Raw genomic sequence first — 57,671 nt, 5'->3', positions numbered from 1 at the left:
TGACCCGGCGGTACCGGACCTGGTGCGCCCCGACCGCGAAGAGCGCCAGGTAGAACCCGATGCCGGCGATGGTGTCCGGGTATCCGAACGACTGGTGCAGCGCGAAGGCGATACCGATGACCGCCAGACAGCCGGCAGGCCAGCGCCGTCTGACCGCCAGCGGCGCGGCCTGCGCGATGACCAGCACAAGCGCGAGCGCGTCAACCGGGCGTTTCGGCAGGTCGCCGAGCTGAGGGCCGATGGTCGACACGGTCGGCACGAACGCCAGGGCCACGAGAGTCAGTGCGAACGCACTATCCCTAGTGGACGGGGATAGTCTCTGCCACCACAGGAGCACCGCGCGAGCGTACTGGTCAGGCCGCGGCTTCGACACGGCGCTGGATCTGGCCGGTGCGGGCAGCGCGGCGCAACAGGGCAACGGTGGGCACAACGCAGACCAGCAGCGCGATCAGGCTCGCCTCGGGTCCGAAGATGCCACCGGTCAGCACGGCCGGACCGGACAGCGTGGTCTGCAGCAGCCCGTGCGACGCCTCGGCCGAGCCGGAGATCGCGACGCCGAAGATGCCGGCCTGGGTGAAGTTCCAGGCGAAGTGCACGCCGATCGACAGCCACAGCGAACGGGTCGCGACATAGGCGGCGGTCGTCAGCACCCCGCCCGTCAGGGCGATCGACAGCACGCCCCAGAGCGTCGCGTTGGCGTTGATCGAGTGCGTCAGACCGAAGATCAGCGACGACAGGATCAGCGCGGCCATCGTCCCGGTGCGCTCCTCCATGATCCGGAACAGCACACCGCGGAACAGCACCTCTTCGGTGACCGCGACGCTCGCCACCAGCCCGGCAGTGCTCAGGCAGCCCCAGATCGAACCCCACGACATGTCCTGCCAGCCGCCGAACACCCCGATCAGCAGGATCAGCAGGACAAACAGCCCGGACCCGAGCAACGCCCCACTGCGCAGCTGGGACCACATCCGCACCTTGGCGAGTTCGGGGATATCCGCCCGCTGCTCCACGACCTGCGACAGCTTGCGATAACCGGCCGCAACAGCGATCGCGGAGCCGATCCCCAACGGCAGGGCGAGCAGCGCAACGGGCGACACCAGCTGCATGATGACCGCGTTCGCCAGCATCACGATGGTGAACGTGACCAGCAGCACGGGGAACCGATACCTGCGCAGCTGCCCCACTTCCCTCGACTGAACCATTTCCCTCGTCCTCTCTGCGGTGATCTCCTTGTGCGACGCAGAGATTAAGAGGGCGGGCCAGCCATGGAATCCCGCTGGGGACAACAACTCGTGTAGCTCTCAAGGGGGACAACGGGTATTACCCCCTGGATGCCACGGCAACCAGCCCGACAGCCGTCCGGACGCCAACGTCCGCTCATGCCGCCGACCGATCGCACCCTCCAGGCGGAGAAGTGATCAAGTGGCGCGGCCACCGACCGCTTCCGAGCCGACCAAGTCGTACGGAAACACCGGGCCACGTGTTCACACTTGCTCATCTCTGCGCGGAAGGTACTCGCCTCGGCGAACCTGCCGACGATCCTCCACACGTTGTTCTGGCGGAGGTTCAACGCGACCGGGCCGCTGTTCTTCATCTACGGCGGGCTCGTGCCTGCTGCCGATCGTGTCCTTGCCAGTGTTCCCAGCGGCCCGGACCCGATCATCGATGGCATCGGTTTCCACCTGTTCCCGCTGAGCGATCCGGGTCTCGTGTCGATCCCGCTGTCGTTCCTGCCGGGCTACCCCGGCGACGCGGTGCTCGGCCGCGATCGCGCCGTCACCGACCGCGCCGTCACCGAGAGATCCGACGAGCCGGAGGGCCGCTCGATGACGGGCATCGGCGTGGGCGTTAGCTGGCGCTCGTGCGCCGGGGCAGGCGCACCAGCCCGCCGACGGCGACCAGGAACACCAGCGGTGCGCCGAAGAAGATCAGCGCGGAGACCGTGTCGTTGATCGGTCCCTGGTGCACGGCGTCCACCAGCCGCGCGAGCAACGCGGTCGCGACCGGCGCCGAGAGCACCAGCGCGGCCCGCCGCCCGGCGGCGGACCTGATGCCGGCGGCCAGCGCCGCACCGGCGAACAGGACGACCAGCGCCGCGTACTCGGCGATCACCTCCCGGTGGCCGAACACCCCCAGCCCCACGGTGACCAGAACCGTCACGGCCATGGTGACGATCGCGGACCTGCCCCTGACCCCGCGCCCGTCCGACACCGACAGCGCGAAGGCCGTGACCGCGCTGAGCAGCACCCAGCCCGCTTTGTCGGTGAACCACTGCCAGCCCGCGAACGGCAGCTGCATGACCACGATCAGCCCGGCGGTGGCCACCCAGGCGCCGACCGCGGCCGCGCTGCGTTTGCCCGCCACGGCAAGGATCGCGACCGCGAGCCAGACCAACCACACCGGCGCGTCGGGCAGCTGCTGGAACGGCGGCACCGAGCCCGCCCGGATCCACCAGGCCAGCTCGTGCAGGCTCGTGGTCGCACCCGCCAGGACCGCGATCGGCCCCAGCAGGCCGACGATCGCCAGCACGTCGGCCGCGAGCAGACGCCGTACGTGTAACCGGAACGCGCCCCACAGCAGGTCGGCGGTGTCCCGCCAGCCAGGGGTCGTCCGCTCGCCCGCGTCGGCGATCAGCACGCCGAGCATCTCCTCGCCGTGCTGTTCGCGGTGCTCGCGCGGGTAGAAGCCCAGCAACCACCGGTACCGCTTCTCCAGTTCGCTCACGCCGTTCCTCCGATGAGCCGTGCGCGCAGACGTGTTTCCGCGACACGGGTGGTGGCCCGCACCCGCTCGATCTCCTCCGCCAGCCTGGCCGCCCCCCGGTCGGTCAGGCGGTAGTACCGCCGCAGCCTGCCCTCGACCACCTCTTCCCGGTCGATGGCCACCCACTTGTCCGAGGTCAGCCGGTCGAGCGCGGTGTAGAGGGTGCCCGCCCGCAGCCGCACCCGCCCCCCGGAGATCCGCTCGACATCGCGCAGGATCCCGTAGCCATGCCGGGGCTCCTCGGCAAGCGCGGTGAGTATCAGGAACGTGGGTTCCCGCAAAGCAGCAGTCACACTAACGGTATATACCGGTCATCGGCCTATGCGCAAGCCGTCCCTCCGCGAGTCGCGCCGCGCCACCGCCGCCAAGCCAGGCACCAACGCCAGCGGTCAACTACACCAGGAAAAGCGTCATCAGCAGTGGTCAACCATCATGAAAGCTGCAGGAATGAGCCAGCAGAACGATCACCCCAAAGCGGAAAGGACAATATTGACGCGATCGCAGGCAGTTTCAGACGAGTCGCCCATGCTCAAAGGGACTGCAAATCGCTCCTCCGGGGACTGCAGAACGAGCGGCTCTGTCCCGTAGTCGGCTGTGGCGTCGAGCAACCGGTCATGATCGCGATCTTGCGATGGATGTCGACTCCCTTGTGAGAACGGTGTTCTCCGGATTGTCGGCGCTGGTCCGCCCGGTTCGGAACTGCGCGCGGCAGACCTTCCGGGAACAGACCCCCGGACTGCCACCAGCGCCACACGGTGCGGCTCGTCCAACGGATATCCCACGTGGCACGGGAGTTATGCGGTCGGGCGGCCGCGCGCCTGGCCGGCTCGTTGGCCGTGCTGGTGTCCCGCAGCACCACGTTGCGCCGTCTACGGCGCCTGCCACTGCCTGAGCAGTCGGTTCCGCGGGTGATCGGCGTGGACGACTTCGCCCTGCGCCGCCGCCACCGCTACGCCACGGTTGTCATCGAGCCGAGACCGGTTGACGCGCCCTGCCCGACGCGGTGCAGGTCAGTGATCGATGGCACCTGTGGCGCAACCTCCGCGACAAGGTCCTGCTCGAAGTCCGCGCGCACACCGAATGCTGCGCCACGGTCAACCCACCCCACCCAGGCGGAGTTCACGAATAGACCATCCGCGAACGCTGGAACAAGATCCACGATCTGCTCGGCCAGGGCGTCGGTTCACTGGACTGCTCGCGTCGCCTGAGCGTGGTCCTGAACACCGGCATGCACTACGCCCGCATGCCCGAACCCCACACCTCGCGCATCGCCCCCACCTACCGCCCGACGCTGGTCGACCCCTACCGCGACCATCAGCCGTGCCCGTCGCGCCGCCGACCCCGCGGTCCCCGTCACCCTGCCGCTCGCCGAGATCCGGGAGCCGGGTTACACCGGCAGGGCCACCCTGCTGGTCCGCTATCCCGAACCAGGGCAGCGCCGAAGGCCAGCGCCCCGTCACCACCTCACATCACGCCAGCCGACTCCTGCTCACCAAACCCGACAACCCGCGCACGAAGGACACGGCCCTGCCGGAGAAGATCGTCGCGGCCTGCCCGGAGATGACCGCACTCGCCAGTCTGGTGCACGGCTTCGCCGCCCTGCTCACACCGACCGCGGGCCAGAGCCGCTCGTTTGACACACCCGCCCGTAGCAGGCCCCGCTCGTCACGGCGCACAAACGGCACTCGGCACTCGGCACTGGCCGGACGGGTCGTCTCCGCACCGGCCGGCCACCACCCGCAACACGCTCGCATCGCTCACGTCACCCCTGGCTGCACCGGTTTCAGCCGCTGATCGGCGGCGTGCGAGGTGGAGTCCGATGATCCGCGCGCAAGTCGGATCAACGAACTCCACCTCACCGGACCGCTCTCACCAGGCCGGCTGTCCGAACAGGACTACCCGATCGGCAGCAGGTCCCGGTACCAGTCGGCCGCCCGAGCGAACCTGCTGGAGAAGCCCGGACCGGGACACTGCCTGACCTTCCTCCAGATCCGGCTGCTGTCGTACCAGTGGTCCGACGCGAGCAGCTCGTGCTGGTGGTCGGTCAGCTCCGGCATCATCCCGCGAGAGATCTCCCGATGTTCGGCGACAGGCAACGACCGCGATGGGAGGTCGAGGCGCAGCGTGGAGCACACCGTCCGCACGATCGACCGGAAGCTGGTCGATCGCGGATGGCTGACGTGGTAGGTCTCTCCTCCGCGCCACGGAATCCTCGTCAGTCCCGACAGCACTTCTCCGAGCATGTCGACGCAGACCACGGACACCCTGGCCGCACCGTCCTGGATCCAGGACGGCACCCTGTTCAGCAGCCTCAGCAACGTGGGGATGAACCACACATCACCGACTCCGTACACCAGGTGTGGCCGCAGCACGATCCCACCGAACCCGCGCACCGCCTGCTCCGCGAACAGCCGGCTGCGGGAGGCCGGTGAGACGGGCAGCGGATTCACGCCTGTCTCGGTCAGTCCTCTGTGGACGCCGTGTCCGTAGACGGCCGTGGTGCTCATGTAGGCCACCCGCGAGACGCCGTGCCTGCGTGCATCGGCGAGCAGAGCCGTCGTGCCGTGCCGGTTCACCACATCGCACAGTTCAGGATCCCGGCCGACGTGAGAGGCGAGGTGCAACACCGTCGAAACACCCTCGCACACCCCTCGCAGCGAGGACGGATCGGTCAGGTCCCCGTGCACGTGCAGAACTTCGCCAGTCCGCAGGGATTCCGGTAGCGGTTGCCGGGACAGCACCCGGATGTTGGTGCCGGGCTCCGAATCGGCCAGTGCGCGCAGGGCCGCGCCGCCGATGAAACCGGTGCCCCCGGTCACCAGGATCGTTTTCCCGATCGTCTTCCTACCATGATCTTCCCCCCAGAAGTCATTCACCCCAGTGCGAAAACCCCAGTTGCCCCCAGGCGCCGACATCAGTCGACGATCCTCATGTCCATGAGGCCGTGCGCGACGGTCTGACCGTCCTGTTCGATCTTCACTCCCACGCCGAGAGCACCGCTCGTCGTCGGCGCGCACCGGACCGGCGTCACGACGACCGGGCAGGTGAACTCGACGTACTTGTCGAACGTGAAGCGGCAGGCGACCGGGACGAGCCCCGGCCAGTTGATCAGCAGTGCGGCCGCCTGCCGGGCGGCCTCGTGCAGGACCATCCCCGGCACGTGGTCGACCGGGTGGTCGAAGAGGACCGGGTGGTGCCGGTCGACCCGCAGCAACCAGCTGCCTGCCCTGTCGAGCGGCGACAGCACGACATCGCGTGAGCGGTCCCGGCCGACTTGCACCTTGGCGACCGGAGGCGGTGGCTCCTCCGGCACCGCGCCCTGCTCGATCTTGCCCGCCCTCAACCGCTGGTAGGCGGCGGAGGTGACGCAGCTCCAGTTGACGGAGCCCGAGCCGATCTGGCGCCCGTCCCGGTGACACGTGATGTCCATGCCCATGCCTGCCACCCGGTTGCCGCGCCGCTTGATGTCGCGGCAGGTGACGGAGAGCAGGATGTCCGCGGGACGCGCGCCGAGCGCGAGCCCTGCGGTGGTGATCTGGTAGCTCGTCTCGTGGGACATGAACTTCCAGTCGAGCGGAACGCCGAACACCTGGTGCGCGATCACCAGTGCGGCTTGCCGGATCGTCTCGGCGAGCAGCATCGGGTCGTGCCGGTGCGGTGTGGGTAACCGGTAGAAGCTGTGGTCGCGGGGCCACTGGGCCCCGACGCTGAAGGTCGTGTCGTCGATGACTCTCAGATCGGTGAGGAACACCTCGGACACAGCGGCCCGGTGAACCAGGTGGCGGGGAACGGTCTGGTCGTAGAGGACTTGTCCGCGACTCGGCGGGTCAACAGGCAGCTCTTCCGCAACAGTGAGGGTGGTACGGCCGGTCAGCACAATCTTCTACCTCCAAGTGGAACTTGCCCGGCGGGTGGTGGCATCCTGACGACAAGAACATACTAACCGCCCGGTTTTTTTTCGAGGGTTTTTCCTGAAGTTATGCTTCAGGTTCGAAACCGTCCGTCCGATCGGAGGAACCACCGTTGGCCAAGCAGGAACGTGCGGAGCGCACTCGGGCCGCCATCCTCGACGCCGCAGCCAAGGTGTTCGACGATCACGGCTTCAACGGCGCCACGCTCTCTGACATCCTCCTGCACGCCAACGTGACGAAAGGTGCGCTGTACTTCCACTTCCAGTCGAAGGAACAGATCGCGCACGCTCTGATCGACGAGCAGTTCGCCGTCTGGCAACCTCTGAGCGACCTCCCGGACATCGGTCTGCAAACCGTGATCGACCTGACCCACGCGATGGCGCGCAGGCTCCAGGAGGACGTCCGGGTGCGGGCCAGCATCCGGCTGGTGATCGAGCAGGGCACGTTCGCCGACCCCGCTCCGAAGACCTACCTGCAGTGGATCAACGTCGTGGAGTCGTGCCTGGTGAAGGCACAGGCGAAGGGCGACCTGATCGACGGTCTCGACGCCAACGAGGTCGCCACCTACGTCATCGGCTCGTTCACCGGCGTGCAGGTGAGCTCCGAGGTGCTGGCCCAGCGCAAGGACGTCACGCAGCGCGTCACGACGATGTGGCGCATCATCCTGCCCGGCCTGGTGCCGCCGCGGCGGCGGGCCAGGTTCAGTCCTGAGGGATTGGCCTGAACGAGCCCTCCGGCACGAATTCGGCCACCCGCGTCTCACCGACCAGCCCCGGCAGGAACAGCCGCCAGACGTCGGCGAGCAACGTCGTGCTGTCCATGCCGGGCAAACCTGACGAGCACAGCGATTCCGCGCCCACCGACAGCGCCAGGACGGTGACCACGACGAGCGGGACCGAGATGTCCTCGGCCAGCTGACCGTCGCGGGCGGCCTTGGTGAGCAGGCTGGTCGCCGCGGCCGACCAGGACACGGAGAAGTCCAGGAACGGCGCGCCCCGGTCGGCGCACTCGCGGGCGACGCGGAAGCTCGCGCGCACCATGGGATCCGTGGCGAGCCAGCCTTCGAGCGTGTGGGTCAGGTCGATCAGTGCCTGCACCGCGGACTCGCCCTCCAGTGCGGCGACCGCGGTGCCGAGCTTCGCGCAGCTCTGCTCCTGGATGGCTTCCACCAGCTCTTCCTTGGCCTGGAAGTGGAAGTACAGAGCTCCCTTGGTCACCCCGGCCACCCTGGTGATGTCACTGATGTTCGTGCCCGCGAACCCGTGCTGGTCGAACAACTCCGCCGCCGAGCGCACGAGCCGGGCGCGGGTGTGTTCGGATCTCACTTGCTTGGTCATCTGCTATCCCGCATTCAGGAGCCAGTCGGCGTCGTCGGCCGCCGCCAGGTTCTGGTCGGCAGCGAGCACCAGGCGTTGGAGCCGGTGCAGCGCCGGTGATGGTTCGAGCCCCAGCTCGTTCACCAGGCAGGCACGCGTCCTGCGGTAGACGTCCGCGGCTTCGCCACGACGTCCTGAGCGGTAGAGCGCGACCATCAGGTGCCCGCACAGCCCCTCGTGAGTGCGGTTGCGAGCGACCAGCGCGGTGAGTTCGCCGACCATCTCGTGGTGGCGGCCGAGCCTCAGATCCGCGTCGATGCGGCGGTCCAGCACGCTGAGCCGCGCTTCGCTCAACCGTTGCGCCTCCACCTCGAGGACGTCGCCCTGCTGCACGTCGACGAGCGCCGGGCCGTTCCAGCACCCCAGCGCCTCGCGGAACCTGTCGGCCGCACCGTGGAAGTCACCCGCCTCCCTGGCGCGGTGACCGGCGGCGGCCAGCCGTTCGAACTCGAGCGCGTCCACCTCACCGCCATCGGTGCGCAGCAGGTAGCCGCCCGGTTGCGTCTGCAGCACGTCCTTCGGGTCACCGCACCCGAGCCCGATCAGGTTGCGCAGGTGGAACACGTAGGTCTGCAGAGTGGTGGTCGCGCTGCGCGGGATGTCCTCGCCCCAGAGTTCTTCGAGGAACATCGCCACGGGCACGATCTCGTTGGCGTAGACGGCGAGCGTGGCGAGCACCTTGCGGGGCTTCGGGGCGGTCGGTGTGATCGACATGCCGTTCATGCTCGCTGTCAGCGGCCCTAAGACGTTGATGTCCATCTCGACTCCCCCTGCGTCCGTGGCGGGTGCCCGCCAGCTCTCATACAAAACCGGGCGGTCGGTTTTGTCAAGAACTGAAAACCGACCGCCCGGTATTTTTGCGGCACGCGCAGGAGTTGCTCGACCAAGGGCCGGACATCGGTGGCACGCAGGCCGTTGCGCGCTTCGGCCCAGCCGGGGGCGGCCGGGTCGGAGCACAGGAGCACGGGCCCGTCGAGCGGGCTCTCCGGGATCCCGCAGTGGGACTCACGCACGCGCGAGGGGGCCAGCGGTACGACGCCCATCGTGCAGCGGAGGCCGTCCCTCCTGCGCGCTGGCGCCATCGCTGCCTTCAGGCACCCCTTCGCCGGGTCGTCGTGGATCAGCTCCGCCGGGTCGTAGCCCGGCTTGCGGTGGATCTCGACGGTCCGGGCGAAGTCCGGTGGCCGGTCGCCGTCAAGCCAGTAGTAGTGCGTGAACCAGGAGTCGGGGTCCGCAGTGATCACCAACTTCCCCGAACGGTCGTGGTCGAGACCGTGACGTGCCTGGTCGGCCCCTCCCGAGGACCTAGCGGTGTCGACTCGGGGGGGGTCGCGCACGCGCGGAAGGCCGGTCTCGTCCCGGACGTGGACGTGCGCGACCTGGTGATCGACGACGGCGAACGCCCAGGAGGTCCACGGGTCCGGGTATTCCATGCCGCCCTGGGTGCAGAACTCCAGCAGCCCCGCCGCGCGCAGCACGCGGTTGAGGTCGCCAGGGCGGCTAACCGGGGTGATGCCGTACTCGCTCAGCACCACGACGGTCGCCCCGGCCGACTCGGCTTCGGCGAGCAGCGGCGCGACGTCGGCGTCGACCTGTCCGGCCGCCCTCACGGCCTCCGCGGAGTGCGAGCTGTGCCGCTGCAGGTCGTAGTCGAGGTGCGGCAGGTGGACGCGTGAGGTCGGGGCGTTCGGCGCGCAGGACGTGCCATGGCGTACCACCAGCAGTGGTTCGCGACCTTCAGGCCGTCCCAAAGCTTGTCGCCCCGCACGAGCGCGTCGTGCCGGCGCTACAGGTGGATCTCTCCGAGGTCGCTGAGGTTCGACTGCCGGCCCTTGCGCGCCAGGGCGGTCAGGTTTGGCATGTGGCCGAGCAAGCGGGGCGTGAGACCGACGTCGACGAGGACGAGTGGTTTCATGCGAGACGGCTCCGTACCCGGCCGAGCTCCGGCGATCCCGGTCAGCAGGTCGTACACCCAGATGGCTGCGGCCAGCGGCACCGCGGTCCTCGGCGCGGCACGTCCGCCACCGAGCACCGGCAGGCCAAGGCCCGCCGCGGTCAGGCCGGTCGCGGCACCCAGCGCTTGGCCTGGCCGGATGCGTCCGGACGGCAGGGGCCGCTCGGGGCGTTCGTCCGCGCCGAGCTCGCGGTCCGCCCAGTCGTTAAGCGCCATGCCGGCTCAGTGGAACGCCACCGGGGCGAGCGGCAGCACGAGCCGCCCGCCCCGCCAGCGGAAGGCCTGCGGTGGCCGAACCGGCGACCGTGTCACCGAGCGCCGTCAACGCCGCTGGTCCGAGCGCCGGTTCTGCCACCGCCCTCAGCACCTGTCTCCCCCTCCTTCCAGCGATTCCGCCCACTCCGCCAGTTCACGGGCTTGCGCGAAGAGGTTGTGCCCGGTGCCGCCGAGCGGGTCCTTGAAGAAGAAACCCAGCCGGCTCAGCGGACCCGCCTCGCCCGCCGCGTGCGCACCCGCCACGAGCCGGGCGAGGTCGAGCACGAGCGGGGCGGCCAGCCCGGAGTCGTAGCCCTCCCAGGTGAACTGCAGGCTCATCCGCGCGCCGAGGAACCCCTCGAAAGCCACGTGGTCCCAAGCGATCTTGCGTTCGCCCAGCGATGGCACGTTGTCGATGTGCAGTGGTGCCTCGATGTCCGGCGCCAGCACACCCGACTTGGAGGCGAGCTTCGCCGCGGCCCTGTCCGGTGCGGCGAGCGACGCGCCATCGCCGCCGCCGAGCAGGTTCGTGCCCGCCCAGGATCGCACCCGCAACGCACGGGCCTCGAACATCGGGGCCAGCACGCTGCGCACGAGCGTCTGCCCGGTCTTGCCGTCCGATCCGGCGTACGGCAGTCCCTCGCGCAGAGCCAGATCGGTGAGCGCCGGGATCCGGATGCCGGTCGACGGCGTGAAGTCGACATAGGCGCACCCTGCGTGCAAGGCCGCGTACGCCGCGATCGAACTCGGTGGCAGTACCCGCTCGCCGGGGTCGGCGAGCAGGTGGTCCAGCGCGGCCAGGTCAGCGTGCTCCGGGCGTGGCACGACCGGGGCCTCCGTGGACGACACGTTGACGACCACCACGCGGTCCAGGTCGTGCTCCACCCGGAACCCCTCGATGTCCGCCGCCAGTCGTGCGACGGCGTCCGCCTGCGAACCCGGCCAGGTCAGCGGGTCGTAGCCCGGTCGCAGCGCGCGTTCCACCTCGGCCAGCTCCGCACGCACCGCGGCGAACACGTGCTGCGGCACCACGCCGCCGTCGACGAGCTGCTCGGCTCGCTTCTCCAGTGGTGTGGTCACCACGTCGTGCCCGCCCAGAACCAGGTCGTCCCAGTTCGGGAACACCTCACCGAGGTCGAGCGCCGACGTCGTACAGCCGGTGGGTGCGACGAGCCCGCGCCGCAGTCCCAGGAGTCCACACGCGACGGTGGTCGCGAGCGAACCGCGAGCGCCGATCAGCCAGACCCCGGTCGTCACGACGCACTCACCAGCACGGCCTTCAGCACCGCGCCGTTCGCGACCGCCGACATGGCCACGGCGTACGACGCCAGCGGGTACGGCGTGGTCAGCGACCTCAGGTCGAACCGGCGCACCAGTGCGGGCAGCAGTCGCACGTACTCGACGAGGTGTGCCCCGGTGAACGCCCAGGAGCCGACGATGTCCAGCTGCCGGTACACGATCTGGTGCGGGTTGATCGGCGTGTCACCGGCATCGGTGTACTGGCCGACGATCAGGTAGGAGCCGCCGCGCCTGGGCAACCGCACGCCCTGCGCGACCGCCGCGGGCACGCCGGTGCACTCGATCACGAGGTCGGCACCGATCGCCTGCGCGCGGTCGAGGAAGCCGTCCTCGGCGATGTCGACGTGCTCGTCCCCGATGCCCGCCGCCTTCGCCGCCGCGAGTCGGTCGGCGGGGCCGCCGACGACGACCACCCTGGCGGCGCCGGAGAGCTGCGCCAGTGCGGCGGCGGCCAGCCCGACCGGGCCTGCACCCTGCACGACAACGGTTTCACCGAGGCGCACCGGGCGTCGTTCGAACAGCGCGTGGATCATCGTCGGACCGGCGCAGGCGAGCGACATCGCGGCCAGCGGGTCGATGCCTGCAGGCACCTTCACCACGACGGTTCCCGGCCGCAGCACGATGTAGTCGGCCCAGGAGCCCGACAGCGGCGGACCGGCCGAGACCGGGCGGTTCACGCCGTAGGTCTGCCGGTTCTCGCACAACGTCGGTTCGCGGTGGGCACGGCACGGCACGCACTGTCCGCATGCGATGGACGAGGCCCACATGACGGTGTCGCCTGCTTCCAGCGGCGTGCCCTGGGAGTCGGTCCCGACGCCGAGCGAGTGGACCACACCGAGACCCTCGTGGCCCAGCACGAGCGGGGTCGGGATGTCCAGATGACCCTGGTGCAGGTGGAGATCCGTACCGCAGATGCCGCCGTAGCGCGAGGCGACGACCATCTCGCCCGGTCCCGCCTCCGGCACCGGGAACGACCGCAGCTCGAGCGGGGCGCCGAACCGTTCGAGCACGACGGCACGGCCGGTGGTCATGCCGGCACCTGTTCGAGTGCGGGGCCGAGCGGGCGCAGCGGTGTGGTGTCCCGGCCCACGACGTACTCCGGTCGCGGGTCACCGACCGGGCGCGGCTCGTTGGTCACGTCGTTGTAGGTGGCGATCAGCAGCCGGCGCGGGAACGGGGACATGTTCGGCGCCGAGCCGTGCACGATCTCGGGGTGGAAGAACACGACGGAGCCGGCCTTCGCCTTGGGCGAGACCATGCCGTGCTCGTGTACCAGCGCGGTCATCTGCGCGGGCTTGAGCGCGATGTCGTCCGGGTCGAGGTGCTGCTCGGACGCCGCCTGGTCGGCGCGGTCCTCGCGGAACTGCCCGTAGCGGTGCGATCCGGGCACGAAGATGAGCGGGCCGTTGAACTCGGTGACGTCGTCGATGAAGAGGCCGACGTTCACGAGCGCGGGGTGGGGCAGGTTGTCCGCGATCTTCCAGGCGATGTAGTCCTGGTGCCACGCCCACCTGCCGCCACCGAACGCCGGCTTGGCGTTGATCTTGAACTGGTAGACGTAGACGTCGTCGGTGAGCAGCTGCCGCACCGGGTCGAGCAGGCGCGGCGACCGGACCAGGCCCGCGAACTCCGCCGAGCGCTGGTGCGAGGCGTAGATCGCACGCAACCGCCCGTCGTCCTCCAGCACGCGGTGCGGGCCGGGATCGGCAGCGTCGCGGTGCAGCGCGTCGACCAGGTCGTCTACCTCGGACTGGCTGAAGAGTGACTCCACGACCAGGTAACCGTCTCCGCGGTACTGGTCGATCTGTTGCTCGGTGAGCCGCACGGCTGATACCTCCAGTGGTCGGTCACGACCAGTAGACGAGTTCCCCGCGGCCGGTGACGCCGAGGAAGAAGGACAGGCTGACTCGGCGGCCGTCACCCGTGTTGGGCCGCACGACGTGGTAGTTGCGGGGGTCGAAGATGATCACATCGCCGGTTTCCGGCCGCGCCGTCGCGAACGGCACCCCGTCGACCATGCTCTCGGCCCACCCGTAACCGTCCCGGTGCGCCTCGTCGGAGGGCGTCCAGCGGCGCCGGTAGACGAACGTGTCGCCACCGCCGTCGGGCATCGAGACGTACCAGTTGAACGCGAGCTGGCAGACCGGCCGCAGGTCGAGCGCGCCGGGCAGCTCCCGCTCGATCTCGTCGAAGTGCATCTTCATGCCGGTCGTGGTCTCGCGGATCATGCCGGCGAACAGCGGTCGCCCGCCCGAGGTCGCGGCCGTCATCGGTCCGCGCCACGCCTTGCCCAGCTCGCTGATCGCGTGATCGAGCGGGTCCGCGCCGCCGAGCAGGGTCGAACGGATCCTCGCGGCCTCGGCGGCCTGCTGCCAGTAGTCCGCGTTGAGCTCATGCGCGCCGTAGAAGTCGTACGCCGCCGGACCGAGCTTCGCGACCGGCGGATAGACGACCGCCTCGTCATAGCCACCCATCGGGTGGTCGTCCAGCGCCGACATGATCCGGGCGCACTGCTCGGCCGTGCCGAAGCCGCGCACCCTCACCGCGCCGAGCACGCCCGACGCGAGTCGCAGGAGGTGGTCGGCCGTGATCTCGTCGACGACCTCGCTCTCGAACAGCGTGAAGATCGGCGAGGCGTTGGTGCTCATGTCCAGCAGTGGTGGCGTCAGCACATCGGCCATCTGGGTCCTCATCTCGTGCCTCGGAAGCAACCCGACCAGTTCAGGCTAGGAACGTCCGCTGCTGAGGTCATCCTCATTCAGTTGTGGCGCAAACACTACGAGGTGCACATAGGACCTTTTTAGCCGAGCTTGCAGGTACTCCTCCCCCTCACGCGCCCGTGCCACACTCCGCTGCATGGAACCCTCGAGCCTGCTCGATCTCTTCCAGCCGGAGTGGTCCAACGACCCCTATGCGCTCTACCGGGTGCTGCGTGACCGCGGTCCCGTGCTGTGGGACGACTACATGCGCACCTGGGTGGTGCTGAGCCACGAGCACGTGGCCGCGCTGTCCAAGCACGAACAGCTGTCCGGCGCCCGCATCGACGAGTTCCACCGGCAGCTGCCGGCGGAGTCCCAGGGCCGCATGGCGCCTCTCGCGAAGGCGTTGGCGGACATGATGTTGTTCAACGAGCCGCCACGGCACACCAGGCTGCGCAAGCTGATCCGTCCCGGTCTCACCCCCAGGCTGATCCGGTCGATGCGCGAGGAGATCCTCGCGGTCACCACCGATCTGCTCGACCGCGCCGGTCCCGCCCTGGACGTGATCGGCGACCTGTCGGAACCCCTGTCCCGAACTGTGATCGCCCGCATCGCCGGTGTCGGTCCCGACGCCGCGCACCTGCTGGAGGACTGGCAGGGCCTGCTGCACGAGTTCTTCACGCAGTCCAGCGCACAGACCCGGCGCATCCAGGAGTTGCGCGAGGCGTTCGACGAGAACTCGCGGCGGCGCCGCGCGGGCACCAGCGACGACCTGTTCAGCGAGATCATCAGTGACCAGCTGCAACGCGACTCATTTACCGACGACGAGGTGTTCGCGAACTTCCTGCTGCTGATCGACGCAGGCCAGGCGACCACCACGCACATGATCGGCAACGCCGTGCTCGCCCTGCTGCGCGACCCCGCGCAGCTCGCGTTGCTGCGCGCCGATCCCTCGCTGACGCGCAACGCGGTGGACGAGCTGATCCGGTACGACAGCTCAGTGCAGTTCACGACGAGGATGGCGCTCGACGACTTCACCGTGGCCGGGCAGCGGATCAGCCGAGGCGACTCGGTGACGCTCGTGCTCGGCGCGGGCAACCGAGACCCGTTGCGCTACCCCGATCCCGACCGGCTCGACGTGACCAGGAAGGCGAGCGACCACCTGAGCTTCGGGCACGGCATCCACTACTGCCTGGGCGCCTCGCTGGCTGTTGCCGAGATGGAGATCGCGCTGTCCGAGCTGATCACCCGCTACCCGCGACTGGAGCTCGTCAACGACGATCCGGACTGGATGGACAGCATCAACTTCCGCTTCCTCAAGACCCTGCCCGTGACGTGCGGCTGACGACTGCCGGCGTGGCGCCGGACGCCACGCCGGCCACGGGTCACCGGGTGCGGGGGTCGCGCAGGTAGGCCAGCACCGCGAGCACGCGCCGGTGGGTGTCCTTGCCCTGCGGCAGATCCAGCTTCGTCAGGATCGACGCGATGTGCTTGGCCACCGCTGCCTCGCTGACGAACATCGCCGCGGCGATCGCGCCGTTGGCCCGGCCCTCCGCCATGAGCCCGAGCACCTCGAGCTCCCTCGGCGTCAGCCGGTCCAGCGGTTGTTTCGTCTGCGACACCAGCTGCCGCACCACTTCCGGGTCGATCACCGTGCCGCCCTCCGCGACCCGGCTCACGGCGTCGGCGAACTGCGCCACGTCACCGACCCGGTCCTTGAGCAGATAACCGATGCCCGCGCCGCGGTCGGAGTCGAGCAGTTCGGCGGCGTAGGTCTGCTCGACGTACTGCGACAGCACGAGAACCGGCAGGCCAGGCTGCGCGCGGCGCAGCTTCAGCGCCGCCTGCATGCCCTCGTCGGTGAAGGTCGGCGGCATGCGCACGTCGGTGACCACGATGTCCGCAGAACCCGGAGGCACGGCCTCCAGCAGGGCGTCCGGATCACCCACCGAGGCGACTACGGTGTGGCCGAACCGTTGCAGCAGGCCCACAAGCCCTTCTCTCAGTAGCACCGCGTCATCGGCGATGGCTACTCGGAGGTGACGGTCTGCAGGCACGGGATCTCCACTCGAAGCAGGGTCGGCCCACCGGCCGGACTCGATATCGACAGTGTGCCGTCCACGACGGCGAGGCGGTCGGCCAGCCCCTGCAGGCCGCTGCCGCCGTTGATGTCCGCGCCGCCGACCCCGTCGTCGACGATCTCGATCACCAGCAGTTCGCCGGACTTCGAGCCGCGCACCATGGCCTTAGCCGCACCGCTGTGCTTGGCGACGTTGGTGAGCGCCTCGGACACGACGTAGTATGCCGCGACCTCGATGGTGGCGGGAAATCGTTCGTCCAGGACGAAATCAACGTCGACGGGGACGGTCGAGCGGCCCGCCACGTCGCGGATGGCGGCGCCCAGGCCGCGGTCGGTCAGCACCTGCGGGTAGATGCCGCGAATCAGTTCGCGCAGCTCCGTCAACGCGAGCTTCGCCAGCTCGTGCGCCTCCTCCAGATCCCTGCGCAACGGTCCGTCCGGCGCGTCCATCGAGGCCAAACCGAGCTTCATGCTGAGCGCCACCAGCCGTTGCTGCGCGCCGTCGTGCAGATCCCGTTCGATGCGCCGCCGTTCCGCCTCGAACGCGTCGACGAGCCGCGCACGGGACTGCACGACTTCACCGAGCGTCACCTTGGGCGGCGCCAGGATCGCCCTGGCCACCACGGCCCGTGCACCCGCCCACGCCGTGATCGGGTAGGCGGCGACGGGAATGAGCATGAGGCCGCCCGCCGCGAAGGTGTAGGCGATCGCGGGCACGACGGTCGGCTGCAGCGGCGCGGTCAGCAACGCGGCAGGCACGCCCAGGGCGACGGCCACGACGCCCAGGTCCATCCACCACAGCGCCAGCAACGAACCGAGCGCATATCCGAGTTCGCGAACGGTCACGCGGCCGTGGCGCATTCTGCGCGCATCACCGGCCAGGTCTAAATCCACCAGCCGCGTTCTGAACAATTCGAAATGCGGAGCGACGAGCCAGCAGAACAACAGTGCGAACACCACCGCGGCACCGACCGCGACACCGGTGGGCAATGCGGTCTCGACCACCGCGGCGGCCACCACGGTGAGCGCGACGGAGCCCAGCACGGCACTCGACAACAGGTAGGCGATGGACCTCCAAGGCCACCCTGACGTGAGGAAACTCAGTGGTCTCTTGGCTAGCGCGGTGAGCGCGGTGCGATCGGACACGCATCGACAGTAGCGGCCCGGCGCCGTACGACGGTAGTGCTGGGTATACCCCGGAATGTCGTTTCAGCACGATTGCTGGTGGCCCCGCCAGCCGGTTGAATTTGTGCCATGCCAACGACAGACAGCGTCCAAATGTGGTCAGTCTCCAAGGTTTACGGTTCCGGAGCGCAGTCGGTGACTGCCCTGAACAACATGACGACCTCCTTCCGGGCAGGCACCTTCACCGCGGTGATGGGGCCGTCTGGTTCGGGCAAGTCGACCCTGCTGCACTGCGCCGCCGGCCTCGACCGACCCACCAGCGGAAAGATCCTCGTCGGTGATGTCGACCTGAGCACCCTCGACGAGACGCAGCTGACCCTGCTGCGCCGCGATCGCATCGGGTTCGTCTTCCAGTCCTTCAACCTCGTCTCGGCGCTGACCGCGGAGCAGAACGTGGCGCTGCCGGGCCGCCTGGCAGGCAAGGCGCCCAGCCGCGAGCAGGTCAACGCCGCGCTCGCCGAGGTCGGTCTCGCCCGGCGCGGCGGCCACCGGCCCAGCGAGCTCTCCGGCGGTGAGCAGCAACGCGTCGCCGTCGCCAGGGCCCTGATCAGCAGGCCCGCCGCCGTGTTCGCGGACGAGCCGACCGGTGCGCTCGACACCAAGACCTCCCGCGACGTCCTCGCGCTTCTGCGCAACATCGTCGACCGCCACCAGCAGACCGTGATCATGGTGACCCACGACCCCTCCGCCGCCGCGTACGCCGACCGCGTCCTGCTGATGGCCGACGGGCGGGTCACCGACGAGCTCTACGGCCCGTTCACGGCCGAGTCCATCGCCACCGCCATGGCGAACCGTCAGGAGCAGCCGTGCTGAGCATCGCCACCCTCAAGTCCCGCTGGACCAGCTTCGCAGGCACCTTCGTCGCCGTTTTCCTGGGCGTGGCAATTCTTTCCATGACCGGCCTGGTGCTGATGTCGGCCCAGCCGGAGATCCCCGAGCGGTACGCAGGCACCCAGGTCTACGCCCAGAGCGCCGCCGTCGGCCAGGAAGACGGCACGTTCACCGACACCAAGCCGTGGTCCCCGGAGCGGACCGCCGAACTGGTCAAGGCCTTCGAAGCCATCCCCGGCGTGCAGAAGGCCGTGCCGGACCGCAACTTCTACGCCCAGGCGGTCATCGACGGGAAGCCCGTCGGTGACCAGGACTCCGGTAACCCGCAGGGCCACTCGTGGTCCAGCGCGGCACTCGCGCCGTACTCGATCAGCGAGGGCAACCCACCGAGCAAGCAGGACGACGTGGTCGTCGAGAAGTCCCTGGGGGTCTCCCCCGGCTCGAAGATCTCGTTGCTCACCGGCGACGGTCCGAAGGACTTCACCGTCACCGGAACGGTTGACGCGCCTGGTTTCTACGTCACCGACGCGACCGCGGCCAAGCTGGCCAGCGGTGTGCGGATCATCGGTCTCGTGACGGCACCGGACGCCGACCTCGCTGCCGTGGAATCCGCGGCCAAGGCCGCTCAGGGCACGGACGGCCGAGTCCTCGCCGGTGCCGCACGCACCGGACTCGAACTGAAGGGTGACGAGCGGGTCCGCTGGATCGGGCAGCAGATCCTGGTCGCGATGGGCAGCCTCGGCGGCTTCGTCTCGATCTTCGTCGTCGCCTCGACGTTCGCGTTCAGCGTCGTGCAGCGCCGCCGGGAACTGGGGTTGCTCCGCACGATCGGCGCCACGCCGAAGCAGGTCAAGCGAATGATGTTCGGTGAGGCCATCGCCATCGGCGTGGTGGCGGGCATCGCGGGTATGATCCTGGGCACCGCCATGGCACCTTTGCTGGGCAACCTCCTGGTCTCGGCGGGTCTGCAGCCGGCGAACTTCGCGGTGAAGACGCAGGCCGCTCCTCTGCTGGGATCGTTCGTCGCCGGTCTGGCCGTCGCTGTCGCCGGTGTCTGGGCGGCGGGTCGACGCGCCTCGCAGATCCGTCCGCTGGAAGCGTTGCGTGAGGCCGCGGTCGACAAGAAGCCGATGACCCGTGCTCGCTGGATCGCCGGTGGTGCGGTCTCGGGCATCGGTGCCCTGCTGCTGCTGGTCACCATGCTGTCCTCGTCCGAGGACATGATCACCAACGCGCTCTACTCGGCGATGGCGCTGATCGTGGGCATGACCCTGCTCGCACCGGTGATCATCCCGCCGGTCGTCCGGACGTTCACCCTGCCGCTCGCCAGGCGCGACGGCGCGGTCGGCATGCTGGTCCGCGAGGGTTCTCTGGCCGCGGTGCGGCGCACCGCCTCCACTGCGGCTCCGGTGCTGGTCACGGTCGGCCTCGCGGTGCTCATCGCCGGCATGTTCGAGACCAGGGCGAGTGGGTACGCACTGGACGAGGCGGTGTCGACGCGAGCCGACTCCGTGGTGGTCCCGCAGGGCACGCCCGGCCTGAGCGCGGCGGCGGTGCAGGCGATCCCCGGCACCTCGTTGCTGCCGACCGAGCTCTACGGTCCGGAGGCTTCGCACTTCGGCGCGATCGGTGTCACGCCGGAGGAGTTCACCAAGGCACGCAGCAGGCTCACCGTTCTCTCCGGTTCCCTCGACGACCTCAAGGGCAGCGAGAGCGTGGTGCTCAACGAGTCCACGGCGAAGCGGCTGAACGTCCAGACCGGACAATCCACCCCGCTCACGTTCGAGGACGGCAAGACGGTCGACTTGAAGGTGGTCGCGGTGATCACGGACAATTCGGCGGCCACACAGGCACTGCTGCCCCGCCAGACCGTCCGCGAGCACGACCCGTCCGCGCTCACCTCGGCGGTGTACATCGTCGGATCGGCTCCCTCGCAGATCGGTGCCGAGCTCGGCGCCGAGGTGATGGACATGGCCACGTACGCCGCGGCGGTCGACGCCGAGGAGGACCGGCTGGTCCGGATCTTCATCATCATGCTCATCGGCATGTCGCTCGGCTACACCGCACTGGCGATCGCCAACACGCTGATGATGGCCACGGCGGACCGCAAGCGCGACTTCGCGGTGCTGCGCCTGACCGGTGCCACCAACAGGCAGGTGCTGAAGACCGTCGCGGCGGAGTCCGTGCTGGTCGTCGGGATCGGTACCCTGCTGGGCTTGACGGTCGCGGTGATCGCACTGTTCGGCATCAAGACCGGACTGTCCCAGCAGCTCGGCACGACGGTCTCCATGACGATGCCGTGGGGTGTGATCTTCTCAGTGGTCACGATCTGCCTCCTGCTGGCACTGATCGCCAGCGTGCTGCCCGCCAGGCTCGCGTTGCAGGCCGCCAGAGAGGCCAGGTGACCCTCACCCCCCATGAGGTGCTCACCGACCGGGACCCGGCGCCGCGGAGGACTCCCCTCCTCGCGGCGCCGGGTCCTTCGTGTTTAAGCACGAACTGAATCGTGCGTCTACTTCGGACTGTTGAACGGCTTCTTTAACACCTGGATCAACTCCGTCAGCCGGTGCCAAACTCGCGATCGACCACGTCAGGTTCCGCCTGGGGGAGCACTCGTGTCCTATCTGGGTTTTCCGCGGCTCAACTTCGCCGGCACGTTCCAGTCCGACATCTGCACGGTGAACAACATCCCGCCGTACTACGACAACAACATGTTCGAGCCGCGGTTCCAGTGGCGGATGAGCATGCCCGACTACAACGGCTTGTGGCACCCCAAGGGCAGCAACGCGATCAGACTGACCGACCTGCGGATCACCAGCGGCAGTCTGCCGGACGGGACGCTGCTGACCACCAGGGCGCAGGACCCCCTCGTCGGCTGCCGAGTCACCGACGACGACCTGCGCGCGCACGGCAAGTTCGTCGACCTCGACCCGCAGAACCAGATGGTGTCCGAGCTGTACGGCCTGCGGATGCGCATCCTCGACAGCGAGGGCAACGAGGTGCTGCGCGGCGACTTCGCCCCCTCCCCCGTGGATGACGTGTGGTTGCGAGCCCGGCTTCCGTCCGGCCGCGGCGACCCCTCGGGCAGCTACCAGTCCGTCCTCACCGGCCTGGTGTGGGGCGAGGTCCGATCACCCGCCCTGCAGGCGATCCGCGCAACGACCACCGACGACGTGCTGTCCGTCAAACTCGTCATGGACAGCGTCGAGGACGGCGTCGAGCACTGGCCGGACAACGTGACCTACGGCAGGCTCGTCGGTTCGATCGGCCCGCACCTGGCCGGTGAGCCCTGCCAGTTCGTCGCCGGACGGCGCCTGCGCAAGACCGCCGGCAGCCCGCTCAACCCCGCCCCGTGCCGGGTGGACGAGGCCGCGTCGGCGGTGTTCGTCGATCTGGGCAACAGCACCCCGACGACTGCGCGCGGCGGACCGCTCGTCGACCTGGGCCCGCTCAATCTCGTGGCACTGGGTGGAGACCCGGTGGTGCTGGCGCCGCTGACCGGCACCGAACCGGCCGCGTACGAGCGCACCGCGGGCATCGCGGTCGCCAAGCTCACTCGAGAACAGCTCGAGATCGCGAAGAAGACCCCTCTCGCGATCCGCAAGGCGGGCACCGGCGAGACCCTGCTCGCCGAGAACGCCGACGCGACCTACCTGCGCTGCGAGCAGGTCGTCTTCCGCTTGCACCCCGGCAAGTCGCAGGCGACCGCCACCACCGTCGTGCACGCGACGAAATTCGGCGGACCCGCCGCCGGGGTCGAGGTATTCCTGGGCACAGGCAAGGAGCCCGCAGCGTTCGGCTACCCGGAGAAGGTGACGACCGGGGCCGACGGCAGAGCGCTGATCTCGTTGAGCGGCGAGGACCCCGGCAACCCGCGCAAATGGGTCGACGGCGTGGCCGTCGAGTGCCCCTACGGCTTCACGGCCAACGGACAGGAGCCGGAGGGTCAGCTCGCGGTGCGCATCTTCGACCCGTGCCCGCGCCCGGCGAAGCCGACCTGGGTTCGCGACGTTCAACCGATCCTCCAGCAGTACTCGAACCTCTACCCCTCCATGAACGCCATCCTGGATCTCGGCAACTACAACCACGTCATCCGGCACCAGACCTACATCCGGCGGACCATGCTGGCACCACCGGAATCGCCGAACCACATGCCGGTCACGCGTGATCTCTCACCAGGAAGGCGTGACATGATCGTCGAGTGGCTGGACACCAAGCCGGCTCCACCGATCCTCGAGATCGAGACCGTCGAGGACCTCCGCGGCGCGCTGCAGCAGGCGCTGCTGGTGGAGCTGGCGACGATCCCACCGTACCTCGCGACGCTGTTTTCGATCAAACCCGGCCATAACGTGAAGATCGCCGAGCTGATCCGCGGTGTCGTGATCGAGGAGATGCAGCACCTGGCCCAGGTGTGCAACATCCTCAACGCGGTCGGCGGCAAGCCGCAGATCGGCAGACCGGCGCTCGTGCCGACCTACCCCGGCAAGCTGCCTGGACCGGTCATGCCGGACGTCGTCGTGCGGTTGCGCCGCCTGTCGATCGAGCACGTCCGCAACTGCTTCATGGCGATCGAGCAGCCCGACCACCCGACCGTCGACGGCAAGGAGTTCAAGGGCGCGGTCATCAAGCCGGAGAACGTCCAGCTGGACAACGCGGGAAACGTGAAATCGGTGCCCGCGAGTGACATCCGCGCGCTTGAGGACTGGTTCAACAAGGCCGAGTACACGCCGATGACGATCGGCTGGTTCTACGACCGGATCGCACGCGGCATCTCGAAGCTGGACCGCGAGGGCCAGCTCTTCACCGGTGACCCGAACCTGCAGGTGAGCTGGCCGGACGCGCCGGGCGTGCTCTACCGCGTCACGGACAAGAGGTCCGCGCTGCTCGCGATCTACCAGATCGTCGAGCAGGGCGAGGGCAGCCCGCACGACCTCGACGGCGACGACCTCGCCGATCCGGACGAACTGGGCCACTACTACCGGTTCGCCGAGATCGTCGAGGGCCGTCAGCTCGTGCGCACCCCCAGCGGGGAGTGGAAGTACGAGGGGCCGGAGATCCCGTTCGATCCCGAGGGCGTCTACCAGGTGGTGGACGACGCCGACACGTTCCGGCTCCCGGCGGGCGGCCAGCCGCGCCGGTCGTCCGAGGCCTGCGACGAGTCGTACACGAACCTGCTCACCGCGCTCAACCGGTTGTTCAACGGCCACCCGGAGGAGTTCGACAACACGGTCGGCCTGATGTACCAGATCCAGTTGCAGGCCAAGGCCCTGTACGACACTCCGGCCCCGACCGAGGCGGACGCCGTGCTCGGTCCCGCCTTCCAATCCCCCGGCCTGCGCTTCTAGTGCCGTGACCGGCAGCGTTGCCCCGTGCTGGGCGGCGTCGGCCGTCGTTCACCGCACCGGCACCAGCCGGTCGCTCGTCGAAGGTCTTCCCGGTCTCGTGAGGGGCCGTCGGCATCCCTTTCGCTCACCGGATTCGTCTTCTGGGTCGCATCGTGCCCACTCCATGGGGGAGCAAGTGACACGCATTCATTTTTCGGTAGAGGACCTGGCGCGAACAAAGTTCTGCACCGTGGACACGCCCACCGCGGAAACCCTGCTCGCGATGAGGCTGCTCGGCAACGGTGGAGGAGGTCAGTCGTTCCGCAGGTGGCAGACGGCGGTGCGCAGCCGGCTCGGAGCGCCACCTTCCGCACAGCAGCGGTTGTTCCGCTCAGCCCAACTCTCCTCGGACTTCTTCACCTCCAGCGCAGCCGGTGGCCACTTCGGGCTGTCCCTGGTCAAGGCGGGTTACCAGCGCGAGGACATCGCCTACATCACCAACCACTTCTACCCGCTCGCGATCGTGCCGTACTGGAACGGGATTCGCGGCTACCTCGAGGCCGAGCGCTCCTACCGGGGCCGCGTCATCCTCAACGACGGTGTCGAGGGCATGCTGCGCAGCCTGCAGCCCATGATCACCTGGAACGCACCGGTCCTGGAGACCGCGAGCCCCACCGGACCGGAGATCCACCTGAACAACCGGGGTTTGTTGATCGTGCCCTCGCTGTTCCTGTTCGACCAGGTCACCGTCATCAAGCCGCCGGCGTCGCGGCCCGACGCCCCCCCGGTGCTCGTCTACCCGGTGCCGGTCAACGGCACGACGGCGAACTCGTTGTGGCAGCTGGCTCCCTCAACCGACAAGGCGCTGGGAGCGCTGGTCGGCCGGACGCGGGCGAAGGTGTTGCGCACTCTGGTCGACAGTCACAACACCGGTGAGCTCGGCCTGCGGGTCGGCGTTTCGGCAGCGGCCGCGAGCCAGCACACCGCCGTGCTGCGCGAAGCCGGTCTGATCATCACGCGGCGCAAGCAGAACACCGTGCTGCACTCGCTGACTCCGCTGGGGCTCGCGCTGCTGAACAGCAGGGGCATCGAGCCGAACGCGACCGGGGAGACGCCTGATGCGCGCCGCTCGGTCTCCTGAGCAGCTCGACGTCGTGGTGACCAGCACGGCGTCGGACTCCCACACGTGGAACCTGGTGTACCTGCAGCTCACGATCGAAGAGGCCGGGCACCGGGTCCACAACCTCGGTGCTTGCGTGCCCGACGACGAGGTCGTCGACGAGTGCCTGAGGCGGCGGCCCGACCTGCTGGTCGTCAGCAGTGTCAACGGGCACGGGTTCACCGACGGCCTGCGGTTGATCACCGCGCTGCGCTCGTGCGACGACCTGCGCGGACTGCCGGTGGTCATCGGCGGCAAGCTCGGCATCTGCGGCACCGCCGGGGTGCACGGCGAGCTGCTCGAAGCGGGGTACGACGCCCTGTTCGAGGACGATCCGGAGCTGGCCAGGTTCCGCGGGTTCCTCGACTCACTGGTCCTGGTGCGCCGATGATCTCGTTCGGCGGCTTCGTCCGCGCGGCCAGAGCCCGAGGCCGGCTCGTCGTGCAACCGCGGATGGGGATGAGCGACCCGGCGACGATGCGCGCCGGACTGCTCGCGACCCGCGACGCGGCGGCGACCACGGTGGGCACGATCACCGTCGACAGCTACACCCGCGTCGGTGACAACACCGGCGCGGCGCTGGCCCTGGCCCGCGGCTCGGCGATGAACGGCTACCCGATCACAGCGCACAGCAGGCGAACAACCCGCCGGGTGCTGCACGGTCTGGGGTTCCCGGTCCAGGTGCGGCACGGCTCCGCGATGCCAGGCGACATCGTGTCCGCGCTGGTCGCAGCGGGGATGCACGCGACGGAGGGCGGGCCGGTGTCGTACTGCCTGCCGTACAGCCGGCTCCCGTTGCGCGACTCGGTGGAGAACTGGACTCGCGCGTCCGAACGGCTGGCCGCGGTGCCGGACCACCACATGGAGACGTTCGGCGGCTGCATGATGGGTCAGCTGTGCCCGCCGAGCGTGCTGGTCGCGATCACCGTGCTGGAGGCGTTGTTCTTCCGTCAGCGCGGGCTGCGCAGCATCTCGCTGAGCTACGCGCAGCAGACCAGCCCGGCGCAGGACGTCGAGGCCGTGGCCGCGCTGACGAGCCTGGCGGGCGAACTACTACCCGATGTGGACTGGCATGTGGTGATCTACGCGTACATGGGCGTCTTCCCCCGCACCCCGGCGGGCGCCCGGCGGCTGATGGCCGAAGCCGCACGGCTCGCGGTCACGACCGGCGCGGCGCGGCTGATCGTCAAGACCGAGGCCGAGGTGCACCGCATCCCGTCCGTGGCGGAGAACGTGGCGGCGCTGGAGCACGCGGGCGACGTCGCCGCGTTGTGCACGCCCGCTCCCGCCGACGGCCGTGACACCGAGACCTACGCGGAGGCGCGGGCGATGATCGACGCCGTCCTGGACCTCGACGCGGACGTCGGCATCGCGCTCGACAAGGGCTTCTCCGCGGGCTACCTGGATGTGCCGTTCTGCCTGCACCCGGACAACGCGGGCCGGGCCCGCAGCTACCTCGACCAGGACGGCCAGCTGCGCTGGTCCGCCACCGGTTCGTTACCCATCGGCGGACCCTCGACGCACCGCCGGGACATGACCTCATCCGACCTGCTGGCCGCATTGTCCTACATGGAGCGACGGTGCGACACGAATTGAGGAGGATCGCGTTGGACAGCACACCGTCCAGTCCCAGGGAACATCTGAGCTCACCAGTCACCAGGGCGGTGCTGCGGGTGCAGAACGCGGTACTCGCCGCGACCAGGGAGTTCCTGTCGGCGCAGGGTTTCACCGAACTGCTGCCGCCCGTCATCGGCCCGGTCACCGATCCGGGTGCGCGCGGTGCCAAACAGGTCGACGTGGACTACTACGGCCACCGCTACAAGCTGATGACGAGCGCGATCCTGTACAAGCAGGCATCGCTGACCGCGTTCGACCGGATCTTCTGCATCGCGCCGAACGTGCGACTCGAGCCACCGGAGACCTCGACCACCGCCCGACACCTCGCCGAGTTCCACCAGATCGACGTGGAGATCGCCGGTGCGGGCGTGGGCGAGGCCATGGACCTGGCTGAGAACCTCCTGTCGCACGTGGTGAAGTCCGTGGTCACGATGCCGGAGCTGGTCCTCCTCCGCCGGGACGTCGACACGCTGAACGCGGTGCCGAACGGCGCGTTCGGGCGCCGGACGCACGCGTCGGTCGTCACCGAACTGCACTCGCTGGGGCACGAGCAGAATCCGGACGGCGAGATCGACTGGCAGGCCGAGGTGCTGCTGTCCTCGCGCGCCACGCAGCCGTTCTTCATCACCTCCTACCCCAAGGGTTCGCGCGGCTTCTACGACCGCGAGTCCGCCGAGAATCCCGGTGTGCTGCGCAACTTCGACCTGATCGCGCCGGAGGGCTTCGGTGAGCTGTGCAGCGGCAGCGAGCGCGAACACCGGTACGCCGAGATCGTCACGCGGATGCGGGAGACCGGGGAGAACCCGGTCAAGTACGGCTGGTACCTCGACATGGTCCGCGAAGGCATCCCGAGCAGCGCCGGGTTCGGGATCGGGCTGGAGCGGCTCACCCGCTACCTGTGCGGCTTGGAGAACGTCTGGCAGGCATCGGCCTACCCCAAACTGCCGGGGGTGGCGTCGCCGTGACGCTGCGAGCGCCGGGTTTCCCCGAGCAGGACGTGCGCGTGCGGGCCACCCACGGCCCGGCCGCGATCTTCCCCGAGTTGACGGAGTACGGGACCACGTTGTTCGGCGCGGTCGCGGAGTCCGGTGACCGGCTGGACTCCGCACGACTGGTGCCGCCGTCCTTCATGCCGCGGCGGCTGGAGAAGCTCATCGAACTGGGCCGCGAACCGATGTACGACGCGGTGGACCTCACCACGTCCGTCGGCGGCTTCCAGTCCGCACTGCCGCTCTACGTCTCGGCGTTCGGCTCCACCAGGGTGGCGTCGGACGATCTCGGTGTGGCCGCGGCGAGGCAGGCGGGACGACTCGGGATCCCGCTGGTGATCGGTGAGAACGTCGTGCCCGTCAACGGCTACGGCCGGATCGATGGCGCCACCGAGAAGTCATTGCTGGCCCGGATTCGCGCCTATGGTGAGGAACTGGGCGAGCACAGCGGTGGCGTCGTCGTGCAGCAGTCCACGGAGGACGCCGACGCGGAGGTGTGGAACCTCGTCTACAGCGACCCGGCCACCCAGCCGCTGCTCGACACCGGGCGGCTGGGCCTGGAGCTGAAGACCGGCCAGGGTGCGAAGCCCGGCCTGGGCGGGATGTCGGTGCTGGACAGCACCTCGGCGGTGGCCGACCGGTTCCACGTCGACACGGTCTTCGGCACGGACGAGGTGCTGCGCTGCGCCAGCCCCGGCACGTTCACGCAGGAGATCCTGAGGCAGCAGATCCGCCTGATGCGCAACAACTACCCCCGCGCCAAGGTGTGGGTGAAGCTGCCACCTGCGAGGGACGTGGCCGACGCCGCTCGGACCGCGTGGGAGGCCGGTGCGGATGCGGTGGCGGTCGACGGCGCCGAGGGCGGGACGGGCTGGGCACCGACCGGGTTCCTCGCCCACGTCGGCCTGCCGCTCGCCGAATGCCTGCGCCGCCTCGGCGAATCCGCGGGCGACCTGCTCGTCTCCGGGCGGATGTGGGAGGGCACCCGAGTGGTGAAGTGCCTGGCGCTGGGCGCGCGGGCGGCCGGTCTCGGCCGGGCGGCACTGCTCGCGGCGGACACGGATCCCGTGCACGGGCTCGAGAACCTCGTGCGGTGCCTGGAACTGGAGCTGCGCCTGCTCGTCAGCGCGCTCGGGAAGTACTCGGCCGGCGCGGTGTCGGCGGAGGACCTGTGGTGGGGGGATCGTGCCAACTGACCTGATGATCCACGCCGAGGACGTCGTGAAGTCCTTCGGCACGCACACCGCGCTGGACGGGGTGACGCTGCGGGTGCCGCGAGGCACCGTTCTCGGCCTGCTGGGCCACAACGGCGCAGGCAAGACCACGCTGATCAACGTGCTCACGACCGTGCTGCCGCCCGATGGCGGCACGGCCTCGGTGGCGGGCTTCGACGTGGTCGCCGAGGGCGCCCAGGTTCGTTCGAGCATCGGTCTGACCGGCCAGTACACGTTGGTCGACGAGGACCTGACCGGCAGGCAGAACCTGGTGATGATCGCCCGGCTGCTCGGCCTCTCGTCCCGCGACGCCCGCAGGCACGCCGCCGAGCTGCTCGAGTCGTTCGGCCTCGTGGACGCGGCCGACCGCAAAGCAGGCAAGTTCTCCGGTGGCATGAAACGACGGCTGGACCTCGCGGTGAGCCTGGTCGGTCGGCCGCACGTGGTGTTCCTGGACGAGCCGACCACCGGTCTCGACCCGACGAGCCGGATCGCACTGTGGGAGACCGTCGAACGGCTCACCCGCGAGGAGGGCACGACGGTGCTGCTGACCACGCAGTACATGGAGGAGGCCGACCGGCTGGCCGATGCGATCACGGTGCTCTCGCATGGCCGCGTCGTCGCGTCCGGCACGGCAGGTGAGCTGAAGGCCGGACTCGGCCGGCGCACGGTCACCATCACGCCGTCCGACCCGGCACTCGCCTCCGAGGTGTTGTCCCGCAACGGGTTCGAGGTGTGCCGCGAGCTGGACGCCGTGCACGTGCCGGTGTCCGCGACCCGCGAGGTGGCCGTCGTCGTGCGGCTGCTCACGGACGCGGACGTCGACCTGGCCGCGCTGACCGTCACCGAGCCGAGCCTGGACGACGTCTACCTCGCCCTCGCCGCGCAACCACGAGGAGTGCTCCAGTGACGACGATGCCGGCGAGCCCGTTCGTCCAGGTCGGCGTGCTGACCGGTCGTTCCCTGCTGGGGCTGCGCGATCCGCGGATGATCGTGATGAACCTGCTCCAGCCGATGATCATGCTGACGCTGTTCAGCCAGGTCTTCAGGACCATGGCCAACGCGCCCGGATTCCCGCCCGGCGTCGAGTACCTCGACTACCTGATGCCCGCGATCCTGGTGACCACCGGCGCGCAGGCCGCTGTGTGGGCGGGCGGCGGCTTGGCCAACGACCTCAAGAACGGTGTGCTGGCCCGGTTCCGGACGCTGCCGGTGACCATGGTCGCGGTCGTGGCCGCGCGCAGCCTCTTCGACCTGACGCGCAGCGCGTTGCAACTGCTGACGCTGCTGGTGGCCGCGATGCTGCTGTTCGGCTTCCACCCGCCGGGCGGGGTGCTGGGCAGCCTCGGCGCGCTGGTGCTCGCGCTGGTCGTCGGCACCGGGCTCGGCGCGGTGTTCATGGCGCTCGCGGCGTGGGTGAAGAACGGCGAACTGCTGCAGACCATCGGCATGGCCACGATGTTCCCGCTCATGTTCGCCTCCAGCGCGTTCGTGCCGGTGGGCAACCTGCCTGGCTGGTTGCGCGCGGTCGCCGTGGTGAACCCGCTGACCTACGCGGTCGACGCGGCCCGCGGGTTCGCGCTCGGCGCAGCCGCGTGGCCCGCACTCGCCGCGGCGCTCGGGGTCAGCTCGGTGTTGCTGGTGGCCGGGTTAGGCCTTGCTGCTCGTGGCGTCCGCCGTCCGTGACCTCGAGACGACACGAGGAAGGAGGTCGGGCACATGACCACGGCGGCTCAGCACCACCGCACCCGACGGTGGCAGCGTCACTCGAATCCCGGCCTCCTCGGCCACAGCAGGCAATGGTGTGCCGTTCGGGTCGGTGACCCGGACGTCCTCGATGTCGTGCCCGACGAGCAGCGACTGGCCCTTTGCCCCCCGGATCCTGACCCAGTCCGTGCGGCCGCGGCTGCGCGAGGCGTCGATCAGGCACGCGCCGGGCACCCGCAGCGACTCCACCGAGACCTCGTCCCAGCCGTCCGGGATGGACGGGAAGACGTCGACGGCACCGGATCGGCCGTGCACCACGAGGTCCAGCACGGCCTGGCTGACGCCGAACGGCACCGACCAGGCGTTGAGGTCGAGCACGTGGCGCAGGTGCCCGGCGGCGGCGTTCGGCTCCCGCACACGGGCGGCGAGCGACGCGGCGGCGACGTGGGAGTCCACCGTCCAGTCCTCGCGCATGCTCGCCCAGTGTCGATAGCTGCGCTGGGCCACGTCGCGCGAGATGCCGCTGTCGTGCAGCGGGAACAAGCCGACGAGATGAGCGGCCGTGCGGTGCGAGCGCGTGAGCGGTCGACCGGCGCCGAGCATCAGCCCTGACGGCCCGATGTGGTACGGCACCAGGTCGCGCACGAGGTCGTGCTCGCCGAGGAGGCCGGCCGCCCAGCGCAGTAGCGCCAGGTCGTAGGTGCAGTCCGCGACGTCGCCATGACCGGGCGAGTGCGTGACGGGCAGGTGCAGGAAGCCGTCGCTGCCCCGTACCAGGAACGCCCGGTAGAAGTCGACCGCCCTGCGCAGCAGGGGAATGGCGGCGTCCGGTGAGTCGCCGCGGTGTTCGTGCAACGACCACAGGGCGGGCAGGTTCCACGCCATCACGGAGTTCTCGGCGGCACCACCCTTCGAGCCCGTGCCGGGAATCGCGGCGAGGGACAACGGCGGCGCGGTGTCGACGTTCACGAGCAACGCCACCTGGTTCGCCCCCGCGAGCATGGACGGCACCGACGCCAGCGCGGTGCCGGGCGCCACGGTCGCGGCCGCGTGGTATTGCTGAATCACGTGGAACCGCTGCACAGAGGTGTCCGGCAACGAGACGAAGCTGTTGGTGTACAGCCGGTTCCACCACGCGCGGTGCGTGGTGAGCAAGTGCTGCGGATCGCCGGTGCCGCCGACGAGGAACACCTCGTGCCGTCCCACCACCTTGCCCGCCCACCGAGCGGCGACCTCACCCCCGCTCGGCGTCACGGTCACCATCAGCACCCCGGTCTGCCGGTGCACCAGCGCGGACAGCTCGACCGCGCCGCGGGTGGTGGTGACGGTGCCGGTCAGCTCGGCGTTCCACAAGTCGAGCTGCCAGCGTGCGCCGGTCGGCGTGCCTGCCAGGTCGAGCCGGACCAGGTCGGTGAACGCGATGCCGCGCTGGTCCCCGAACACCTGGGTGGTCACCGACCCGTTGCCCAGCAACGGCCCCGCCCACTGCTCCAGCGGCAGCTCGTGCCACACCATCGCGGCGTCGCGCACGATCGCCTCGTGCGGCCCGATCGGCGGCCCGGCCGACGCGGTCGAGGTCAACCAGCTCCCTCCCACCGCGGTAGCGCCGAGCAGCGCAGCGCCGCGCAGGAACGTTCTGCGGCCGAAGGTCTTCATGTCGCCAACTCCTCGCAAGATCCCCGCACCCCAACCACTCTCACGGCAGCGACCAGTCCACGCAGCGCGACGCCAGTCCTCCGTCGTGCCACAGCCGCGCATCCCCTAGCCGTGGCCGTCCGGCGTCCCTGCCACTCCGAGGCGGAACGCGGCCACCACGGCGGCGCTCAGGCCCCAGCGAACCCGGGACCTCACGCCGCTCTTCCCCCGACGATCAACTTCTCCAGTTGGTCTGCCGCGGCCGCCGGTCCGTTGGACTGCCGCAGCCGCTGCGCGTTCTCCGCCAGCGCGGTCCTGATCGCCGGGTCGTTCACCACGTGGTCCAGGGCAGTGCGGAACTCCTCCGGCCCGGCCTGGTGATCGACCACGACGCCGGTGCCCAGAGCCACGAGCTTGCGCGCGATCTCCTTCTGATCCGATGCCCTGGGCACGATCACCATGGGCAGCCCCAGCAACAGACCCTCCATCGCGGAGTTCATGCCCGCGTGGGTCAGGAACGCCTCGCAGTGTTCCAGCACCGCCGACTGCGGCACGTACCTGCGCGCCACCACGTTCGCGGGCAGGTGGCCGATCTCCTCCGGGTCGGTGTGCGAGGTGGCCATCACCACGAACCAGTCGTCGCCGGCGAACGCTTCGGCCACCTTCCGGAAGAACCACGCGCCGCGGGTGAAGAACGTGCCGGTCGACACGTAGAGGGTGCGCTCGTTCTCGATCCGGTCCCAGGGGAGATCCGAGTCGCCCCTGTCGGGCTCAGGACGAAGGGGGCCCACGAAGTGGAAGCGCTCGTCGAACGTCTCGCGGTGAGGCTGCAACTCCTCGATGACGTTCACCAGTGCCAGCGCGGCGTTGCGGTGCACTCGGCGGCGAAGCCCCGGCTGGATCTTGGCGAAGCCCGACCACTTGACGAACGCCGCCATCTTGGGACCCGCGAGGCGGCGCACGTCATCGAGCAGCACCTGTTCGTTGACCGCGTAGGTGACGTGGAACGCCGCGCAGGGCACGCCCGCCGCCTCGGCCGCGTGCACTCCCCAGAGCGACATGATGTCCGTGACCACGACGTCCGGGCGCAGCTCTGCGATGCGGGCCTTGAGGAACGAGCTGAGTCGGACGCGTTCGCGGTACACGTCGCGCATCCAGCGCAGCCGGCCGAACTTGCGTTTGACGGACCTCTCCTCGGCCACCGCGGAGCGCGGCATGATGTCGAGCTCGACGATCTCACAGCCGAGGTCGCGGAAGACGTCCGCGAAGGCGGCGCTGATCGCGACGGTGACGTGGCCGCCCCTGCCGACCAGCTCCGCGGCCAGGGCGGTCATCGGGACCACGTGGCCGTGCAGTGGGAAGGGTGCGAGCAGGTATCGGGACATGCCGGCTCCTATGCGTGGAAGAACTTGACGATGCTGTCGTTGACGGCTTCCGGCCTCTCCAGGTAGCCGTAGTGGCCTGCGCCGGCGACGACCTCGAACGTCGCCCCTGGGATGATCCCGGCCAGCTCCTCTCCGTGGGCGGGAGGTGTCAGGACGTCGTCCGAGAACGCGATCACGTGGCAAGGCACCCGGATTCCGCCGTAGGCCGGGGTGCGGTCCGGCATCGGTTCGAGGGCGAGCTGGGCCCGCACGCCGGGTCCGTCCGGTAGCACGAGCTCGAACAGGTCGAGCCAGTCGCGGATCTCACCATGGTCGTCCAATGTAGACCTGGACAGTGAGGTCAGCGCGGTGATCACGGCACGGTACGCGGCGGGGACCCGCACGCCGGAGTCGTACAGCTCGATCTCGGCGCGGGCGAGGGCGGTGCGGAACGCGTCGCTGCGCGCCCGGCTCGCCATCAGCACCACCTGGCGCACGAGGTCGGGCCGGGCCAGCGCGAGCTCCTGCGCCACGTAGGCGCCGAGCGACGTGCCGACGACCCGCACGCCGCTGAGCCCGAGGTGGTCGATCAGCCCGACGACGTCACCGACCATGTCGTGCACGGTGAAGGAGTCCGGGCACGATGACGGCTCGATGCCGCGGTTGTCGACGGTGATCACGCGGTAACCCGCGGAGAGCAGGGCCGGCACCTGGTGCGCGTGCCACACCCGGCCGGGGCTGCCCGATCCCATGAGCAGCAGGACCGGATCACCGCCGCCGGTGTCGCTGTAGTGCAGGTGGATCCCGTTGACCGGCGCGAACGGCATGCCTCACCTCAGGTTTCCGACGAGCCGGACGATTCGCAGCGCCGGCGAGGAGTGGATGTCTTTCTCGGTGAACCGTTCCCGCACCCAGTCACCCCTGGAGAACAACGCCGTCTGGTCGGCGTGGTGCGGTGATGACGGATCGGTGGACTGCGAGTAGGTCATCAGCGAGTGAGCCTCGGGGGGCCTGCCGGCCCGGAACTCCACGACCTGCACGAAGCTCGATCCGTAGACCACGTCGGTGTAGCCGCCGTCGCCCCAGACCGGCGTGATCACGTTGAGCACGCCGAGCTCGTGCTGGCTCCCGTGGATCGGGATCCGCTGCCCGGCACGGGTCACGTACTGGCTCGCGCCCAGCGGCGCGTCGTGGGCGACCCCTGCGGCGGTCAGCTCCTGTGCCGCGTCACCGAACGCCTGCTGGATTTCGGCCAGGTCGACGGCGAGTGTGTTCGGGGTGCTGAGCGGCTCGGCCGGGTCGAACGGGACCTTCCACAGCCCCGGAGAGGACCGCACCCTCAGCCAGAAGCGGCTGAAGAAAGCCGCTCCACTGCTGTCGAGCCGGAAGGTGCCGTCCCATCGCGCGAGCGCGGCACAGGCGGCCGTGACGTCGACCGGGCCTGCGCCCGACGGTGCCTTGCCACCAGGAAACGCCTCGCACATCCGCACGGTGTCTGCCAGCACCACCTCGGCGGCCCGACTGCGGTCGGCGAACAACAGCGAGCGCATGGTCTCGTTGGTGAACCCCCTGCCCGGCAGGCTGTCCGTTCCACCGACCCGCCGGCGAACCTCGAGCTGCAACTCCTGCGCGCGCATCGACAGCTCGGTCGCCGTCGTGCCGAGCACCCGCGGGTAGCCCGTCAGCGGCGCGTCCGGATTGGCGATCCACGGGGTGTTGTTCGCGTTCGCCACGGTGTCCCTGCGGATCAGCACCGGCAGGCGGCCAGGTCCGAGCAGGCCGGGTTCCCTGGCATCCGGGTCGGAGCCCCAGGCGCACTCGCCGCGTGATCCATCCAGGATGGACGTGCCACTCTGCGGGAAGACCACGGCGCCGAGCGGGGTGCTGCACTTCTTCGCATGCTCGTCGGTGACATGCGGCGCGACCTGGATGTCCGCGTACAGGGAGTTTCCCCGACGGTCGACGGCGAGCGTGTTGACCCACGGCAGGCCCAGCGTCTTCGACAGCGTCTCGCGGAGGTCACCGACGCTGCCCGCGCGGTTGAGGCCGGCCCAGGTGTCGAGCAGCCGGAAGTTCGTCGCGTTGGCGTCCCGCAGCACGTAGACGGTCGCGCCCCACGGCAACGGCACTCCCGACACCCCGGCGAGCACCGGCCCGTACTCGGTGGCCCACAGCGTCCGGGTGACCGCGCCGATCGAACCGTCCGGCCGCCGCACCTCGACCACGACCTCCTGCGAGGTCATCTTCTTCCGCACGCCGTCCACGAGGTATTCGGTGGGCGCGCCCGGCACCGTGGGAACCTCGAAGAGCCCGGCGGTCACCGCGGTCGACACCGTGTGGCTCCACGCGACATCCTCGTTGTGGCCGATCGCGAGGACCGGGATGCCGAGCAGCGACGCGCCGGAGACGTTGAGGCGTCCGGGAATGGTGAGGTGGGCCTGCCAGAACCGGCGCACGCCCTGCCACGGGTAGTGCGGGTTGGCGAGCAGCACGCTGCCGCCGTTCGCCGCGTCCTCCGAGCCGGCTGCGATGGCGTTGCTGCCCAGGCTGAAGTCGGGCTGGAGGCGCTGGACCAGTGCGGCCGCCTCGACCGGCGCCTGGCCGGTCACCGCGGCGGGTGGCTGGGCGCTCACCAGTCCGTCGATCATCGCGCCGCTGCCGGAGACGAGGGTGATCGCGTAGACGTGCCGGTAGACGTCCCGTTCCGCGATGGGCCGGGCCGTGCCGTTACAGGTTTGCCCGCTCTGGGCCAGGTAGCGGTTGTAGCCGCGGACGTAGCCGTGGACGAGATCCCGCACCGGTGGTGAGACGGAGCGGGCGTAGCCGTCGATCACGCCGCTGCCGTTGATCCGCTGGAAGTACAGGTCGCTGTTGAGGTTGGTGCTCACCGAGCCCACCCCGGAGTTCACCGGGCCGTCCGGTCCGAGGTGGAGTGACCGCTTCCCCTCGACCGTCAGGTAGGTGTCTGCGAGCACGCAGAGGTTGTCCTGCGCGCTTGCGTAGCCGTAGCCGTAGCCGAGGCCGAGGTGGTCGCTCGCGATGATGTGCGGGATGCCGTGTTCGGTGTAACGGATCGTGGTACCGATCGGACGGCCGTGCACAGGTGTTGCGAGCCCGGCGACCAGCGTGACCACCACGGCGCACACCTTCAGAACGCGCCTCATTCCCCTGCCTCTCCCCTGTGTGATCCGACTGCCGGGCAGGCCGCCTCCACGACGCGCGGTCAGCGGAGGCGGCCTTCGCGTGCTGCGCCCAGGTCAGTTGCGGCCTGCTTCGGCCATCGCACGGACGAGACTGGCGGGACGCATGTCGGTCCAGTTCTCCTCGATGTGGTCGAGTGCTTGCTGGCGGGACACGGACTCGAGTTCGATGGTCCACCCGGCGGGCACGTCCACGAACGACGGCCAGAGGGAGTACTGGCCCTCCTCGTTGATCAGCGCGTGGTAGATGCCGTCGTTGTCCTCGAACGGGTTGGTGGACATGGAGTTTCTCCTTCAGTTCAGTGGTTGCCGAGCTCGCGCCCGATGGCGGCGACCGCGGCCGGGTCGGACAGCATGTCGCCGTGGGTCGCGTCGACGTCGTGGTTGCGGACGTGACCCGCCACGTGCGGCTGCCAGGCCTCGGCGGTCGCGAGGCGTGCCACCTCCTCCGGCACGACGACACCCGGCGTGGGCCGCGTGGCGGTGAAGAACACGAGGTCTCCGCCAAAGGTCTCCGGGTTGAACGTTCGCATCAGCCGATGGTTGTTCGCGAACACCTTCATCGACGACTTAATGCGCTCCTCGCCGAGTGTCGCAAGCCGGTGGTTGTGGTCGGTCAGATACCGCACGTACCGCGTCACGACGGCATCGGCGTCGACCAGCAGCTCCGCCGGGTCCAGCTCGAAGTCCGCGACGAACGCGCTCGCGAACAGCTCGTGCTCCGGCACGTCCTCGTCGCTGTGGCCCGCGACGGGCGGATACGCGTCGACGACCACCAGCCGCGACACCTCGTGGCCGAGCCGCTCCAGCCGGGTCGCCATGGCGTGCACGACCAGGCCGCCGAAGGACCAGCCCAGCAGCTGGTAGGGCCCTTCCGGTTGCACGGCGAGCACTTGCCGCACGTAGTCGTCGGCCATCTCCCCGATCGACGACGGCAACGTGCCGCAGCCGTCCAGGCCACGCGCCTGCAGGCCGTGCATCGGCTGGTCGGCGAAGGTCATCAGACCCGCGTAGCACCAGCTCGTGCCCGACCCGGGGTGGACGCAGAACAGCGGTGGGCCGTCCCCGGTGCGCCGCAGCGGCAACGGGGACTCGAACGGATCTCGTTCGACGTCCGAACCCAGTTCCGCGGCCAGCGCGGCCACGGTTGGCGCCTCGAACACGCTGCGCACCGAAAGATCCGCGCCGAAGACATCCCTGATACGGCGCACCAGTCTCGTCGCGAGGAAGGAGTGCCCGCCCAGCCGGAAGAAGTCGTCGTCGATCCCGACCTCCGGCAGGCCGAGCAACTCGGTGAACAGGCCGCACAAGACCTCTTCCTCCGGCGTGCGGGGACCGCGGGTGGTCTCGGTCTCCGCGTCCGGGAGCAGGTCGCGGTTCAGCTTCCCGTTGGGTGTCAACGGGAACGACTCCACTGCGACGAACGCGGCAGGCACCATGTAGTCGGGCAGGCTCTCCCCCACGTGCTTGGCCAGCGCCCGGCCGTCGACCCGATCGCCCTTCGGCACGACGTACGCGACGAGCCGCTTCTCCCGCGCCAGCACCGCGACCTGGGCCACGTCCGGATGCCGCGCGATCGTCGCCTCGATCTCGCCGGGCTCGATCCGGAACCCGCGGATCTTGACCTGGTGATCGGCCCGACCGGCGAACCTGAGCTCGCCGTCCGGCGTCCAGCTCACCAGGTCGCCGGTGCGGTACATGCGGCCTTCGCCGAACGGACAAGCCACGAACCGTTCCGCGGTCATGCCCGGCCTGCGCAGGTAACCGCGGGCCAGCCCGGCACCCGCGATGTACAGCTCGCCGATCGCACCGGGTGGCACCGGGTTCAGCCCTGGATCAAGCACGTACAGCCGGGCGTTCGCGATGGGTCCGCCGATGGGCGGCGGCACCGGCCACGAGGCTGGGCTCTCCGGCAGGATCCTGGCCGTCATCACGTGCGTCTCGGTCGGGCCGTACTGGTTGTGCAGGCGGCGCGGGACCTTCGCGAAGAACTCCCGCATCGCCGCGCTCGGCACCAGCGCCTCACCGGACTGCACGACGTCCACGAGCGCGGGCAGCACCAGACCGCGTTCGTTCGCCGCGTCGCAGACCGCGTCCACGACGAGGTTCGGCGCGTACAACTCCTGCACCCCGTGCCGGTCCAGCCAGCGCACCAGCTGCTCGGAGTCGCGCCGGGTCTCCTCCGGGCACTCCGCGAGCGTCTTGCCGAACAACAGCGCCGAGCAGATCTCCTGGATCGAACCGTCGAAGCTGATCGGCGCGAACTGCGCGGTGACCTTGCGGCCGTGCCGGGGAATCACCTCGTCCTGCCAGATCACCAGGTTCAGCGGCCCGCGCGAGGTCTGCACGACCGCCTTGGGCCTGCCGGTCGATCCCGAGGTGTAGATGACGTAGAACGGGTGCTCCGGCCTCAGCGGCACCGTGCGTTCGGCGTCCGTGACGTCCTCGCTGGGCTGATCGAGCCGCAGGCCATCCAGCAGTTCGGCGTCGAGCACGATCGCGGGCTTGGCGTCGGAGAGCATGTACCGCACGCGATCGGCCGGGTAGTTCACGTCGATCGGCACGTACGCCGCACCCGACTTGAACACCGCCAGTGCGGTGACGATCAGCTCCGGCGACCGCGGCAACGCCACGGCGACGTAGTCCTCCGGCCCCAGCCCCTGCGCGATGAGGTGACGCGCCAGCCGGTTCGCTCGCGCGTTCACCTCGCCGTAGGTCAGGCTGGTGTCACCGAAGATCACCGCCAGCCGGTCGGGATCCCGCTTCACCTGAGCCTCGAACAGCTCCGGCACCGAACGCCACGGCAGGTCGCGCCGGGTGTCGTTCCACTCGGTCAGCACCCGGTGACGTTCCCTGGTACCCAGCAGGTCGATGCCGCTGACCTTCACGTTCGGGTTGCTCACCACCGCGTCCAGCAACCGCACCAGCCGTTCCGCGAGTTGCCGCACGGTGCTCTCGTCGAACAGGTCGCGGCTGTACTCGACGGCCGCGAGCATGCCGGCGGGCTTGCCCTCCCGACGTCGCTCGACGAACGAGAACACGAGGTCGAACTTCGCCGAGGTGAGGTCGGTCTGCTCGCGGGTCACCGTGAGCCCTGGGAGTTTGCCGTGTGCCTGGGTCGCCGCGGAATCGTCGTTGTTGTTGACCGTGAGCTGCACCTGGTACAGCGGGTGGCGCGACAGCGAGCGCGCGGGGTTCAGCGTGTCGACGAGCCGCTCGAACGGCACGTCCTGGTTGGCATAGGCGCCGAGCGCCGCACTGCGGGCCCGTGCCACCAGATCGCGGAACCTCGGGTCGCCCGAGACGTCCGTGCGCAGCACCAGGGAGTTCACGAAGAAGCCGATGAGATCGGTCAGCGCCTCGTCGGTGCGGCCCGCGATCGGCGTGCCGATCGGAATGTCCGTGCCGGCGCCCAACCGGTGCAGCAGGGCTGCCAGACCGGCCTGCAACACCATGAACGGCGTCGCCTTCGTCGCACGGGCGAGGTTCAGCAACGCGGTGTGCAGCTGCGCGGGAACTTCGAACTCGACCAGACCGCCGCGGTTGGTCGACACCGCGGGCCGCGGGCGGTCCGCGGGCAGCCGCAGTTCCTCCGGCAGGCCCGCGAGCGCCGTGCGCCAGTGCTCCAGCTGCCGGTCCAGCTCGGTGCCGAGCAGATCCCGTTGCCACAGCGTGTAGTCCGCGTACTGCACCGGCAACGGCGCCCAGTCCGGGGGTTCACCGCCGACGCGGGCGGCGTAGGCGATCGTGAGGTCCCGCACCAGCAACGGCATCGACCAGCCGTCACCGACGACGTGGTGCATCAGCAGCACCAGCACGAAGTCCCGTTCGCCGAGCCGCAACAGGTAGGTGCGCAACGGGTTCTGCCCGACGAGGTCGAACCGGTGAGCACCGATCTCCGCGAGGCGTTGCGGCAGTTCCGCCTCGGTCAGGTCGGCGACGGTGAGGTTCGGCTCCGCCTCCGGCAGCACGACCTGGTGTGGTCCCTCGGCGTCTTCTCCGAACACGGTGCGCAACGGTTCGTGCCGGTCGGCCACATCGACCAGCGCGGCGCGCAACGCGTCCTCGTCGAGCGTGCCGGACAACCGCATCGGCACGATGATGTTGTAGGTCGGGTTCGGGCCCTCCACCTGGTTGAGGAACCACAGCCGTTGCTGGGCGTAGGACAGGGGGATCCGGTCCGGCCGCTCGCGGCGCGTGAGCGCGGGACGTCCCGGCCCGGCGTGGTCGAGCAGTTCGGACAACGCGGCGACGGTCGGCCGTTCGAAGAGCTGGCGGATGGACAGCTCGGCGTCGAGCGTCGACCGCACCCGGCTGACGAGCCTCGTCGCCAGCAGCGAGTGGCCACCCAGGTCGAAGAAGCTCTCGTCGATACCGACCGGGCCGACCCCCAGCACGTCCGCGAACATCCCGCACAGCGCCTCTTCCCTGGGGCTGCGCGGAGTCCGTGACGCGGTGGCTGCCCGCACCGGTGCCGGTAGCGCCTTGCGGTCCACCTTGCCGTTCGGGGTCAGCGGCATCTCGGCCAGTCGCATGAACGCGTCCGGCACGAGGTGCGGTGGCAGCGTTTCGGCGAGCCTGGCCCGCACCTCGGCCGGCTCGTCCGCTGCCACGTAGTACGCGACCAGCCGCTTGTCGCCGGGGACGTCCTCGCGCACCAGCACGACGGGCTGCGGCACGATCCGGCCGAGCGCTGTCTCGACCTCCCCCGGCTCCACCCGGAACCCGCGAATCTTGACCTGGTCGTCAGCCCTTCCTGCGAAGTACAGCCGCCCGGCGCAGTCCCACCGAGCCAGGTCGCCGGTGCGGTACATGCGACCGTGCGCCGTGGCCACGAACCGTTGCGCGGTCAGACCGGGACGACCGAGGTAGCCCCTGGCCAGTCCCGGCCCGGACACGTACAGCTCACCGATCACACCGGGCGCCACCGGCTTCAGGTTCGCGTCCAGCAGGTGCAGCGTCGTGCCGGTGACCGGCGGGCCGAGCGGTGGCGGGACGTCCTGCCCGGACAGCGGCGAGCTGAGGGTGGCCGCGACCGTGGTCTCGGTCGGGCCGTACCCGTTCTCCAGCACGTGGTCGCGTGACCACGTCTCCACCACACCGGGGGGCGGCGCCTCACCGGCGACGAGGATCGTCGTGCCGTGCGGCAGTTCCGGCAGCACGGTCAGCGCGATCGGCGGCAGGACGAGGTGCGTGACCCGGTGCTCGCGCACGAACTCGGACAGGGGCTCGCCCGGTGCGATCTGCTCAGCCGTGCCCACGACCAGGCATCCGCCGTTCAGCAACGCGGCGGTCATCTCGAAGAACGCGGCGTCGAAGCTGGGCGAGGCGAACTGCAGCACCCGGCTGTCCTGCCCCGTCCTCATCTGGGCGTGCTGGGCGTGGGCCAGTGCCGCGATGCCCCGATGCGTCACCGCGACGCCCTTGGGCTGCCCGGTCGACCCGGACGTGTAGATGACGTAAGCGAGTCCGTCGCTCCTTTGCGGAACGGCGACGGGCGTCGCAGGCAGGGAGGCCGCCTCGTCGAGATCGGCCTCGGTGAGCACGCACTGCGGCTGGGCGTCGTTCAGCATGTAGTCGATGCGGCTCTGCGGGTAGTCGCCGTCGACCGGCACGTACGCCGCACCGGCCTTCATCACGCCCAGCGATGCGACAACGCGACCGGTCGACCTCGGCATCATGACCGCGACCAGGTCGTCCGCGCTCACCCCGCGGCTGAGCAGCAGGTGCGCCACCTGGTTCGCCTGTGCGTCCAGTTCGGCGTACGACGTGACGGCGCCGGCGAAGTCCACCGCGGGCGCGTGCGGCGTGCGCTGCACGACGTCGGCGAACAGCTGGTCGAACGTGCCGGCGGTGACGTCCGCCTGCGGTCCGCGTGCCCACTCGGCCAAGCGCGCGAGCGTCTGGGAGCTCAGCAGCTGCACGTCCGCAAGCCGCTGGTCCGGGTCCGCAGCGAACGCGAGCAGCGCCCGTTCGATCTGGTCGAGCACGTCCTCCGCGGCCTCGGCGGTGAACACATCCGGCCGGTAGTCCAGGCGCAGCGCCATCTTCCGGCCCGGCGCGCCCACGAACGCGAGAGGGTAGTGCGTGGCGTCGCGGCCCCGCACGTCCGTCACCCTCAGCTCGCCCCGCGGCGCGGACCCGCCGCCGGTGCCGGTCGGGTAGTTCTCGAAGACGAACCCGGTATCGAACAACGTGCCGTGCCCGGCGAGCCGCTGGACGTCGGCGAGGCTCACGTGCTGATGCGCCAGCAACGCGAGCTGGTCCGCCTGCAACCGGTTCAGGTACTCGGCGACTGTGTCCCTGCCGCGGGTGCGGGCCCGCATCGGCATGGTGTTGATGAACAACCCGACCATGCGTTCCACACCGGGGATCTCGGCAGGACGCCCCGACGTCGTGATGCCGGTGACCACGTCGTCGCGGCCGGTCAGGCGGGACAGCACCACCGCCCACGCGCCGAGCACGACCGTGTTGAGCGTCAGCCCCTGGGCCCGCGCCCACCGCGTCAACGCCGTCGTGGTGTCCTCGGCCAGTTCCCGGTGCAGCTGCACCGGTGCGGCGGTGCCGGGTTCCGGTGCGACGATCGTCGGCTCGACCCCGTCCAGCGCGGCGCTCCAGACGGCGTCGGAGTCCTCCTTGCGCTGCCTGCCCAGCCATTCCAGGTAGCCGCGGAACGCCGGGACCGGCGGCAGGTCACCCCTGCCGGAGTACAGCGCGACCAGGTCGCGCAGCACGATCGGCATGGACCAGCCGTCCACCAGCATGTGGTGGAAGGTCAGCACCAGGTGGTGCGTCCGCTCGTCGAACCGCAGCAGCGCGCTGCGGAAGAGCGGCGGCTTCGCGAGGTCGAACCGCTCCGCCAGCTCCTCGGCGGCGATCTCCTTCGCCTTGGCCTCGTCCGGCACGTCCACCACCCGCCAAGGCACGGTGACCGCGTTGGGGATCACCTGCACCGGCCGGCTGAGCCCCTCGTGCCGGAACCCGGCGCGCAGGCTGTCGTGCCTCGCGAGCAGGGCGTTCAGCGCCGCCTCCATCGCCGTCTCGTCCAGCCCGCCCGCGAGTTCCACGACGAGCTGCACGGCGTAGACGTCCGGCCCGGCTCCGTCGTAGACGTGGTGGAAGAGCATGCCTTCCTGCAGCGGGGACAGCGGCAGGATGTCCTGCAGCCCACTCATGTCAGTACTCCTCCTCGAGCAGATCGATCTCGGCCTGGCTCAGCTCGGTCAGTGCCACGTCGGACGGGGTGTGGCCACCGGCGTCCGGGTTCTCCGCGTGTTTGGCGATCGCCATCAGCGCGTCGAACCACCTCGTGGCGAGCGCGCGCATCTCGTCCTCGGTCAGCAGTCGCCCCGACCACACCCACTCCGCGACCAGCACCGGGCCGTCTGCGCGGTCCCTGGTCACCGCGGCGACCTCGATCGGGTGCGGCATCCGCAGCCCTGGGTCCTGGCCGCAGATTCCGGCCAGGTCGCCGAGCACCGACCAGTCGCCGGCGTCCGCGGTGGACGACTCGGAGAACCGGCCCAGGTAGTTGAACCCGATCTCGGCCCGTCCGGTCACGCCGGCGAACCCGTACCCGAGTCCGTGGTCCGGCACCCCGCGCAGGGTCTCCTTGACCCGCTTGAGGATCTGGCCGGTGGCCGGCCCGCCCGCCCACGCGTCGCGGTGGTCGAACACACCGGGATCGAGCCGAACGGGATGCATGCTGGTGAACCAGCCCATCGTCCGCGAGGTGTCGACCTTGCCGACGAGCTCGTCGTGGCGGCCGTGGCCTTCGAGGTCCACGAGGAAGCTCGGCACCGACCGCAGGTCGCGCACGGCCATCGCGAGACCCGCGAGCAGCACCTCGTTGATCCGCGCCGAGAACGCCTCGGGAACCGTCGTCAGCAGCGCCGCCGTGACGTCGGCGGGCAGCGTCAGCGACAACGACTTCGCGTCGTCGATCGTGTCCCTGCCCGTGTGGTCGAACAGCGGTGGTACGGCCACGACCTCACGCCAGTAGTCCTGGTCCTGCACGCGCGCGCCCCACTCGGCGAGGCGCTTGGCCCAGCCTCGGAACGACGTGCGCACCGGCTGCAGCGCGGGTTGCTCACCGCGGTCGATCGCGGCCCACGCCTCGGCGAGGTCCGGCAGCAGGATCCGCCACGACACCCCGTCCACGGCGAAGTGGCTCAGGATCAGGAAGAGCCGTCCCGGTTCGGCACCTCGGTCGAACCAGACGGCCTCCATCATGTTGTCCAGTGCCAGCCGGTCGCGCGCGGCGGTGGCGTGCCGGGCCATCTCGCGAGGATCGTCGGTCTCCACGCGGGTGATCCGCACGGGCAGCGATGGCACGACCTCCGCGCGCCAGTCCCGACCGATCCGCAGCCGCAGCACCTCGTGGTGGTCGACCAGGGCCTGGATCGTCCTGGTCAGCTTCTCCTCGGTGCATCCGGCGGGCACCTGCACCACCCGCCACTGGCTGAGCTTCTCGATCGGACCACCGATCTCGACGAAGTGCCTCATGATCGGGGTCAGCTCGACCTCGCCGGACCAAGGCTCCTCGATCAGCTCCTCCACAGTGGACTCCGCGACCAGCGCGAGCGCCTGCGGGGTGTTGTGCTCGAAGATGTCCTTGGCCGTCAGCGCGAGACCGGCCCGGCGGGCCCGGCTGGCGAGCTGGATCGACATGATGCTGTCGCCGCCGAGCGCGAAGAACTCGTCGTCGGCACCGACCTCCTCCAGGCCCAGCACCTCGGCGAACAGCCGGCACAGCAGCTCCTCGCGTTCGCTACGCGGCGCGGTCGCCTTCGCGGTGAAGCCCGGCTCGGGCAACGCCTTGCGGTCGAGTTTGCCGTTGGCGGTCAGCGGCAGGACCTCCAGCACGACGACCGCCGCCGGCACCAGGTAGCCGGGCAGGACACGCGCCAGGGCCTGCCTGGTCTCGATCCCGTCCACGTCACCGACGACGTACCCGATGAGCCGCTTGTGCTCGCCGGTGCCGACCACGACCGCCGCCTCCGCGACCCCCGGCAGCTGCCGCAGCGCGGTCTCGATCTCACCCGGTTCCACCCGGAACCCGCGGATCTTGACCTGGTCGTCGGCACGGCCCAGGAACTCCAGCTGTCCGTCGGCGGTCCAGCGCACCAGGTCACCGGTCCGGTACATCCGACCACCGAACGGCGAAGCGACGAACCGTTCCGCCGTGGCGGCGGGTTTGCCGACGTAGCCCCGAGCCAGGCCGGCACCCGCGACGTACAGCTCGCCGACGACACCGATCGGTACCACGCCGAGCGAGTCGTCCAGCACGTACGTGACCATGCCGTCGAGCGGCTTGCCGATCGGGACGCGGTCCGGCACGACATCGTCCGGCGCGATGCGGAACGACGTCGCGAACGTCGTGGTCTCCGTCGGCCCGTAGCCGTCGACGACCGTGATCTCCGGACAGGCCTCGCGCACGGCCCGCACCGCGGCGGCGGGCACGACGTCACCACCGGTCCACACCTCCCGCACGCCGCGCAGGCATTCCGGAGATTCCTGCGCGATCACCCGGAACAGGCCCGCGGTGAGCCACAACGCCGTGACGTCGAGGCTTTCGATCGCGGCGGCATCGAGGTCACCCGGCACCACCACGACCCGGCCGCCACGGCTCAACGGCACCCACAGCTCGTAGGTCGACGCGTCGAACGCGACGTGCGAGTGCAGCGGAACGACGTCGGGCGCCGTGCCGAACCGTGAATCCGTTGCCAGTGCCGCGATGTCGCGGTGCCGGACTCCGACGCCCTTCGGCTCACCGGTCGATCCGGAGGTGAACATCAGGCACGCCAGCTGATCGGGCAGGACCAGCACGTCCGGTGCCGCCGCCGCGGCGGTCACGTCGACCTCGCGGACCACGACGTCCGGCTCGGCGGCGGCGAGGATCCGCTGCACGCGGTCCTCCGGTGCACTGACGTCCACCGGCAGGTAGGCGGATCCGGCCTTGAGGACGCCGAGCACCGCCACCACGTACTCGACCGACCTCGGCAGCAGCAGCGCCACCGGACGGTCGGGCCGGGCGCCTTCGGCCAGCAGGCGCCGGGCCAAGGCGTTCGCCGCGGCGTCGAGCTGCCGGTAGGTCAGCTCGCGCACGCCGGACACCGCGATGTCGTCCGGCGTGCGCGCCACCTGCGCCGCGAACAGGTCGAGCACGGTGCTGTCGGGCGCGCCGTCCGGGCTGGCCTCCAGCCAGGCGCGCACGTCCGCGTCGAGCAAGTCCAGCGCGCTGATCGTCGTCGACGGCTCGGCGGCCACCGCGGCGGCGATGCGCCCGAACCCGTCGGCGATCCGAGCCGCGGTCCCCTGGTCGAACAGATCGGTCGCGTACTCGATCGTGCCCGCGACACCACCCCCTGGCAGCTCGTCGAACGCGAACATCAGGTCGAACTTCGCCACCCCGAGCGCCGCCTCGTACGGCGCCACCTCGACGTCCGGCAGCGCGGGCACGGCCAGGGACGGATCGGTGGTGTTGTTGAGCGACAACAACACCTGGAACAGCGGGTGCCGCGACATGGAGCGTTCCGGTGCCAGCGCGTCCACCAGCCGCTCGAACGGCAGCTCCTGGTGGTCGAACGCGTCGAGATCGGTCTCGCGCACCCGTGCCACCAGCTGCTCGAACGACGGATCGCCCGAGACGTCGGTCCGCAGCACCAGCGTGTTGAGGAAGAACCCGACCAGGTCGTTGAGCGCGTCGTCGGTGCGGCCTGCCACGACCGTGCCGATCGGCACGTCCACGCCAGCGCCGAACCTGTTCAGCACCGCGGCCACCGCCGCCTGCAGCACCATGAACATGCTGGCACCGCTGGACCTGCCCAGCGCGGCGAGACCGGCGTGCACTTCGGCGGGCAGTGTGAAGTGCACCTGTGCGCCCCGATAGGACGCGGTCGCCGGACGCGGCCGGTCCAGCGGCAGGCGCAGCTCGGCAGGCAGGTCGCGCAGCTTCGACGTCCAGTGCGCCAGCTGAGCGGAGATCACGCTGTCCGGATCGTCCTCCGACCCCAGCGCTTCCCGCTGGCACAGCGCGTAGTCCGCGTACCGCAGGTCGAGCGGCGCGAACTCCGGTGCCGCACCCGCGCACCGCGCGGTGTAGGCCTGGACGAGGTCGCGCGACAGCACGGACATCGACCAGCCGTCGACCAGGATGTGGTGCATCGACAGCAAGAACACGTGCGACTCGGGTCCGGAGGCGAACAGCCACGCCCGCATCGCCGGTTCCGACGCGAGGTCGAAACCGAGCGACGCCGCCTCGCGCACCTGCTCGTCGAGGTCAGCCACCGGGACGACTTCCAGCCGCAGGGCCGGTTCCGGCAGCACGACCTGCACCGGGCCGTGGTCGCTCTCAGCGAACACCGTGCGCAGCGACTCGTGCCGACCGGCCACATCGGACAGCGCGGCAGCGAGCGCGGCCCGGTCCAACGGGCCGTTGAGCCGCAGCGCCAGTCGCATGTTGTAGGTGGCGTTCGGTCCCTCGATCTGGTTGACGAACCACAGCCTGCGCTGGCCGAACGACAACGGCAGCTCGCCGTCGGACGACATGCGGCGCACCCGCGACCGCACGCTCCGCCCGGACTCCAGCGCCTCGGCAAGCCCGGCGACGGTCGGTGACTCGAACACCTGCCGGATGCCCAGGTCTCCGCCCAGCGTCGCGGAGATCCTGCTGACCAGCCTGGTCGCCAGCAGCGAATGGCCACCCAGGTCGAAGAAGCTGTCGTCGACACCGACCCGCTCGACGCCGAGCACCGAGGCGAACAGCTCGCAGAGGATCTCCTCACGCGGGGTGCGCGGCAGCCGTCCGGAGGACGACGCCGAGTAGTCCGGCGCGGGCAGCGCCCGCACGTCGACCTTGTGGTTGCCGTTCAGCGGAAGCTCCGGCAGGACCACGACCGCGGACGGCACCATGTAGTCCGGCAGCACTTCCGCCGCACGGCGCTTCAGGTCCTCCGGCCGCAGCACGGCACCGTCCGCAGGCACCGCGTACGCGACCAGACGCCGGTCACCGGGCTGGTCCTCGCGCACGACGACCGCGACCTGCTCGACGTCCGGACCGGCCGCGAGCACGCTCCGAACCTCGCCCAGCTCGACCCGGAACCCGCGCACCTTCACCTGGTCGTCGGCCCGGCCGACGAACTCCAGGTTGCCCGCGCGGTTCCAGCGCACCAGGTCACCGGTCCGGTACATCCTGCCGCCGAACGGCGAGGCGACGAACCGTTCCGCGGTCATCCCCGGCTGCGAGACGTAACCCCGCGCGAGGCCGTGTCCCGCGAGGTAGAGCTCACCGGTCATGCCGTCCGGGACCAGGCGCAGCCGTTCGTCCAGGACGTAGGCCCGCGTGTTCGGCACCGGCCGCCCGATGTGCGGAACCTCCTCCGGGCCGAGGGGTTGCGTCATCGTCGGCGCCACTGTCGTCTCGGTCGGGCCGTACCCGATCACGAGCCGCCGCCCACCGCGGGTCCACTGCCGCGCCAGCTCCGGCGTCATCGCCTCGCCACCGGAGCAGACGGACCGCACGCCGGGCACCTCGGCGGCGTTGATCGTCGCCAGCAACGGCGGCGGCAGCATCAGGTGCGTGATCCCCTGTTCCAGGATCAGCTCCGTGAGCTGCCTGCCGTCCAGCTCCCGCGCGGACGGCCCGAGGACCAGCGTCGCGCCGGACACCAGCGTCCTGCCGACGTCCGCGACGCTCGCGTCGAAGCTCAGCGAGAGCAGCTGCAACGCGCGGGCGCCCGGTGCCATGCCGAGCTTGTCGACGTGGCTGTGCAGCATGCTCGCCAGCCCCGAGTTGCTGACCGCCACGCCCTTCGGCTTCCCGGTCGAGCCGGACGTGTAGATCACGTACGCCAGGCTGTCGCGGGTCGTCCGCACCGGTGGGTCGAAGCAGGACATGGCCTCGGTCTCGGCGACCGTGTCGTTGTCGTCGACCACCAGCAGCGGCTCGGTCACGAGCTGTTCCAGTGCGCCGCGGGAGTCCTTGTCCACCAGGACGATCGACGGCCGCGCGTCGGACAGGACCTGCCGCATCCGCTCCTCGTTCTGGCTCGGGTCGAGCGGCAGGTAGGCCGCTCCGGCCTTCACCACCGCGAGCATCGAGGTGATCCACTCCTCCGACCGCGGCATCGCCAGCGCCACCAGCGACTCCGGACCGGTGCCGCGGTCGATCAGCAGGTGCGCCAGCCGGTTCGCGCGCTGGTTCAGCTCCGCGTAGGTCAGCCCGATGCCCTCGAACTCGACGGCGATCACGTCCGGGGTACGGGCTACCTGGCGTTCGAACATCTCGGCGAAGGACCACACCGGCAGCCGCAGCGCCGTGTCGTTGCGCTCCACCAGCAACAGGTGCCGTTCCGGCTCCGAGAGCACGTCGACCTCGCTGACCCGCACCGACGGGTCGGCCGCGACCACCCGCAGCACCAGCACGAACCGCGCCGCCAGCGAGCGTGCCGTCGCCTCGTCGAACAGGTCGGTCGCGAACTCGATGGCTCCGGTCAGCCTGCCGTGCGCCTCCTGCAGGTACACGCCGAGGTCGACCTTGGCGGTGTCGTCGTCCACGACCAGGCCGCGGACGGCGAGCCCGGTCGGGGTCGAGGAGGCGTCCACCGCCCGGTCGACGTTGTTGAGCGACAACGTGACCTGGAACAGCGGGTGCCGCGACAGCGACCGCTCCGGGTTGAGCACCTCCACGAGCCGCTCGAACGGCACGTCCTGGTTCGCGTACGCGCCCAGGTCGACGTCGCGGACCCGGCCGACCAGCTCGGCGAACGTCGGGTCGCCGGAGACGTCCGTGCGCAGCACCAGCGTGTTGACGAAGAACCCGACCAACCCGGCCAGTGCCTCGTCCGTGCGGCCCGCGATCGGCGAGCCGAGCGGGATGTCCGTGCCGGCGCCGAGCCTGCTCAGCAACATCGACAGCGCGGCCTGCACCACCATGAACAACGTCGCGCCGGTCTGCCGCGCCACCTCGGTCAACGCGGCGTACAGCTCGTCGGGAACCTCGAACTCCAGTGTGCCGCCGCGGTAGCTCGCCACCGGGGGACGCGGTCGGTCGGTGGGCAGCGCCAGTTCGGCAGGCAGCCCGTTCAGCGCCTCCTTCCAGTGGGCGAGTTGCTTAGAGATCGTGCTGTCCTGGTCGTCCTCGTCGCCCAGCACCTCCCGTTGCCACAGCGTGTAGTCCGCGTACTGCACCGGCAGCTCCGTCCACGGTGGAGCCTCGCCTGCCGCACGGGCCGCGTACGCCGTCGTCAGGTCGCGGCTGAGCAGCGGACCCGACCAACCGTCACCCGCGATGTGGTGCAGCAGCAACAACAGCACGTGGCTCTGCGGCCCGGTCACGAACAGCACCGCGCGCAGCGGCGGTTCCGCCGCCAGGTCGAACCCGTGTTGCGACGCCAGGTCGAGCTCGCCCAGCAGCTCGTCCTCGGTCGTGTGCACGACCGTCAGACCGGGACGTGCCTCCGGCAGCACGCACTGGAACGGACCATCGGCGTCCTCGCCGAAGACCGTGCGCAGCGTCTCGTGCCGCGTCACGACGTCCACCAGCGACTGCCGCAACGCGTCGTGGTCCAGTGGACCCTCCATCCGCATCGCACCGCGGATGTTGTAGGTCGGCGACGGCCCTTCGAGCTTGTTCATGAACCACAGGCGCTGCTGCGCGTACGACAACGGCAGCCGCTCCGGTCGCGGCGTGACCGCCCTGACCCCGGCCCGCGCACCTGACGCGCCGTCCAGCGCGGCGGCGAGACCCGCGACGGTGGGAGTCTCGAACAGCTGCCGGATCGACACCTCGGCGGACAGGCTCTCGCGCACCCGGCTGACCAGCTTCGTGACCAGCAGCGAGTGCCCGCCCAGTGCGAAGAAGTCGTCGTCGGCGCCGACCTCGGCCACGCCCAGCACCTCGGCGAACAGCCCGCAGAGGACCACCTCGCGCGGGGTCCGCGGTGCCCGGCCGCCTGCGGCCGCACCCCAGTCGGGTGCGGGCAGCGCGGCCCGGTCCACCTTGCCGTTGCCGGTCAGCGGCAGGTCGTCGAGCACCAGCACCGCCGCAGGCACCATGTACTCCGGCAACGAGGCCGAGACCTCGTCCCGAATCGCCTGCGGGTCGACGGTCGCACCGGGTTCCGGCACCACGTACGCGGTGAGCCTGCGGTCACCGGGGTTGTCCTCGCGCACGATCACCGTGCCGCGGGCGACCCCGCGGGCGGACAGCACCGCGGTCTCGACCTCACCCAGTTCGACCCGGTAGCCACGCACCTTGACCTGGTCGTCGACCCGCCCGAGGTACAGCAGCCTGCCGTCGTCATTCCAGCGCGCCCAGTCGCCGGTGCGGTAGAGCCTTCCCGCGCCGAAGGGGTTCGCCACGAACCGGGACGCGGTCAGGCCCGGCCGGTTCAGGTAGCCCTGCGCCAGCATGTCGCCCGCGATGTAGAGCTCACCGCGCACCCGCGGCGGCACCGGCTGCAACGCGTCGTCGAGCACGTATATCTGAGTGTTCCAGGTGCCCCTGCCCACCGGGACCTCACCGGGTGCCAGCGGATCGGTGACCCGCACGCGTTCCACGATGCAGCCGACGGTCGCCTCGGTCGCGCCACCTTCGTTGATCACGGTGGCACCGGGGTGGCGCGCGAGCCACTGCCGCACGACCTCGCTCATCAGGGCCTCGCCGCCGACCACGAGCTCACCGGTCGGCGAGAACTGGTTCGGCAGCGCCAGCAGCAGCGACATGTGCGCGGGCGTGACCTTGAGGAACGTCGGTCGCAGCACCTCCGCGTCCTCGGCCAGCGGCGCGACCTGCACGCAGCCACCCGTGACGAGCGGGGCGAGCAGGGACGTGACGGTCAGGTCGAACGCAACCGGCGAGTGCAGCAACGTGCGGCCTGCGACGCTCGGGTAGTTCTCGGCCGCATAGGACAGGTAGAGGTTGAGCGGCCCGTGCTCGATCACGACGCCCTTCGGCCGTCCCGTCGAACCGGACGTGTAGATCACGTACACCGGATCGAGCGGCGACAGCTCCGGAGACGTGAATCCCGCGTCTCCGTCGTCGGTCACGCAGATCTGCTCGGGCCCGGCCGGAAGCACCACGTCCGGCGCCGTGATCACCAGCGTGGGCTTCGCGTCGTCGAACGTGAAGCGGATGCGCTCGGCCGGGTAGTCCGGCTCGATCGGCACGTACGCCGCGCCCGCCCACGTCACCGCCATGATCGCCACCACGAGGTCGATCGAGCGCGGCATGACGATCGCGACCAGCGACCCCTTGCCGACTCCCCGCCCCGCCAGCACGGACGCGAACCGGCGGACGCGCTCACCCAGTTCGGTGTAGGTGACTTCCACCGAGCCCTCGACCAGGGCGAGTGCGCCGGGCGTGCGGGCGACCTGCCGGGCGAACAGCTCCGGCAGGGTGGCGGGAACGACCTCGTGGCCGGTGTCGTTCCACTCCACCAGCATCCGGTGCCGCTCGGCCGGGTCCAGTACGTCGATCTCGGCGATCCGGCGGTCCGGCGCCGCCGCCATCGCCTCCAGGACCAGCACGAACCTGCGCACCATGCTCTGCGCGGTGTCGTCGTCGAACAGGTCGGCGCTGTAGAGCAACGCACCCCGCACCCCGGCGGGAGCGCCGTTTTCGCCGCGCTTCTCCGCCAGCCCGAACAGCAGGTCGGTGCGGGCGACGCCGGTCTCCGTGGTGCCGGGCGTGATCGTGACGCCGAGCAGCTCCTCGACCTCGGCGGTCGCGGACTGCTGGTCGGTGCTGTCGACCGTGAGCACGGTCTGGCACAACGGTTGCCGCGCGAGCGACCGTTCCGGGTTGAGCGCCTCCACCAGCCGCTCGAACGGCACATCCTGGTTCGCGTACGCGGCCAGGTCGGTCTCCCGCACCCGTTCGACCAGCTCGGCCACCGTCGGGTCGCCGGAGACGTCGGTGCGCAGCACCAGCGTGTTGATGAAGAGGCCGACCAGGTCGTCGGTCGCGGCGTCGGTGCGGCCCGCGACCGGCGAACCGATCGGGATGTCCGTGCCGCCGCCGAGCCGGGTCAGTAGCGTGGCGACCGCGGCCTGCGCCACCATGAAGAGACTCGCCCTGGTCTGCCGCGCGAGCCGCAGCAGACCAGTGTGCAGCTCGGGTGACAACGCGAACTCGATCCGCCCGCCCTGGTAGGTCGGCACGGCCGGGCGCGGCCGGTCCAGCGGGAGCTGCAGCTCGACCGGCAGGTCGGCCAGCGTCTCGGTCCAGTAGCCGAGCTGGTCGTCGATGGCACCACCGTCGAGCTGGTCCCGCTGCCACAGGGCGTAGTCCGCGTAGGCGACCGGCAGCGGAGTCCACTGTGGAGACTCACCTGCCTTGCGCGCGGCGTAGGCGGTGGCGAGGTCGCGCACCAGCACCGGCATCGACCAGCCGTCACCGGCGATGTGGTGGATCAGCACCAGGAGCAGCCGCTCCTGCGCGCCCAGTTCGAAGAGCCACGACCGCACCGGGACCTCGTTGGCGAGGTCGAAGGCGTACCGCGCGGCCTCAGCGCGTTGTGCCTCCAGGGTCTCCTCGGTCGCGGGGACGACCAGCAGCGGCGGTTCGACCGCGTCGAGCACCACCTGGTAAGCACCCTTGCCGTCCTCGGCGAAGACCGTGCGCAACGGTTCGTGCCGCTCGACGACGTCACCGATGGCCTGCCGCAGCGCCGCCACTTCGAGCGAACCGGACAGTCGCAAGGTCAGCGGGATGTTGTAGGTCGCGCTCGCGCCCTCGACCCGGTTCATGAACCACAACCGCTGCTGCACGAACGACAACGGCACGCGTTCCGGCCGCGGCACGACCGGCCGCACGCCCACGCGGCCGGTCTCGGCGTACCGCACCGCCTCCGCGACCCCGGCGACGGTCGGCGTCTCGAACAGCTGCCGCACCGAGATCTCCGCGTTCAGCGTCGACCGGATCCGGCTGAGCAGCTGGATTGCGAGCAGCGAATGCCCGCCCAGTTCGAAGAAGCTGTCCTCGGGGCTCACCTCCGCGGCGCCGAGCACCTCGGCGAAGAGTCCGCAGAGGATCTCCTCGGTCGGCGTGCGCGGCGCACGCCCGGTCGCGGACCCGTACTCCGGCGCGGGCAGGGCCTTGCGGTCGACCTTGCCGTTCACGTTGAGCGGGAACGACTCCAGCCGCACGAAAGCCGAGGGCACCATGTAGTCCGGCAGCACCGAGCGCAGGCCGGCCGCGTCGTGCTCGCCCACCACGTACGCCACCAGCCGCACATCACCCGGCCGGTCCTCGCGCGCCAGCACGACGCACTGCCGCACGCCGGGCTGCGCGGCCAGCGCGGCCTCGATCTCGCCCAGCTCGATGCGGAACCCGCGCACCTTCACCTGGTGGTCGACCCGGCCGATGAACCGCAGTTCCCCGTCGGCGGCCCAGCTCACCAGGTCGCCGGTCCGGTACATCCGGCTCGGTCCGAACGGGTTGGCGACGAACCGTTCCGCCGACAGCCCCGGCCGGTTCAGGTAGCCGCGAGCGACACCGTCGCCGGAGATGTAGAGCTCGCCGGGAACGCCGGGGGGCACCGGCCGCAGCGCGGAGTCCAGCACGTACACCTGCGTGTTCGCGAGCGGTCGGCCGATCGCAGGCGCGACCGCGTCCTGGCCGATCTCCGACGACGTCGACCACACCGTGGTCTCGGTGGGGCCGTAGAGGTTCGTCAGCGACGGCACCTCGGCGCGCAACCGGCGCATCAGGTCCACCGGCAGCGCCTCTGCCCCGATGAACGCCCGGATCCCGCTCAGCTCGCCGGGTTCGATCTCACCCAGCAACGCCTGCCAGAGGCTGGGCGTCGCCTGCAGCACGGTGGCGTCGCGCAGGAGCTCGCGCAGCACCGCCGGGTCGCGACTCTCGTCCGCGTCCGGGACGACCAAGATCGCGCCGGACAGCACCGCAAGGAACAGCTCGGGCTTCGCCATGTCGAACCCGACCGGGGCGACCGCGACCATCCGGTCGCCCGGACCGAGGCCGAAGATCGGCGCGAACGCCGTCATCGCGTTGAGCAAGGCGTGCCTCGAGATCACGACGCCCTTGGGCTTGCCCGTCGAACCGGACGTGTAGACCACGTACGCCGGATGCTCCCCCGAGCACGTCACCCGCGGGCTGTCCGCGCGTGGCTCGACGACCGCGAGGTCCTCCGGCGTGACGGTGAACGCGGGCCGCGCGTCGTCCAGCACGGCCCGCCGCCGGTCCGCCGGATGGGTCAGCTCCAGCGGCAGGTACGCGGCGCCCGACTTCAGCACGCCCAGCACCGCGACGATCGTCTGCTCCGACTTCGGCAGCGCGAGCGCCACCAGGTCCTCCGGGCCTGCGCCGCGCGCGATCAGCCAGTGCGCGAGGCCGTTGGCCAGTTCGTCCAGCTCGCGGTAGGTCAGCGAGTCGTCCCGGCCGATCACCGCCAGCGCGTCCGGCTGGCGGGCGGCGGTGTCCTCGAACCACTCGACGATCGACCCCGCCTCGACGGCGACGGCCGTGTCGTTGACCGTCTCCAGCAGGTGACGGCGTTCTTCGCCGGTCAGCAGCTCGATGCCGGCCAGCACGCCCCGCTCGGTCAGCACCTTCCGCAGGCGGCCCACGAAGGACTGCGCGGTGGCGCGGTCGAACAGGTCGGTGCTGAACTCGAGCGTCGCACCACCCGGCCGCACGGTGAGGTGCAGGTCGAAGCGGGACGTCCCGGTGTGCACCGGGTACCGGGCGGTCTCCAGGCCGTCGAACTCCAGGTCGTCGGCGGCGGACAGCACGATTTGGAACAACGGGTGGCGTGCTCGCGAGCGCACCGGGTCGGCGATCTCGACCAGCTGCTCGAACGGCACGTCCTGGTGCTCGCGGGCGATCCGCAGCGTCTCGGCCGCGCGCTCGACGAGCTCGGTGAACGTGCCGGCGCCTTCGATGTCGGTGCGCAGCACCACAGCGTCGTCCGCGCGCCCCTCGACGGGCGTGCCGAGCACCAGGTCCGTGCCCGCGCCGAGCCGGTGCAGCACGGTCAGCAGCGCCGCATGCGCCTCGGCGAAGCCGGTGCCCTCGGGCAACTCGAAGTCGATCGCGTCACCCCGATGCGTGGCGACGGGCGGTCGCGGCCGATCGGTCGGCAGGCTCAGCTCGTCGGGCAGGTCCGCCAGCACGCGGCGCCAGTGGCAGGCGGACTCGCCCGTGGCGGGCGTGACCGCGATCGGCGGCACCGGCTCGCCCCGGTACGCGGCGGCGAGCTGGCCGGAGAACGAGGACCACCCCCGGCCCGCGCTGTGGTGCATCACCAGCAGCAGCACGTGGTCGTCCGCCGCGAGCCGCAGCAGCCCAGCCCGCACCGGGATCTCGGAGGTCAGGTCGAACGGCCGCAGCGCGAAGTCCTCCAGCTCCGCGAGGCAGGCGATCTCCAGCTCGACCTCGTCCAGCAGCAGGGCGTGCGTCTCGTCCACGAGCAGTGTGCGCAGCGCCGGGTTGGCGGCCACGACGGCGCTCAGCGCGCCGCGCAACCGGGGCAGGTCGAGCTTTCCGCGCAACCGCACCGCTTCCGGCACGTTGTAGAGAGCAGAGCTCTCCTGCAGGTTGTGCAGCAGCCACAACCGCCGCTGGTCCGCGGTCAGCTCCAGCCGCCGCGTGGACGGGCCGACCGTACGCGCCAGCGACTCCGGTGTCGGTGACTCGAAGACCTGGCGCATCGTGAGTTCGGCGCCGAGGTCCTGCCGCATCCGGCTGACCAGCCGTGCCACCAGCAGCGAGTGGCCGCCGCGCTCGAAGAAGTTGTCGTCCGCACTGACCTCGGGCACGCCGAGGACCTCGGCGAACAACGCGCACAGCTCGCGTTCGCGGGTCGTGCGTGGCGCACGGCCCGCGCTGGCGGGAGCCTCGGGCAGGGGCAGCGCCTTGCGGTCGATCTTGCCGTGCGCGGACACCGGCAGGGCGTCCATTCGCACGAACGTCCACGGCACCATGTGTTCCGGCAATGACGTGCTCGCGTGTTCCCGCAGGTCACCGAAGTCGGCGTCGCCCACGACGTATGCGACGAGGCTCAGATCGCCTGGCCGCAGTTCGCGGGCGAGCACGACGACGTGGTCCACCGCCGGGTGGCTCGCGAGCACCGACTCGATCTCG

At 70.0% G+C, this 57,671-nt stretch carries 33 protein-coding genes and 3 pseudogenes (2 of these 36 running past the window's edge); 13 read left to right on the top strand and 23 right to left on the bottom strand.

Translation table 11 applies throughout. The features are described from left to right. The 4 genes from JOF41_RS04940 to JOF41_RS04925 all read right to left on the bottom strand — a co-directional run. On the bottom strand, positions 1 to 337 hold the start of the coding sequence (locus tag JOF41_RS04940; protein ID WP_189226167.1) for a sensor histidine kinase. The gene continues 806 nt to the left of window position 1, outside the view; the window shows 337 of its 1,143 coding nt (coding positions 1-337); the start codon lies at positions 335 to 337; its stop codon lies off the left edge, out of view. 16 nt (positions 338 to 353) lie between these two features. Further along, positions 354 to 1,154, bottom strand: a complete 801-nt coding sequence (locus JOF41_RS04935) for a CPBP family intramembrane glutamic endopeptidase (protein ID WP_189226168.1) — start codon at positions 1,152 to 1,154, stop codon at positions 354 to 356. A gap of 694 nt (positions 1,155 to 1,848) precedes the next feature. After that, positions 1,849 to 2,724: a hypothetical protein gene (locus JOF41_RS04930; protein ID WP_189226169.1), complete on the bottom strand. Its 876-nt coding sequence runs from the start codon at positions 2,722 to 2,724 to the stop codon at positions 1,849 to 1,851. Next, positions 2,721 to 3,056, bottom strand: a complete 336-nt coding sequence (locus JOF41_RS04925) for a PadR family transcriptional regulator (RefSeq protein WP_229796137.1) — start codon at positions 3,054 to 3,056, stop codon at positions 2,721 to 2,723. The genes JOF41_RS04930 and JOF41_RS04925 overlap by 4 nt, the downstream gene beginning before the upstream one ends. A 320-nt stretch (positions 3,057 to 3,376) precedes the next feature. Here JOF41_RS04925 and JOF41_RS36655 point away from each other — a divergent pair. After that, positions 3,377 to 4,383 (top strand): annotated as a pseudogene (locus tag JOF41_RS36655) (ISL3 family transposase); the annotation flags it as partial. Positions 4,384 to 4,658: 275 nt separating this feature from the next. Here JOF41_RS36655 and JOF41_RS04920 read toward each other — a convergent pair. Together JOF41_RS04920 and JOF41_RS04915 are read right to left on the bottom strand one after the other, a co-directional pair. Then, positions 4,659 to 5,639, bottom strand: coding sequence for an NAD-dependent epimerase/dehydratase family protein (locus tag JOF41_RS04920; protein ID WP_209616422.1), 981 nt, complete (start codon positions 5,637 to 5,639; stop codon positions 4,659 to 4,661). 38 nt (positions 5,640 to 5,677) lie between these two features. Next, the gene (locus tag JOF41_RS04915; protein WP_307867234.1) at positions 5,678 to 6,640 is read right to left on the bottom strand and encodes a ScbA/BarX family gamma-butyrolactone biosynthesis protein; all 963 of its coding nucleotides are present in this window, start codon (positions 6,638 to 6,640) and stop codon (positions 5,678 to 5,680) included. 146 nt (positions 6,641 to 6,786) lie between these two features. On the opposite strand from JOF41_RS04915, the gene JOF41_RS04910 reads away from it, so the two are divergent. Beyond that, the gene (locus tag JOF41_RS04910) at positions 6,787 to 7,398 is read left to right on the top strand and encodes a ScbR family autoregulator-binding transcription factor (RefSeq protein ID WP_189226172.1); all 612 of its coding nucleotides are present in this window, start codon (positions 6,787 to 6,789) and stop codon (positions 7,396 to 7,398) included. Here the strand turns inward: JOF41_RS04910 and JOF41_RS04905 are convergent. From JOF41_RS04905 to JOF41_RS04870, 8 genes and pseudogenes are all read right to left on the bottom strand, one after another. After that, entirely contained in the window at positions 7,376 to 8,011 is a 636-nt protein-coding gene (locus tag JOF41_RS04905; RefSeq protein WP_189226173.1) for a ScbR family autoregulator-binding transcription factor, read from the bottom strand. The two genes, JOF41_RS04910 and JOF41_RS04905, sit on opposite strands and share 23 nt — an antisense overlap. Positions 8,012 to 8,014: 3 nt before the next feature. After that, a complete protein-coding gene (locus JOF41_RS04900) occupies positions 8,015 to 8,809 on the bottom strand; it encodes an AfsR/SARP family transcriptional regulator (protein ID WP_189226174.1) in 795 nt (264 codons plus the stop codon). A 113-nt stretch (positions 8,810 to 8,922) separates the two neighbouring features. Next, a pseudogene (locus tag JOF41_RS04895) lies at positions 8,923 to 9,965 on the bottom strand (alkaline phosphatase family protein); the annotation flags it as partial. Positions 9,966 to 10,070: 105 nt separating this feature from the next. Next, positions 10,071 to 10,220 (bottom strand): annotated as a pseudogene (locus JOF41_RS38530) (UbiA family prenyltransferase); the annotation flags it as partial. Positions 10,221 to 10,364: 144 nt separating this feature from the next. Next, positions 10,365 to 11,516 (bottom strand): inositol-3-phosphate synthase, encoded by a 1,152-nt coding sequence (locus JOF41_RS04885; RefSeq protein WP_189226175.1) that lies wholly within the window; start codon positions 11,514 to 11,516, stop codon positions 10,365 to 10,367. Beyond that, the gene (locus JOF41_RS04880) at positions 11,513 to 12,589 is read right to left on the bottom strand and encodes a zinc-binding dehydrogenase (protein ID WP_189226176.1); all 1,077 of its coding nucleotides are present in this window, start codon (positions 12,587 to 12,589) and stop codon (positions 11,513 to 11,515) included. Before JOF41_RS04880 ends, JOF41_RS04885 begins: the two co-directional genes overlap by 4 nt. Further along, positions 12,586 to 13,383 (bottom strand): phytanoyl-CoA dioxygenase family protein, encoded by a 798-nt coding sequence (locus tag JOF41_RS04875; RefSeq protein ID WP_189226177.1) that lies wholly within the window; start codon positions 13,381 to 13,383, stop codon positions 12,586 to 12,588. Before JOF41_RS04875 ends, JOF41_RS04880 begins: the two co-directional genes overlap by 4 nt. Before the next feature lie 22 nt (positions 13,384 to 13,405). Next, a complete protein-coding gene (locus tag JOF41_RS04870) occupies positions 13,406 to 14,239 on the bottom strand; it encodes a 2OG-Fe(II)-dependent halogenase WelO5 family protein (RefSeq protein WP_189226178.1) in 834 nt (277 codons plus the stop codon). Between the two features lie 175 nt (positions 14,240 to 14,414). On the opposite strand from JOF41_RS04870, the gene JOF41_RS04865 reads away from it, so the two are divergent. After that, the gene (locus tag JOF41_RS04865) at positions 14,415 to 15,602 is read left to right on the top strand and encodes a cytochrome P450 (RefSeq protein WP_209616417.1); all 1,188 of its coding nucleotides are present in this window, start codon (positions 14,415 to 14,417) and stop codon (positions 15,600 to 15,602) included. Between the two features lie 40 nt (positions 15,603 to 15,642). Here JOF41_RS04865 and JOF41_RS04860 read toward each other — a convergent pair whose 3' ends face one another. Then, positions 15,643 to 16,248 (bottom strand): LuxR C-terminal-related transcriptional regulator, encoded by a 606-nt coding sequence (locus JOF41_RS04860; protein ID WP_229796138.1) that lies wholly within the window; start codon positions 16,246 to 16,248, stop codon positions 15,643 to 15,645. 38 nt (positions 16,249 to 16,286) lie between these two features. Next, on the bottom strand, positions 16,287 to 17,483 hold the full coding sequence (locus JOF41_RS04855) for a sensor histidine kinase (RefSeq protein ID WP_209616415.1): 1,197 nt from the start codon (positions 17,481 to 17,483) through the stop codon (positions 16,287 to 16,289). Positions 17,484 to 17,591: 108 nt separating this feature from the next. Here JOF41_RS04855 and JOF41_RS04850 point away from each other — a divergent pair, with 108 nt between their 5' ends. The 10 genes from JOF41_RS04850 (at position 17,592) to JOF41_RS04805 (ending at position 30,342) form a co-directional block, all read left to right on the top strand. Continuing rightward, positions 17,592 to 18,335, top strand: a complete 744-nt coding sequence (locus JOF41_RS04850; RefSeq protein ID WP_189226182.1) for an ABC transporter ATP-binding protein — start codon at positions 17,592 to 17,594, stop codon at positions 18,333 to 18,335. Next, a complete protein-coding gene (locus tag JOF41_RS04845; protein ID WP_209616413.1) occupies positions 18,329 to 20,758 on the top strand; it encodes an FtsX-like permease family protein in 2,430 nt (809 codons plus the stop codon). Before JOF41_RS04850 ends, JOF41_RS04845 begins: the two co-directional genes overlap by 7 nt. A gap of 210 nt (positions 20,759 to 20,968) precedes the next feature. Further along, positions 20,969 to 23,698 (top strand): ferritin-like domain-containing protein, encoded by a 2,730-nt coding sequence (locus JOF41_RS04840; protein ID WP_209616411.1) that lies wholly within the window; start codon positions 20,969 to 20,971, stop codon positions 23,696 to 23,698. Between the two features lie 4 nt (positions 23,699 to 23,702). Next, positions 23,703 to 24,818 (top strand): ArsR/SmtB family transcription factor, encoded by a 1,116-nt coding sequence (locus tag JOF41_RS04835; RefSeq protein ID WP_189226184.1) that lies wholly within the window; start codon positions 23,703 to 23,705, stop codon positions 24,816 to 24,818. Then, positions 24,796 to 25,227, top strand: coding sequence for a cobalamin B12-binding domain-containing protein (locus JOF41_RS04830; RefSeq protein WP_189226185.1), 432 nt, complete (start codon positions 24,796 to 24,798; stop codon positions 25,225 to 25,227). The genes JOF41_RS04835 and JOF41_RS04830 overlap by 23 nt, the downstream gene beginning before the upstream one ends. Beyond that, complete coding sequence (locus tag JOF41_RS04825) at positions 25,224 to 26,432, top strand: methylaspartate mutase (protein WP_209616408.1); 1,209 nt, start codon at positions 25,224 to 25,226, stop codon at positions 26,430 to 26,432. Before JOF41_RS04830 ends, JOF41_RS04825 begins: the two co-directional genes overlap by 4 nt. A gap of 11 nt (positions 26,433 to 26,443) precedes the next feature. Then, positions 26,444 to 27,418, top strand: a complete 975-nt coding sequence (locus JOF41_RS04820) for an asparagine synthetase A (protein WP_244989509.1) — start codon at positions 26,444 to 26,446, stop codon at positions 27,416 to 27,418. After that, positions 27,415 to 28,638, top strand: a complete 1,224-nt coding sequence (locus JOF41_RS04815; protein ID WP_189226187.1) for a glutamate synthase-related protein — start codon at positions 27,415 to 27,417, stop codon at positions 28,636 to 28,638. The genes JOF41_RS04820 and JOF41_RS04815 overlap by 4 nt, the downstream gene beginning before the upstream one ends. Before the next feature lie 4 nt (positions 28,639 to 28,642). Beyond that, entirely contained in the window at positions 28,643 to 29,566 is a 924-nt protein-coding gene (locus tag JOF41_RS04810; RefSeq protein WP_209624025.1) for an ATP-binding cassette domain-containing protein, read from the top strand. Positions 29,567 to 29,571: 5 nt separating this feature from the next. Next, complete coding sequence (locus JOF41_RS04805; RefSeq protein ID WP_209624024.1) at positions 29,572 to 30,342, top strand: ABC transporter permease; 771 nt, start codon at positions 29,572 to 29,574, stop codon at positions 30,340 to 30,342. Here the strand turns inward: JOF41_RS04805 and JOF41_RS04800 are convergent. From JOF41_RS04800 to JOF41_RS04770, 7 genes are all read right to left on the bottom strand, one after another. After that, complete coding sequence (locus JOF41_RS04800; protein ID WP_209616405.1) at positions 30,307 to 32,019, bottom strand: hypothetical protein; 1,713 nt, start codon at positions 32,017 to 32,019, stop codon at positions 30,307 to 30,309. The two genes, JOF41_RS04805 and JOF41_RS04800, sit on opposite strands and share 36 nt — an antisense overlap. A 191-nt stretch (positions 32,020 to 32,210) precedes the next feature. Further along, entirely contained in the window at positions 32,211 to 33,383 is a 1,173-nt protein-coding gene (locus JOF41_RS04795) for a nucleotide disphospho-sugar-binding domain-containing protein (RefSeq protein WP_209616402.1), read from the bottom strand. A gap of 8 nt (positions 33,384 to 33,391) precedes the next feature. After that, positions 33,392 to 34,189, bottom strand: coding sequence for an alpha/beta fold hydrolase (locus tag JOF41_RS04790; protein WP_189226190.1), 798 nt, complete (start codon positions 34,187 to 34,189; stop codon positions 33,392 to 33,394). A gap of 3 nt (positions 34,190 to 34,192) precedes the next feature. Beyond that, positions 34,193 to 36,526: a penicillin acylase family protein gene (locus tag JOF41_RS04785; protein WP_209616400.1), complete on the bottom strand. Its 2,334-nt coding sequence runs from the start codon at positions 36,524 to 36,526 to the stop codon at positions 34,193 to 34,195. 93 nt (positions 36,527 to 36,619) lie between these two features. Beyond that, a complete protein-coding gene (locus tag JOF41_RS04780; RefSeq protein ID WP_189226192.1) occupies positions 36,620 to 36,844 on the bottom strand; it encodes an MbtH family protein in 225 nt (74 codons plus the stop codon). Between the two features lie 17 nt (positions 36,845 to 36,861). After that, the gene (locus JOF41_RS04775; protein WP_209616397.1) at positions 36,862 to 43,737 is read right to left on the bottom strand and encodes a non-ribosomal peptide synthetase; all 6,876 of its coding nucleotides are present in this window, start codon (positions 43,735 to 43,737) and stop codon (positions 36,862 to 36,864) included. A gap of 1 nt (position 43,738) precedes the next feature. Further along, a protein-coding gene (locus tag JOF41_RS04770) for a non-ribosomal peptide synthase/polyketide synthase (RefSeq protein WP_209616394.1) crosses the window boundary here: on the bottom strand, positions 43,739 to 57,671 show its 3' portion. Its footprint extends 5,639 nt past the window's final position; 13,933 of the gene's 19,572 nt are visible here — the last part of the coding sequence; its start codon lies off the right edge, out of view; the stop codon is at positions 43,739 to 43,741.

The sequence above is a fragment of the Saccharothrix coeruleofusca genome, from assembly GCF_017876325.1.
Taxonomy (GTDB): domain Bacteria; phylum Actinomycetota; class Actinomycetes; order Mycobacteriales; family Pseudonocardiaceae; genus Actinosynnema; species Actinosynnema coeruleofuscum.
This window is presented reverse-complemented; position numbering and strand designations above follow the sequence as displayed.

Excerpts from the sequence above, each read along its gene's own strand:
- JOF41_RS04800 (WP_209616405.1), bottom strand. The coding sequence starts at position 32,019 with ATGAAGACCTTCGGCCGCAGAACGTTCCTGCGCGGCGCTGCGCTGCTC.
- JOF41_RS04780 (WP_189226192.1), bottom strand. The coding sequence starts at position 36,844 with ATGTCCACCAACCCGTTCGAGGACAACGACGGCATCTACCACGCGCTG.
- JOF41_RS04905 (WP_189226173.1), bottom strand. The coding sequence starts at position 8,011 with ATGACCAAGCAAGTGAGATCCGAACACACCCGCGCCCGGCTCGTGCGC.
- JOF41_RS04850 (WP_189226182.1), top strand. The coding sequence starts at position 17,592 with ATGCCAACGACAGACAGCGTCCAAATGTGGTCAGTCTCCAAGGTTTAC.
- JOF41_RS04825 (WP_209616408.1), top strand. The coding sequence starts at position 25,224 with ATGATCTCGTTCGGCGGCTTCGTCCGCGCGGCCAGAGCCCGAGGCCGG.
- JOF41_RS04790 (WP_189226190.1), bottom strand. The coding sequence starts at position 34,189 with ATGCCGTTCGCGCCGGTCAACGGGATCCACCTGCACTACAGCGACACC.
- JOF41_RS04810 (WP_209624025.1), top strand. The coding sequence starts at position 28,643 with ATGATCCACGCCGAGGACGTCGTGAAGTCCTTCGGCACGCACACCGCG.
- JOF41_RS04775 (WP_209616397.1), bottom strand. The coding sequence starts at position 43,737 with ATGAGTGGGCTGCAGGACATCCTGCCGCTGTCCCCGCTGCAGGAAGGC.
- JOF41_RS04900 (WP_189226174.1), bottom strand. The coding sequence starts at position 8,809 with ATGGACATCAACGTCTTAGGGCCGCTGACAGCGAGCATGAACGGCATG.
- JOF41_RS04870 (WP_189226178.1), bottom strand. The coding sequence starts at position 14,239 with ATGGCCGATGTGCTGACGCCACCACTGCTGGACATGAGCACCAACGCC.
- JOF41_RS04795 (WP_209616402.1), bottom strand. The coding sequence starts at position 33,383 with ATGTCCCGATACCTGCTCGCACCCTTCCCACTGCACGGCCACGTGGTC.
- JOF41_RS04865 (WP_209616417.1), top strand. The coding sequence starts at position 14,415 with ATGGAACCCTCGAGCCTGCTCGATCTCTTCCAGCCGGAGTGGTCCAAC.
- JOF41_RS04785 (WP_209616400.1), bottom strand. The coding sequence starts at position 36,526 with ATGAGGCGCGTTCTGAAGGTGTGCGCCGTGGTGGTCACGCTGGTCGCC.
- JOF41_RS04805 (WP_209624024.1), top strand. The coding sequence starts at position 29,572 with ATGCCGGCGAGCCCGTTCGTCCAGGTCGGCGTGCTGACCGGTCGTTCC.
- JOF41_RS04880 (WP_189226176.1), bottom strand. The coding sequence starts at position 12,589 with ATGACCACCGGCCGTGCCGTCGTGCTCGAACGGTTCGGCGCCCCGCTC.
- JOF41_RS04830 (WP_189226185.1), top strand. The coding sequence starts at position 24,796 with ATGCGCGCCGCTCGGTCTCCTGAGCAGCTCGACGTCGTGGTGACCAGC.